The 55,089-nt window shown below is 52.0% G+C and carries 63 protein-coding genes, 1 tRNA gene and 3 pseudogenes; 42 read left to right on the forward strand and 25 right to left on the reverse strand.

Annotation, left to right across the window (positions count from 1 at the left end; genetic code table 11):
* The 4 genes and pseudogenes from BS639_RS08755 to BS639_RS08775 all read right to left on the reverse strand — a co-directional run.
* On the reverse strand, positions 1-548 hold a 548-nt coding region (locus BS639_RS08755), incomplete at its 3' end, for an oligogalacturonate-specific porin KdgM family protein (RefSeq protein WP_139804071.1).
* A gap of 1,410 nt (positions 549-1,958) precedes the next feature.
* Positions 1,959-2,120: pseudogene (locus BS639_RS08765) on the reverse strand (Arm DNA-binding domain-containing protein); the annotation flags it as partial.
* Positions 2,121-2,315: 195 nt separating this feature from the next.
* Positions 2,316-2,392 (reverse strand) — tRNA-Arg (locus BS639_RS08770).
* 204 nt (positions 2,393-2,596) lie between these two features.
* Positions 2,597-3,505 carry an L-lactate dehydrogenase gene (locus tag BS639_RS08775; RefSeq protein WP_084982871.1) on the reverse strand — a complete coding sequence of 303 codons (909 nt, stop codon included), beginning with the start codon at positions 3,503-3,505 and terminating at the stop codon, positions 2,597-2,599.
* Between the two features lie 226 nt (positions 3,506-3,731).
* Here BS639_RS08775 and folD point away from each other — a divergent pair, with 226 nt between their 5' ends.
* Both folD and ybcJ read left to right on the forward strand, forming a co-directional pair.
* Positions 3,732-4,598 (forward strand): bifunctional methylenetetrahydrofolate dehydrogenase/methenyltetrahydrofolate cyclohydrolase FolD, encoded by an 867-nt coding sequence (folD, locus tag BS639_RS08780; protein WP_055776969.1) that lies wholly within the window; start codon positions 3,732-3,734, stop codon positions 4,596-4,598.
* A gap of 11 nt (positions 4,599-4,609) precedes the next feature.
* Positions 4,610-4,828: a ribosome-associated protein YbcJ gene (gene ybcJ / locus BS639_RS08785; protein WP_009638470.1), complete on the forward strand. Its 219-nt coding sequence runs from the start codon at positions 4,610-4,612 to the stop codon at positions 4,826-4,828.
* Between the two features lie 88 nt (positions 4,829-4,916).
* On the opposite strand, the gene cysS is transcribed toward ybcJ, so the two are convergent.
* Complete coding sequence (cysS, locus tag BS639_RS08790) at positions 4,917-6,305, reverse strand: cysteine--tRNA ligase (protein ID WP_055776966.1); 1,389 nt, start codon at positions 6,303-6,305, stop codon at positions 4,917-4,919.
* 304 nt (positions 6,306-6,609) lie between these two features.
* On the opposite strand from cysS, the gene ppiB reads away from it, so the two are divergent.
* From ppiB to purK, 4 genes are all read left to right on the forward strand, one after another.
* Positions 6,610-7,104: a peptidylprolyl isomerase B gene (gene ppiB / locus BS639_RS08795; protein ID WP_055776963.1), complete on the forward strand. Its 495-nt coding sequence runs from the start codon at positions 6,610-6,612 to the stop codon at positions 7,102-7,104.
* Between the two features lie 12 nt (positions 7,105-7,116).
* Positions 7,117-7,839 (forward strand): UDP-2,3-diacylglucosamine diphosphatase, encoded by a 723-nt coding sequence (lpxH, locus tag BS639_RS08800; protein WP_055776958.1) that lies wholly within the window; start codon positions 7,117-7,119, stop codon positions 7,837-7,839.
* Between the two features lie 194 nt (positions 7,840-8,033).
* Positions 8,034-8,543 carry a 5-(carboxyamino)imidazole ribonucleotide mutase gene (gene purE, locus BS639_RS08805; protein WP_055776955.1) on the forward strand — a complete coding sequence of 170 codons (510 nt, stop codon included), beginning with the start codon at positions 8,034-8,036 and terminating at the stop codon, positions 8,541-8,543.
* Positions 8,540-9,604, forward strand: a complete 1,065-nt coding sequence (gene purK, locus BS639_RS08810) for a 5-(carboxyamino)imidazole ribonucleotide synthase (protein WP_084982872.1) — start codon at positions 8,540-8,542, stop codon at positions 9,602-9,604. The genes purE and purK overlap by 4 nt, the downstream gene beginning before the upstream one ends.
* Positions 9,605-9,684: 80 nt before the next feature.
* Here the strand turns inward: purK and ybbP are convergent, their stop codons facing one another.
* On the reverse strand, positions 9,685-12,117 hold the full coding sequence (ybbP, locus tag BS639_RS08815) for a putative ABC transporter permease subunit YbbP (protein WP_084982873.1): 2,433 nt from the start codon (positions 12,115-12,117) through the stop codon (positions 9,685-9,687).
* Positions 12,114-12,800, reverse strand: coding sequence for a putative ABC transporter ATP-binding protein YbbA (gene ybbA, locus BS639_RS08820; RefSeq protein WP_084982919.1), 687 nt, complete (start codon positions 12,798-12,800; stop codon positions 12,114-12,116). Before ybbA ends, ybbP begins: the two co-directional genes overlap by 4 nt.
* Here ybbA and tesA point away from each other — a divergent pair.
* From tesA to BS639_RS08845, 5 genes are all read left to right on the forward strand, one after another.
* Positions 12,768-13,415 (forward strand): multifunctional acyl-CoA thioesterase I/protease I/lysophospholipase L1, encoded by a 648-nt coding sequence (tesA, locus tag BS639_RS08825; protein ID WP_055778198.1) that lies wholly within the window; start codon positions 12,768-12,770, stop codon positions 13,413-13,415. The two genes, ybbA and tesA, sit on opposite strands and share 33 nt — an antisense overlap.
* Positions 13,416-13,450: 35 nt before the next feature.
* A complete protein-coding gene (locus BS639_RS08830) occupies positions 13,451-14,227 on the forward strand; it encodes an SDR family oxidoreductase (RefSeq protein ID WP_084982874.1) in 777 nt (258 codons plus the stop codon).
* A gap of 73 nt (positions 14,228-14,300) precedes the next feature.
* The gene (locus BS639_RS08835; protein WP_055776941.1) at positions 14,301-15,158 is read left to right on the forward strand and encodes a co-chaperone YbbN; all 858 of its coding nucleotides are present in this window, start codon (positions 14,301-14,303) and stop codon (positions 15,156-15,158) included.
* A gap of 287 nt (positions 15,159-15,445) precedes the next feature.
* Positions 15,446-16,354, forward strand: coding sequence for an SPFH domain-containing protein (locus BS639_RS08840; RefSeq protein ID WP_055776938.1), 909 nt, complete (start codon positions 15,446-15,448; stop codon positions 16,352-16,354).
* A complete protein-coding gene (locus BS639_RS08845) occupies positions 16,354-16,806 on the forward strand; it encodes an NfeD family protein (RefSeq protein WP_055776935.1) in 453 nt (150 codons plus the stop codon). The genes BS639_RS08840 and BS639_RS08845 overlap by 1 nt, the downstream gene beginning before the upstream one ends.
* 77 nt (positions 16,807-16,883) lie before the next feature.
* Here the strand turns inward: BS639_RS08845 and BS639_RS08850 are convergent, their stop codons facing one another.
* The 4 genes from BS639_RS08850 to BS639_RS08865 all read right to left on the reverse strand — a co-directional run bounded on the left by BS639_RS08850 (position 16,884) and on the right by BS639_RS08865 (position 19,980).
* Positions 16,884-17,891, reverse strand: coding sequence for an alpha/beta hydrolase (locus tag BS639_RS08850; RefSeq protein WP_055776930.1), 1,008 nt, complete (start codon positions 17,889-17,891; stop codon positions 16,884-16,886).
* A 185-nt stretch (positions 17,892-18,076) separates the two neighbouring features.
* The gene (gene cueR, locus BS639_RS08855; protein WP_055776927.1) at positions 18,077-18,475 is read right to left on the reverse strand and encodes a Cu(I)-responsive transcriptional regulator; all 399 of its coding nucleotides are present in this window, start codon (positions 18,473-18,475) and stop codon (positions 18,077-18,079) included.
* A gap of 89 nt (positions 18,476-18,564) precedes the next feature.
* Positions 18,565-19,614 carry a phage integrase gene (locus tag BS639_RS08860; protein WP_084982875.1) on the reverse strand — a complete coding sequence of 350 codons (1,050 nt, stop codon included), beginning with the start codon at positions 19,612-19,614 and terminating at the stop codon, positions 18,565-18,567.
* 84 nt (positions 19,615-19,698) lie between these two features.
* Positions 19,699-19,980 carry a helix-turn-helix domain-containing protein gene (locus BS639_RS08865; RefSeq protein WP_084982876.1) on the reverse strand — a complete coding sequence of 94 codons (282 nt, stop codon included), beginning with the start codon at positions 19,978-19,980 and terminating at the stop codon, positions 19,699-19,701.
* 106 nt (positions 19,981-20,086) lie between these two features.
* Here BS639_RS08865 and BS639_RS08870 point away from each other — a divergent pair, with 106 nt between their 5' ends.
* The 7 genes from BS639_RS08870 to BS639_RS08900 all read left to right on the forward strand — a co-directional run bounded on the left by BS639_RS08870 (position 20,087) and on the right by BS639_RS08900 (position 25,119).
* On the forward strand, positions 20,087-20,506 hold the full coding sequence (locus BS639_RS08870; protein ID WP_233427641.1) for a hypothetical protein: 420 nt from the start codon (positions 20,087-20,089) through the stop codon (positions 20,504-20,506).
* Positions 20,503-20,793 carry a hypothetical protein gene (locus BS639_RS08875; RefSeq protein WP_084982877.1) on the forward strand — a complete coding sequence of 97 codons (291 nt, stop codon included), beginning with the start codon at positions 20,503-20,505 and terminating at the stop codon, positions 20,791-20,793. The genes BS639_RS08870 and BS639_RS08875 overlap by 4 nt, the downstream gene beginning before the upstream one ends.
* Positions 20,794-20,795: 2 nt before the next feature.
* Positions 20,796-21,002: a hypothetical protein gene (locus BS639_RS08880; protein WP_084982878.1), complete on the forward strand. Its 207-nt coding sequence runs from the start codon at positions 20,796-20,798 to the stop codon at positions 21,000-21,002.
* A gap of 10 nt (positions 21,003-21,012) precedes the next feature.
* On the forward strand, positions 21,013-21,363 hold the full coding sequence (locus BS639_RS08885) for a hypothetical protein (protein WP_084982879.1): 351 nt from the start codon (positions 21,013-21,015) through the stop codon (positions 21,361-21,363).
* A 198-nt stretch (positions 21,364-21,561) separates the two neighbouring features.
* The gene (locus BS639_RS08890) at positions 21,562-22,380 is read left to right on the forward strand and encodes a Dam family site-specific DNA-(adenine-N6)-methyltransferase (RefSeq protein ID WP_084982880.1); all 819 of its coding nucleotides are present in this window, start codon (positions 21,562-21,564) and stop codon (positions 22,378-22,380) included.
* Positions 22,377-22,784, forward strand: coding sequence for a hypothetical protein (locus tag BS639_RS08895; protein ID WP_084982881.1), 408 nt, complete (start codon positions 22,377-22,379; stop codon positions 22,782-22,784). Before BS639_RS08890 ends, BS639_RS08895 begins: the two co-directional genes overlap by 4 nt.
* Positions 22,774-25,119, forward strand: coding sequence for a replication endonuclease (locus tag BS639_RS08900; RefSeq protein WP_233427643.1), 2,346 nt, complete (start codon positions 22,774-22,776; stop codon positions 25,117-25,119). The genes BS639_RS08895 and BS639_RS08900 overlap by 11 nt, the downstream gene beginning before the upstream one ends.
* 45 nt (positions 25,120-25,164) lie before the next feature.
* Here the strand turns inward: BS639_RS08900 and BS639_RS08905 are convergent, their stop codons facing one another.
* The 3 genes from BS639_RS08905 to BS639_RS08915 form a co-directional block, all read right to left on the reverse strand.
* Positions 25,165-25,875: a hypothetical protein gene (locus BS639_RS08905; protein ID WP_084982882.1), complete on the reverse strand. Its 711-nt coding sequence runs from the start codon at positions 25,873-25,875 to the stop codon at positions 25,165-25,167.
* Positions 25,876-26,301: 426 nt separating this feature from the next.
* On the reverse strand, positions 26,302-27,366 hold the full coding sequence (locus BS639_RS08910) for a phage portal protein (RefSeq protein WP_084982883.1): 1,065 nt from the start codon (positions 27,364-27,366) through the stop codon (positions 26,302-26,304).
* A 2-nt stretch (positions 27,367-27,368) separates the two neighbouring features.
* Entirely contained in the window at positions 27,369-29,081 is a 1,713-nt protein-coding gene (locus BS639_RS08915) for a terminase large subunit domain-containing protein (RefSeq protein WP_084982884.1), read from the reverse strand.
* A 149-nt stretch (positions 29,082-29,230) separates the two neighbouring features.
* Between BS639_RS08915 and BS639_RS08920 the strand changes: the two genes are divergently transcribed.
* The 19 genes from BS639_RS08920 to BS639_RS09005 all read left to right on the forward strand — a co-directional run bounded on the left by BS639_RS08920 (position 29,231) and on the right by BS639_RS09005 (position 42,062).
* Complete coding sequence (locus BS639_RS08920; protein ID WP_084982885.1) at positions 29,231-30,073, forward strand: GPO family capsid scaffolding protein; 843 nt, start codon at positions 29,231-29,233, stop codon at positions 30,071-30,073.
* Between the two features lie 43 nt (positions 30,074-30,116).
* Positions 30,117-31,151 (forward strand): phage major capsid protein, P2 family, encoded by a 1,035-nt coding sequence (locus BS639_RS08925; RefSeq protein ID WP_084982886.1) that lies wholly within the window; start codon positions 30,117-30,119, stop codon positions 31,149-31,151.
* Positions 31,152-31,217: 66 nt separating this feature from the next.
* A complete protein-coding gene (gene gpM, locus BS639_RS08930) occupies positions 31,218-32,039 on the forward strand; it encodes a phage terminase small subunit (protein WP_084982887.1) in 822 nt (273 codons plus the stop codon).
* A gap of 98 nt (positions 32,040-32,137) precedes the next feature.
* Positions 32,138-32,626: a head completion/stabilization protein gene (locus BS639_RS08935; RefSeq protein WP_084982888.1), complete on the forward strand. Its 489-nt coding sequence runs from the start codon at positions 32,138-32,140 to the stop codon at positions 32,624-32,626.
* Positions 32,626-32,835 carry a tail protein X gene (locus BS639_RS08940; protein ID WP_084982889.1) on the forward strand — a complete coding sequence of 70 codons (210 nt, stop codon included), beginning with the start codon at positions 32,626-32,628 and terminating at the stop codon, positions 32,833-32,835. The genes BS639_RS08935 and BS639_RS08940 overlap by 1 nt, the downstream gene beginning before the upstream one ends.
* Positions 32,826-33,119, forward strand: coding sequence for an HP1 family phage holin (locus BS639_RS08945; protein ID WP_084982890.1), 294 nt, complete (start codon positions 32,826-32,828; stop codon positions 33,117-33,119). The genes BS639_RS08940 and BS639_RS08945 overlap by 10 nt, the downstream gene beginning before the upstream one ends.
* Positions 33,120-33,121: 2 nt before the next feature.
* Positions 33,122-33,661 (forward strand): lysozyme, encoded by a 540-nt coding sequence (locus BS639_RS08950; RefSeq protein WP_407690306.1) that lies wholly within the window; start codon positions 33,122-33,124, stop codon positions 33,659-33,661.
* Positions 33,658-34,080, forward strand: a complete 423-nt coding sequence (locus BS639_RS08955) for a hypothetical protein (protein WP_084982892.1) — start codon at positions 33,658-33,660, stop codon at positions 34,078-34,080. The genes BS639_RS08950 and BS639_RS08955 overlap by 4 nt, the downstream gene beginning before the upstream one ends.
* On the forward strand, positions 34,004-34,219 hold the full coding sequence (lysC, locus tag BS639_RS24900) for an Rz1-like lysis system protein LysC (protein WP_456153886.1): 216 nt from the start codon (positions 34,004-34,006) through the stop codon (positions 34,217-34,219). The genes BS639_RS08955 and lysC overlap by 77 nt, the downstream gene beginning before the upstream one ends.
* The gene (locus tag BS639_RS08960) at positions 34,206-34,700 is read left to right on the forward strand and encodes a phage tail protein (RefSeq protein WP_084982893.1); all 495 of its coding nucleotides are present in this window, start codon (positions 34,206-34,208) and stop codon (positions 34,698-34,700) included. The genes lysC and BS639_RS08960 overlap by 14 nt, the downstream gene beginning before the upstream one ends.
* The gene (locus BS639_RS08965; RefSeq protein WP_084982894.1) at positions 34,693-35,337 is read left to right on the forward strand and encodes a phage virion morphogenesis protein; all 645 of its coding nucleotides are present in this window, start codon (positions 34,693-34,695) and stop codon (positions 35,335-35,337) included. Before BS639_RS08960 ends, BS639_RS08965 begins: the two co-directional genes overlap by 8 nt.
* Positions 35,334-35,888, forward strand: a complete 555-nt coding sequence (locus BS639_RS08970; protein ID WP_084982895.1) for a phage baseplate assembly protein V — start codon at positions 35,334-35,336, stop codon at positions 35,886-35,888. The genes BS639_RS08965 and BS639_RS08970 overlap by 4 nt, the downstream gene beginning before the upstream one ends.
* On the forward strand, positions 35,885-36,241 hold the full coding sequence (locus BS639_RS08975; protein WP_233427647.1) for a GPW/gp25 family protein: 357 nt from the start codon (positions 35,885-35,887) through the stop codon (positions 36,239-36,241). Before BS639_RS08970 ends, BS639_RS08975 begins: the two co-directional genes overlap by 4 nt.
* Positions 36,238-37,149: a baseplate assembly protein gene (locus tag BS639_RS08980; RefSeq protein ID WP_084982896.1), complete on the forward strand. Its 912-nt coding sequence runs from the start codon at positions 36,238-36,240 to the stop codon at positions 37,147-37,149. Before BS639_RS08975 ends, BS639_RS08980 begins: the two co-directional genes overlap by 4 nt.
* Entirely contained in the window at positions 37,142-37,747 is a 606-nt protein-coding gene (locus BS639_RS08985; protein ID WP_084982897.1) for a phage tail protein I, read from the forward strand. The genes BS639_RS08980 and BS639_RS08985 overlap by 8 nt, the downstream gene beginning before the upstream one ends.
* Positions 37,744-40,107 carry a hypothetical protein gene (locus tag BS639_RS08990; protein ID WP_084982898.1) on the forward strand — a complete coding sequence of 788 codons (2,364 nt, stop codon included), beginning with the start codon at positions 37,744-37,746 and terminating at the stop codon, positions 40,105-40,107. Before BS639_RS08985 ends, BS639_RS08990 begins: the two co-directional genes overlap by 4 nt.
* The gene (locus BS639_RS08995) at positions 40,107-40,523 is read left to right on the forward strand and encodes a hypothetical protein (RefSeq protein ID WP_084982899.1); all 417 of its coding nucleotides are present in this window, start codon (positions 40,107-40,109) and stop codon (positions 40,521-40,523) included. The genes BS639_RS08990 and BS639_RS08995 overlap by 1 nt, the downstream gene beginning before the upstream one ends.
* Before the next feature lie 8 nt (positions 40,524-40,531).
* Positions 40,532-40,912, forward strand: coding sequence for a hypothetical protein (locus tag BS639_RS09000; protein WP_084982900.1), 381 nt, complete (start codon positions 40,532-40,534; stop codon positions 40,910-40,912).
* 58 nt (positions 40,913-40,970) lie between these two features.
* Positions 40,971-42,062, forward strand: coding sequence for a phage tail protein (locus BS639_RS09005; RefSeq protein ID WP_084982901.1), 1,092 nt, complete (start codon positions 40,971-40,973; stop codon positions 42,060-42,062).
* A 162-nt stretch (positions 42,063-42,224) separates the two neighbouring features.
* Here the strand turns inward: BS639_RS09005 and arsC are convergent, their stop codons facing one another.
* From arsC to BS639_RS09020, 4 genes and pseudogenes are all read right to left on the reverse strand, one after another.
* Complete coding sequence (arsC, locus tag BS639_RS09010) at positions 42,225-42,650, reverse strand: glutaredoxin-dependent arsenate reductase (RefSeq protein ID WP_084982902.1); 426 nt, start codon at positions 42,648-42,650, stop codon at positions 42,225-42,227.
* A 12-nt stretch (positions 42,651-42,662) separates the two neighbouring features.
* A pseudogene (locus tag BS639_RS09015) lies at positions 42,663-43,022 on the reverse strand (ArsB/NhaD family transporter); the annotation flags it as partial.
* A gap of 13 nt (positions 43,023-43,035) precedes the next feature.
* Positions 43,036-43,089 (reverse strand): annotated as a pseudogene (locus BS639_RS25110) (hypothetical protein); the annotation flags it as partial.
* A gap of 44 nt (positions 43,090-43,133) precedes the next feature.
* Positions 43,134-43,454: a transcriptional regulator gene (locus BS639_RS09020; RefSeq protein WP_084982903.1), complete on the reverse strand. Its 321-nt coding sequence runs from the start codon at positions 43,452-43,454 to the stop codon at positions 43,134-43,136.
* A gap of 85 nt (positions 43,455-43,539) precedes the next feature.
* On the opposite strand from BS639_RS09020, the gene arsH reads away from it, so the two are divergent.
* A complete protein-coding gene (gene arsH, locus BS639_RS09025) occupies positions 43,540-44,238 on the forward strand; it encodes an arsenical resistance protein ArsH (RefSeq protein ID WP_084982904.1) in 699 nt (232 codons plus the stop codon).
* Between the two features lie 219 nt (positions 44,239-44,457).
* Here the strand turns inward: arsH and BS639_RS09030 are convergent, their stop codons facing one another.
* A complete protein-coding gene (locus BS639_RS09030) occupies positions 44,458-45,474 on the reverse strand; it encodes a zinc-dependent alcohol dehydrogenase family protein (protein ID WP_084982905.1) in 1,017 nt (338 codons plus the stop codon).
* A gap of 226 nt (positions 45,475-45,700) precedes the next feature.
* On the opposite strand from BS639_RS09030, the gene BS639_RS09035 reads away from it, so the two are divergent.
* Positions 45,701-46,609 carry a LysR family transcriptional regulator gene (locus BS639_RS09035; RefSeq protein WP_084982906.1) on the forward strand — a complete coding sequence of 303 codons (909 nt, stop codon included), beginning with the start codon at positions 45,701-45,703 and terminating at the stop codon, positions 46,607-46,609.
* Between the two features lie 558 nt (positions 46,610-47,167).
* Here BS639_RS09035 and BS639_RS09040 read toward each other — a convergent pair.
* The 6 genes from BS639_RS09040 to BS639_RS09065 form a co-directional block, all read right to left on the reverse strand.
* Positions 47,168-47,599, reverse strand: coding sequence for a phage tail protein (locus BS639_RS09040; RefSeq protein ID WP_084982907.1), 432 nt, complete (start codon positions 47,597-47,599; stop codon positions 47,168-47,170).
* Positions 47,600-47,603: 4 nt separating this feature from the next.
* The gene (locus tag BS639_RS09045) at positions 47,604-50,804 is read right to left on the reverse strand and encodes a phage tail tape measure protein (protein ID WP_084982908.1); all 3,201 of its coding nucleotides are present in this window, start codon (positions 50,802-50,804) and stop codon (positions 47,604-47,606) included.
* Positions 50,801-50,866 carry a hypothetical protein gene (locus tag BS639_RS25270; RefSeq protein WP_370518112.1) on the reverse strand — a complete coding sequence of 22 codons (66 nt, stop codon included), beginning with the start codon at positions 50,864-50,866 and terminating at the stop codon, positions 50,801-50,803. Before BS639_RS25270 ends, BS639_RS09045 begins: the two co-directional genes overlap by 4 nt.
* An 83-nt stretch (positions 50,867-50,949) precedes the next feature.
* Positions 50,950-51,249 carry a phage tail assembly protein gene (locus BS639_RS09055; protein ID WP_084982909.1) on the reverse strand — a complete coding sequence of 100 codons (300 nt, stop codon included), beginning with the start codon at positions 51,247-51,249 and terminating at the stop codon, positions 50,950-50,952.
* 54 nt (positions 51,250-51,303) lie between these two features.
* Positions 51,304-51,816, reverse strand: coding sequence for a phage major tail tube protein (locus BS639_RS09060; protein ID WP_084982910.1), 513 nt, complete (start codon positions 51,814-51,816; stop codon positions 51,304-51,306).
* A 12-nt stretch (positions 51,817-51,828) separates the two neighbouring features.
* Positions 51,829-52,995: a phage tail sheath subtilisin-like domain-containing protein gene (locus BS639_RS09065; RefSeq protein ID WP_084982911.1), complete on the reverse strand. Its 1,167-nt coding sequence runs from the start codon at positions 52,993-52,995 to the stop codon at positions 51,829-51,831.
* A 148-nt stretch (positions 52,996-53,143) separates the two neighbouring features.
* Between BS639_RS09065 and BS639_RS09070 the strand changes: the two genes are divergently transcribed.
* The 3 genes from BS639_RS09070 to BS639_RS09080 all read left to right on the forward strand — a co-directional run bounded on the left by BS639_RS09070 (position 53,144) and on the right by BS639_RS09080 (position 55,017).
* Positions 53,144-54,259, forward strand: a complete 1,116-nt coding sequence (locus BS639_RS09070; RefSeq protein WP_139804073.1) for a phage late control D family protein — start codon at positions 53,144-53,146, stop codon at positions 54,257-54,259.
* A 59-nt stretch (positions 54,260-54,318) separates the two neighbouring features.
* Positions 54,319-54,558, forward strand: a complete 240-nt coding sequence (locus tag BS639_RS09075) for an ogr/Delta-like zinc finger family protein (protein ID WP_084982912.1) — start codon at positions 54,319-54,321, stop codon at positions 54,556-54,558.
* Positions 54,559-54,720: 162 nt separating this feature from the next.
* Positions 54,721-55,017, forward strand: coding sequence for a zinc-ribbon domain and TM2 domain-containing protein (locus BS639_RS09080; protein ID WP_084982913.1), 297 nt, complete (start codon positions 54,721-54,723; stop codon positions 55,015-55,017).
* Positions 55,018-55,089 lie beyond the last annotated feature (72 nt).

A 55,089-nucleotide genomic window follows, 5' to 3' on the forward strand; every position in this document is an offset into this window, starting at 1 on the left:
TTGTTATATCGATAATCATTAACATATGTATAAACTGTTGTTTGCCATGCAGTCATCCATTTATCGTTGATCTGATAGGTTACATAACCATCCCATCGTTGTTGTTGTGCTCTGGAATTATTACCGTTTAAATCTGTTGAATGAAACAGGTTATAATCGTAACGATAACGTATCCCTAGATTAAGGTCTTTTCTAACATCATATGACAGTTTAAGGTAGGGTCCCAAACGTGTGCCGGTCGAACTCCAGTGAAGCAAATGACCGGGCTTAAGAGATAGTTTATCTGTAAGGTGAATTGTATAATTTGTATCTATTTCATTATAGCTTAATCCAAAAGGCTCATTGCTGTTTTCATGAGTTTTGTTAAAACTATCTGTTTCTAGACTTGCAAACCATCCTGATTTCCAATTCTCGCTTAATTTTAAACGTGTTTCATAGGCATGACTACCACTGCGATAGCCACCGAATCCATTTAAAGTAAGAGCTTGGGATTTGAAAGAGAGTAGTGTAGCTAAGACAACGGAAAATAATAAAAACATTTTTTTCATTATGAGGCGCTCTTTTTTTATTTTGTACGATGTGTGTGATTATTTTTTAATTTTTTTACTTCTATATTTCAAAGTTGAGTGAATCATTAATCTTTTAAGTACGCGTCAAGACATGCTTGAACATAAAATCAAGCATGTTATTGATAACTATCCACAGAGGAAAAAATACTTCGGAGTTTAAATCCCAATGTGTTTTGTAAATGAAGTTTAACTCCATTGAGTGTGATTTAATACAAAAAAAAAGTCAATACCTTTTGTTAAAATTTATTTTATATATGAGGTAAAATTAATTTAGTTTCAAATTCAATGTAAAATCCTTTAATTTCAATGAATTAGTGGTGGCGCTATTTAATTGATCAAATCGAACTTAAATAAAAAATCTGCTTGCATCACTCTTTTCAGGCAAACCGATTACCTCTAGGCATGCACGGTCTCATTCTATTATTCAATACAAAAATCATGGCTATATTTTAAGGGATGCTGGATATGAAAAAGGGCAATATCGCGTATTCGTGCACCGTTAGATGCCATAGACGTGAGGGGTGGCAACGCGATGTCATTAACGAAGCCGGCATGTGGGGGATTTGATTTAGAAGGGAGGAAAGACTGCAATTGGAGCTCAACGCAGCAGGATGCATTATCTTTTGGGAGTCAGCCGAGAGCGAGGCTTTGTATCTTGAAGGTGGCATAGTCTTTGGGCTCAGCAGTATGTGAGCTGATGTCCGCTTCACGCCCTGAGACATTCGACAAGTTTTTTATGGCTTCAGTAAGGGCGAGTGTCGCTCAAAGCTGCCTGACAACGTGGTCAAGCCCTACCACAGCTCAGAGGTACAAAAAATCACCTTAACGTACAATAATTTTCGATATCCAAACTGACCCCTAGTACAGCGTTAAAATTGCTTTAAGAGATTAAGCTTGTCTATAAAATCCATCACCTCACCAATTCGATATCCTCTGGAATTTTTGATAGGCAATATAAGACCTCGAAATTTTCTTCCCGTTTTTTCTGCATGAAAGATCTCAGCCGCTTTTACTTTGAGCATTTTTGCCAATGTTTTCTCGTTGACTCTTAGGTTCGGGGTTCTTGTCATCGATTTACTCGTTGATTTTTCAATGGTTATAGTTTTATATACCATTTTTTTGTTTATTTGAAAGTGAAAAACAATACTTTACTTGGCAAAGAAATTTCTTAAATAGATCAGCAAATCAATTGGATGCGAATATCCACAGTACTACTGAAAGCGCTCTGGGGTTCCCCCTCCAGCTCCACAAAATTAGATAGGACAATGACCGAACAGACTCAAACAAACCTGCAAGTTATCAGCGCGGTAAGAACTACACTCTGACACCATCGAGACAGAAATGGATACGCAAAAAATACGTAGCTCCTTTAAAGGAAAAAAAACTGCTACCCAACGCTAGCATCTTTTGCTTACCGTCAAAGCGGTACTGCAAACGCCAGTATTTAGATCCATTGGGGTGAACCATTAAATGCATGCCTTCGCCATCGGTAAGTTTGTAAGGCTTATCCGTGGGCTTTGCACTTCTTACCTTCACATCGGTTAATGCCATTAGAGGCCCTCCGTTGCTGGCTGTTGGTACAAGATTTCATTGAACGAGGATATACCATCACATATACCAACAGATACTACTTGATGCAGGTAGATGTAGGTAGACTCTGAGAGAATTTCGACGCGCTAAAATCAGCCAAATCACTGAATTTCAGGCATAAAAAAAGACGTCAGTTGACGTCTGTTTACTTCGAAATGGTACGCCCTACAGGGCTCGAACCTGTGACCTACGGCTTAGAAGGCCGTTGCTCTATCCAACTGAGCTAAGGGCGCATTAGACTGCTAAAAGGCAGTACAGCGGACTCGGATTATACGGGCCGCCAGTGTCGAGTCAATGGCTTTCGCGCTTACTGCTTAATGCCTGAGCAATTTAGCCGTAATTTATCTTAAAATGACCACCGAGCCGCCTGAAATTAAATAAATTTCAATATGAAGGCGCTCAGCGTCGTGAATTTTCGCTTACTGATTATTGGTTACTTAATTGCTTTCAAATGCACCACGGATAATCTCGGCCGAGGCGCGATAAGCTGCTGCTTCTTCAGTCGCCAGCACCGGTTGCAATCTTTTAACAACACCTTGGCCACCAATAATGGCAGGCTGCCCGATATATACCTGCTGGGTTTCGTCCCAGGCGGCAATCGGATAAACGCTTTGCGCGTCTGATAATACGGCATCGACTAACTGAGCGGTTGCCGTTGCGATGCCAAAACTGGTCCAGCCCTTGCCCTGTAATATTGCCCAGCCACCGCCGCGCACCGAAGATTCAAGTGCCTGCCAATCCGCCTGACTTTCACCCGCTAATTGACTCACCGGGCAACCGCCAACGTTGACCGTACTCCAGGCAACAAACTGCGATTCGCCGTGTTCGCCCATCACGTAGCCGTTAACGCTCTTAGGGTCCAGGTTGAAGAACTCCCCCACCACGCGCTTCATACGTGCGGTGTCTAACGAAGTACCCGTGCCAAAAACCTGCGCATGCGGCAGTCCGCTAACTTTCTGAATAACTTGGGTAATGACATCACACGGATTGGTGATATTGATAATTACACCGTTAAATCCGCTGGCCATGATTTTTGGCGTCACGTCGCTTACCACTGCACGTGTTTCGGCCAGCTCTTCCAGACGGTCTTCACGCAGCAGAGTTTTGGGCCCAATCGCCATCACCACCACGTCTGCATCTGCAAGCGCGGCATAATTATTGGCGATCACTGCGGTACGGGAAGAGGAAAATGATGCCATGTCCTGTAATTCGAGTGCCTGGCTGGTGGCTTTACTTTCATTTTCATCGATCAGAACCAGTACGTCGCACAGGCCCTGCGTGACCAGTGAAAATGCGGTATCTGCACCCACGTGGCCTGCGCCGATAATGCCCACTTTACGTGTCATGACTGTGTTTCCTTATTTACTCTGTGAAATATCGGACTCAACTACATTCGTTATAAAATGATTAACTCACCGGTCTGTCACGCATTTTTAGGGTTTAGTGTTAAAAAAACCAGCGACCTGACTATTATCTGTTCAGCTTATTGCCATTCAACGCCTGACAGCAGCCGCATGTTCTGACAAAATAGGCGCATCCCCCGCATTTTTTAAAAGATGGATTTCTCCCCAGATGGCAGCAAAGATTATTGACGGTAAAACGATTGCGCAGCAGGTCAGAAGCGAAGTCGGTGAAAAAGTAAAGCAACGCCTCGCGCAGGGTAAACGCGCCCCTGGACTGGCCGTCGTGCTGGTCGGCGAAAATCCGGCATCACAAATATATGTTGCCAGCAAACGCAAAGCCTGTGATGAGGTTGGTTTCCTTTCCCGTTCATACGACTTGCCTGCGACCACCACTGAAGTTGAACTGCTGGCGCTGATCGACCAACTGAATAACGACGACGCAATCGATGGAATTCTGGTGCAACTTCCCTTGCCCGCGGGTATTGATAACGTAAAAGTACTCGAAAATATTCATCCGGACAAAGACGTAGACGGTTTTCATCCTTATAACGTCGGGCGTCTATGCCAACGTGCACCAAAGCTGCGCCCTTGCACACCGCGCGGCATTGTGACGTTGCTTGAGCGTTATAATATTGACACCTTTGGCCTGAATGCTGTGGTCATTGGCGCATCAAACATTGTAGGTCGTCCAATGAGTATGGAGCTGCTGCTGGCAGGTTGCACCACGACCGTCACGCACCGTTTCACGAAAAATCTGCGACACCACGTCGAGAATGCTGATTTGGTGGTGGTCGCGGTCGGTAAGCCGGGCTTTATTCCAGGAGAATGGATCAAACCGGGTGCTATCGTGATTGATGTCGGTATTAACCGTCTGGAAAGTGGTAAAGTAGTCGGCGATGTGGAATTTGAAGCGGCCTCCGAGCGCGCATCTTTCATTACGCCGGTTCCAGGTGGCGTTGGTCCTATGACTGTTGCTACACTTATTCAAAATACCTTGCAGGCTTGCGAGGAATATCACGACGTGAATACTCACTAAGACAGGATGGCATGGAAACTTTTTTTCTCGAATCTCACCCGCACGTTGAACTCTGCGACCTGCTCAAATTTATGGGCTGGTGCGAGAGCGGTGCAGCGGCTAAAGCGGTGATTGCCGAAGGTCAGGTTAAGGTTAACGGGAAGGTCGAAACCCGCAAGCGTTGCAAAATTCTGGCCGATCAGCAGGTTGAATTCGCCAGCAGCAAAATGGTGGTTAAAGCCTCCGCGTAATCAGCTCAGTTGATAACGCAAAAAAACGGCGGTTAAGTCATTAACCGCCGTTTTTTTATTGGGAAAACCGAACTGTAAATCTGAAGATTTATTTACGACGCCAAGTGGTGCCTGCTGCCCCATCTTCTAACACGATACCCATCTCGTTTAAACGGTCGCGAGCCTGGTCGGCCATGGCCCAGTTTTTACTGGCACGTGCGTCGTTGCGCTGCTTGATCAACGCTTCGATTTCAGCCACTTCGCCGTTGTCGTCAGCCTGCGCACCGGACTGCAGGAACTGCTCCGGATCCTGCGCCAACAGGCCTAACACACCCGCCAAACGACGTAATTCAGCCGCCAAGCCGTTGGCCGCAGCCGGATTTTCAGCCTTCAGGCGATTAATATCGCGCGCCATGTCAAACAGCACCGAGTAGGCTTCCGGCGTGTTGAAATCATCATCCATTGCGGCGCGAAAACGCGCTTCGAAGGCTTCGCCACCTGCGGGTTCAGCACTTGAATCGGTGCCACGCAGTGCAGTGTAGAGGCGCTCCATTGAAGTACGCGCCAGCTTCAGGTTCTCTTCGCTGTAGTTTAACTGACTGCGATAGTGACCCGACATCAGGAAATAGCGCACGCTTTCGGCGTCGTAGTATTTCAGTACGTCGCGGACGGTGAAAAAATTATCCAGTGATTTTGACATTTTTTCGCGATCGATCATTACCATACCCGAGTGCATCCAGGTATTAACGTAAGGACCATCGTGCGCACAGCTTGACTGGGCAATTTCATTTTCATGGTGCGGGAACATCAGATCAGAGCCACCGCCGTGAATATCAAAATGCGACCCCAACTGTTTGCAGTTCATAGCCGAACACTCAATATGCCAACCTGGACGACCGTTACCCCAAGGCGAATTCCAGCTTGGTTCGCCCTCTTTGGACATTTTCCACAGCACGAAATCCATCGGATTACGTTTTACATCAGCCACTTCAACGCGCGCACCGGCCTGAAGTTGGTCGAGATCTTGACGAGACAGCAATCCGTATTCAGGATCGCTCTCCACCGAAAACATCACGTCACCGTTGATGGCGACGTAGGCGTGATCGCGGTCGATCAAACGCTGGACGATCTCAATGATCTCGGGAATATGGTGAGTCGCGCGCGGCTCCAGATCCGGAGGCAGGATCCCTAATGCGTCGAAATCAGCATGCATTTCAGCGATCATACGGTTGGTGAGATCGTTAAAACCTTCACCGTTATCGGCAGCACGTTTAATAATTTTATCGTCAATATCGGTGATATTACGGACATATTTCAGCGCATAGCCGGAATAACGTAAATAGCGCGCCACCACGTCGAAAGAAACAAAAGTACGCCCATGTCCAATGTGACAGAGGTCGTAAACGGTAATCCCACACACGTACATGCCGATTTTTCCGGCATGAATTGGTTTAAATTCCTCTTTTTGGCGACTCAGGGTGTTAAAAATCTTCAGCATCGAGCTATTCCAATTGTGTTGTGGGTAATTATAGTGTGAATAAATGGCAAATAGTTACACGTATACCGGTCATAATATAACGAAAAGCACGCTGCTGAAACGTTATAAGCCGCGGCATATGCATATTGGCCACTTAGTTATTGTTATAATATAACAACTAAGCCGTCAATTGTGTTCGTCATTCTGTCTTAAATTGCCCTCTTAAACACTAGGGGCTGACGGCTACTTTTGAGTTATGGTATAAGAAAAGGCTATAGTACTGCCTCATCAATGAGTAAACACTTACAAAAGCAGGATGATTATTATGGTCACTTTTCACACCAATCACGGCGACATCGTTATCAACACCTTTGCTGACAAAGCGCCAGTCACCGTTGAAAACTTCCTGAACTATTGCCGTAAAGGTTTCTACGACAACACTATTTTCCACCGTGTAATTAACGGTTTCATGATCCAGGGCGGCGGTTTTGAGCCTGGCATGAACCAGAAAAACACCGATGCACCTATCAAGAACGAAGCGAACAACGGTCTGAAAAACACCCGCGGCACGCTGGCAATGGCGCGTACCAATGATCCACATTCCGCCACCGCGCAGTTCTTCATCAACGTGACTGATAATGATTTCCTGAACTTCAGCGGTCAAAACGCTCAGGGTTGGGGCTACTGCGTATTTGCAGAAGTGACCGGCGGTTTGGATGTTGTTGAAAAAATCAAATCAGTGAAAACGGGCCGCAGCGGCATGCACCAAGACGTACCAGTAGAAGACGTGATCATCAAAAGCGTTACCGTTAGCGAATAACGTGACGCAGGAATGACAACGTTTTTTATCGCAGATATCCATCTTTGCGCACAGGAACCGGCAATTACTGCCGGTTTTCTGCGTTTTTTACGCGAAGATGCGCCACAGGCGGAAGCGCTCTATATTCTGGGTGACTTGTTCGAAGCTTGGATCGGCGATGACGACCCCCAGCCGCTACACGCCGAAATCGCCCGCGCGCTCAATACATTGCATCAACAGGGCATTCCCTGCTTTTTTATTCACGGTAATCGAGACTTTTTGCTGGGCCGGCGTTTTGCCCGCGACAGCCTGATGACGTTATTGCCGGAAAAGAAGGTACTTGAACTTTATGGACGTCGAGTGCTGATTTTACATGGCGATACCTTGTGCACTGACGACGTTGGCTATCAAAAGTTTCGCAAAAAAGTACATAACCCTCTTATCCAAAAACTTTTCCTCATGCTCCCGCTTAAGTGGCGACTACAGATTGCCGCCAAGATGCGTGCCGGAAGTAAGGCGTCAAACAGCCATAAAGATCTGACAATTATGGATGTTAACCAGCACGCGGTGGTGCAAGAAATGCAGAGACACGGCGTTGAATGGATGATCCACGGCCATACTCACCGTCCAGCCATTCACAATGTTGAGCTCGGGGAAGCGCTAGGCCATCGTGCCGTGCTCGGAGCCTGGCACGAAGAAGGTTCTGTCGTGAAAGTGAGCGCCGATGGCGTAGAACTTATTACCTTCCCGTTTTAACCTATACCAATAATCAAGGGATTTATTCCCCCTTGATTACACTAAGTGATTGCAGAATCTTCGCTAGATTACGGCGACGCAACCGTTTTCCTTGCGGTTTTGACGTGCTATTATTTGCGCCCTCTCGGTCAGGTAAACATTTTGTTTGTACCGCCACCTGACAATGCTTGCACAATCACAGGAGCTTTACAGGCATGACATCCAACGTTACCCCGGCAAAAATCGCTATCGTCATGGGGTCTAAAAGTGACTGGGCTACCATGCAGTTCGCTGCAGACGTCCTCACAACGCTGAATATTCCTTTTCATGTCGAGGTAGTCTCCGCTCACCGCACGCCGGACAAATTGTTCAGCTTTGCCGAGCAGGCCTCTGAAAATGGGCTGGATGTGATCATCGCCGGTGCTGGTGGTGCTGCGCATCTGCCGGGCATGATCGCGGCAAAAACGCTGGTTCCTGTGCTAGGTGTGCCGGTACAAAGTGCAGCGCTGAGTGGCGTTGACAGTCTTTATTCCATCGTACAAATGCCGCGCGGTATTCCAGTCGGTACGCTGGCCATTGGTAAAGCGGGTGCGGCAAATGCGGCCCTTCTTGCCGCACAAATTTTGGCGCTGCACGACAGCCGCATTGCGGGTGCATTAGCCACCTGGCGCAAAGAACAAACTGACGAAGTCCTGAATAATCCCGACCCACGGGAGGAAGCATGAAGCCGGTATGCGTACTCGGAAACGGTCAGTTAGGCCGCATGCTGCGTCAGGCAGGTGAACCGTTAGGTATCGCCGTTTATCCGGTGGGTATCGACGCCGAACCTGAAGCCGTTCCTTTTCAAAATAGTGTGATCACCGCTGAAATTGAGCGCTGGCCAGAAACCGCGTTAACCCGTGAGTTGGCAAGCCACACGGGCTTTGTGAATCGTGATATTTTCCCACGCTTGGCCGACCGACTGACCCAAAAGCAGCTGCTCGACCAATTAGGTTTAGCTACCGCGCCGTGGCAGCTGCTGGGCGATGCCGCAGAATGGGCAGATATTTATGCCCACCTGGGCGAACTGGCGATTGTTAAACGTCGCGTTGGCGGCTACGACGGCCGTGGACAGTGGCGTTTTCGTCAGGGTGAAGAAACGACGCTGCCAGATGACTGCTACGGTGAGTGCATCGTCGAGCGGGGCATTAATTTCTCTGGTGAAGTCTCACTGGTTGGCGCGCGCGGACACGATGGAAAAACAGTATTTTATCCATTGACCCACAACCTGCATCAGGACGGTATTCTACGCACCAGCGTGGCCTTACCCACGCCGAATACCGCGCAACAGCAGCAGGCTGAGTCGATGCTGTCGGCCATTATGAACGAGCTAGAATATGTTGGCGTGATGGCGATGGAATGTTTTATTGTTCCTGAGGGTTTGTTGATTAACGAACTCGCTCCGCGTGTGCACAACAGCGGCCACTGGACGCAAAATGGTGCATCCATCAGCCAGTTTGAACTGCACCTGCGAGCGATTCTCGCGCTGCCCTTGCCAACGCCGGTTGTCAGTACGCCATCGGTGATGGTGAATCTGATTGGAACCGATGTGAACACCGCCTGGCTGAGTCAACCGCTGGTGCATCTGCACTGGTATGACAAAGAAGTGCGCACCGGACGCAAAGTTGGACACCTTAATCTCAACGACGCGAGTCCTGTGCTACTCAAAGATAACCTACAGGCACTGGTTCCCCTCCTGCCGGCGGAATATACCAGTGCAATAGCTTGGGCTCTAGAGAAGCTTTAGTCATATTCTGCCTCTTTCAAGCTGCAGATGGGTTAGCTACCTGCAGCTTGAAATCTATTGGTTATTAGTTAATACCTTCATTAACCTTGATAACCACGAAACAACGCCTTTCCTCGCAACAGCCTAACGCCTAACCAACTTCCGCACAGCGACAACAGTACGGCGCTCGTGATGGGCACTGACCACCACAGCACCATGTTTGGCTGCCAAGGGAAATCGAACACTTTGCGTTGCAGTAGCCAAAGCGCAGCTTCTGCCCCCACGGCAGCAGCAATGCCGGCGACCAATCCCAGCACTGCAAACTCACACCATAGCGTGCTGCGCAGCAGTTTTTTACTGGCACCGAGCGTGCGATAAACAACCAACTCCTGCCGGCGCTGGCGCATACCGACCTGAATTTGAGCCAGTAATAGCAAACCGCCGCAGAGAATAACCAGTATTACCATCACTTCCAGCGCGCGGCTCACCTGCTGAAGCACGTCACCGATTTGGCGCAAAATAGTGCCAATATCCAACAAGCTAAGGGTTGGGAACTGGCGGTTTAACTCAACCAGCATTGGCCCACTTTGCTGATAGTGGAAGCTTGTCAGCCAGCTTTGCGGCTGTGCATCGAGCGCCCCCGGTGGGAAGATAAAGTAAAAGTTGGGTCGCAGGCTGTCCCAATCGACTTTGCGCATGCTGGTAACCTTGGCGCTGAAATCCTGCGTGTCGCCGCTAAACGTCACAGTATCACCGAGTTTAATGCCCAACCGTTCAGCAATACCCTGATCGATGGATACCTCGCCAGCTTTCGGCGATCCACTGCCTTGAATGACCTGATTGTGCGTGGGCAATCCCTCCATCCAGGTCAGATTAAGCTCGCGGTCGATGGCTTCACGGCCTGAATCGCCTGGTTTAATCAGGTTGGTGGCATTCTGCTGATTAATTTTAGTCAGCCTGACGCGCACTATGGGATAGAAAGTGTCAGGCTCGACCTTATGCTGACGTAGAAAATCGGTGACCTGCGGCACTTGCTCCTTGGTGATGTTGAGCAGGAAATAGTTTGGACTGTCGGGAGGAAGTTGTTGCTGCCACTGACTAAGCAAGTCACCGCGCAGCACAAGCAACAGGGCCAGCAGCATAAATGACATCGAAAACGCGGCCAGTTGGCTGAGCGTAATCCACGGCTGGCGAAGCAAACGATTGATGGCTAAACGCAACCCCAGGTGACTCACGGTTAAACGGCGCAGCAGCAGCAGGCTCAACCAGCCAATGCCGCCCAACAGCAGTGAAAGCACGACAATTCCGCCAAGCAACGCCCACAGCAGAGCGCTGTTGCCCACTAATGCCACGAGCAATCCGACCACCACGAGGGTAATTACCGGCAGGAAATAGCGTAACGGCCAAACATTGGCAACCACATCTTGGCGAAGTACGCGCAGCGGTAACGTAGCAACCAGTTGACGATAGGGTCGTAAACCCACGAGCAGCGAAATTACCACCAGCGCCCCCATCGACCATACCCAAGGCCACAGGCCCGCGGCAGGCAATTTACTAGGCAGAACCGGCGCGAGCATTTTCATAAGCAAGGCTTCAAATCCGAGCCCGATAATACTGCCCACCACGGCGGCAAGTAAAAGCACCGCCACCCATTGGCCGATAATCAGTTTTTGCAGTGCCCGACGCCCTGCCCCCAACGTTTTCAGCACCGCCACCAAATCGTAGCGACTGCGGCAATAGTGACTCATCGACACCGCCACGGCGGCGATAGACAGCATGAGTGTCAACAGAGCCGACAGCGTTAAAAACTGCTGTGAACGCTGCAATGAACGGCTGAGTGCACCGTCAGACTCTTCCATACCGTACCAGCGCTGATCCGGACGCAGCAGACCTTTCACTGCCTGACCATAGCTCTGAATACTCTGTGCCGAACCGGCAAACATGTAGCGATAGGTGAGGCGGCTACCGGGCTGAACAGCACCGGTTTTCGGCACATCGTCCAAATTCATGATAATTCGTGGCGCCGTCTCAAACGGGTTAAAACCCGAGTCAGGCTCTTGATTTATAACGGCTGCGATACGTAGTGTGGTATCGCCAACGTCGAGATTATCACCCACTTTCAGGTTAAGCAGCGCCAAAAGTCGAGGCGCGACCAGCACCGTACCTGGCTGCGGTTTCATGCCCGCGGGCTGAGTGTCCAGATTGCCATAAAGGGGGTACGCCAAGTCAGTAGCCTTCACCGACGCCAGCTGTGGCGTATTACCGGCAAAAGTCATGGTCATAAACGACAGCTGGCGGCTGACTTTTAAACCCTGCTGCTGCGCATCGGCGATCCAGGCCTCTGTAATGGGCCGTGCAGACTGCAACACTCGGTCACCGGCAATAAAGTCGCGACTTTGCTCACTGAGTCCTTTATCCATTCGGTCGCTAATACTGCCCAGCGCCAGAACGCAGGCCACAGCGAGCGTCAGGGAAAGCCAAACAATAAGCAGCGACGGGGAACGCCATTCACGCCAGAACCAACGCCAAATCATGCATCCTCCCACAGTTTTCCATCACGCAGCCGCAGTCGCCTTTGGCAACGCGCCGCCAATTGTTCGTCATGGGTCACCAGAATCAGTGTCGTATGATTATCACGATTAAACGAGAACAGCAGATCGGCAATGCGTTCACCGGTCTGACGGTCAAGATTACCCGTCGGCTCATCGGCAAACAGCAGTTTCGGTTTGCCGATAAAAGCACGCGCCAAGGCGACCCGTTGCTGCTCGCCGCCGGAAAGTTGGGCCGGTAAATGGTGCAAGCGCTTGCCTAGCCCAAGCTGGTTCAGTAATTGCACCGCCTGCTCCCGGCTGCTGGCATCGGTTTCACCGCGCAATAAGGCGGGAAGTTGAACGTTTTCCAAGGCATTCAAAGTGGGCACCAACATAAATGACTGAAACACAAAGCCGACATTTTTATCCCGCAGCGCGGCTCGTCCCTCCTCATTAAGCGAGGTAAGGGGTTTACCCAGTAGCGTCACTTCGCCGCTGCTGCCGTCGTCCAACCCGGCAAGAATGCCCAGTAATGTTGATTTCCCCGAACCCGACTCGCCGATCAGCGCAATAGTTTGAGCGGGTTTGACAACCAGCTCAACACCGGACAGGATGGATAACTCATGTTCCCCCTGACCGACGTGTTTACTAAGATGATGAACTTCAAGTACGTTTTCCGCTGGCATCTTCCCTTCCTTCTGTTGATGGGAATGTTAAGTTTTCGCGCCGTTGCTGCTGATACGCTGCTGATTGTAGGCGATAGTTTAAGTGCGGTTTACCGTTTACCGGCAAACACCTCGTGGCCCACGCTGCTCAACGAGCAGTGGAAAAAGCGTGGCGGTATGCCTGACATAGTTAATGCAAGCATCAGCGGTGATACTTCCGCGCAGGGTCTGGCTCGTCTGCCGGGGCTGCTTGAGCAGCATCATCCACGCTGGGTATTGATTGAGCTGGGCGCCAATGACGGCCTGCGCGGTTTCGCTCCGCCCACCATCAGTCAGACGCTGAATCAAATAGTGACGCGGGTTAAACAGTCCAACGCCGAACCGCTTTTGATGCAAATACGCCTGCCGCCCAATTACGGTAAACGCTATAACGATGCGTTTTACGCGATTTATCCCGCACTTGCGAAACAGGCGGATATTCCGTTAGTGCCTTTCTTTATGGAACAGGTAGCGATTAAACCGGAATGGATGCAGGATGACGGGCTTCACCCAAATCAAGCGGCTCAGAATTTTATTGCCGACTGGATGTCCGGCAAACTGGCACCTTTGGTTGCTCCATCAATGAGTAAACCATAATCTTCAAATATTAGGGGCCTTCAACAGGTAAAGTTATGCAAAAAGCCGTATTGATTACCGGTTGCTCCAGTGGAATTGGCCTGGTCGCCGCTCAGGATCTCAGAAATCGCGGCTATCGCGTGCTGGCGGCCTGCCGTAAAACGCAGGATATCGACAACCTTCGCCAGTTGGGCTTTGAGACCATCGCGTTGGATTTAGACGATAGAAATAGCGTCACGCAGGCCGCAGCCAACGTGATTGAACTCACCGGAAACCGTCTGTATGGATTATTCAACAACGCCGGATATGGCGTTTACGGTCCCTTGCATTCCGTTAGCCGTGAGCAGTTTGAACAGCAATTTTCAACCAATCTCTTTGGCACCCACCAGCTAACTCAACTGCTGCTGCCTGCAATGTTGCCGCACGGCGAAGGTCGGATTATTCAGACTAGCTCAGTCATGGGGCTGATCACTACGCCAAATCGCGGCGTCTATGCTGCCAGCAAGTTTGCGCTCGAAGCCTGGTCTGACACGCTGCGAATGGAGCTACACGGCAGCGGAATTCAGGTCAGCCTGATTGAGCCAGGCCCGCTGCACAGCAACTTTACCCAGAACGTCAGGCAGACACAGTCTGATAAACCGGTGGTTAATCCGAGTCTGGCAGAAAGATTCACCCTCACTTCTGACGCCGTTTTGCCAAAATTGCGCCATGCTTTAGAGAGTCCACGAGCCAGATTACGGTATCCGGTGACCTTAATGGCCCACGCCGTCCCGGTGTTGAAGCGCCTGCTCCCTAGCCGCCTGCTGGACATGCTGCTCAGAGGCAATAGTTAAATTTTTCGCTTGAAGAAGAGTAAATTGCCCCCATATATTCTCCAAACGGAACGGACGAGAGAGAAAAGAATTCATGCTTGCACAACCTTTATCGATTGATATCAACGAATCTAACCTGCATCAGACGCTGGACCAGTCAATGACGGTCCCGGTCATGTTTTATTTCTGGTCTGAACGCAGCCAGCACTGTCTGGTACTCGGTCCAATCCTTGATAAACTGGCGGCAGAATACGCGGGACAGTTTGTTCTGGCAAAAGTGGACTGCGATGCAGAGCAGGCCATCGCCCAACAGTTCGGTTTACGTTCCATTCCTGCGGTTTATCTATTCCAGGAAGGCCAGCCGGTTGATGGTTTCCAAGGGCCGCAGCCGGAAGAAGTGATCCGCGAACTGCTCAGCAAAGTATTACCTAAAGAAGAAGAACTTAAAGCCGCGCAGGCCGCCGAACTGATGCAGGAAGGCAAAGTCATTGACGCCCTGCCACTGCTTAAAGACGCCTGGAACCTCAGTAATCAACGCAGCGACATTGGCCTGAGCCTGGCTGAGGCACAAATTTTGCTTAACCGCAGCGAGGATGCAGAAGCGGTGCTCGCCACTATCCCATTGCAGGATCGCGATACGCGTTATCAGGGGCTGGTTGCACAAATCGCCCTGCTGAAACAGGCGGCTGACACCCCTGAAATTCAGCTGTTGCAGCAGCAAATTGAACAAGACCCGCAAAACGTCGAGCTGGCGGTGCAGTTGTCGCTGCAGTTACACCAGGTGGGCCGCAATGAAGAAGCGCTGGAGCTGCTGCTTGGCCATCTGAAAAAAGATTTAGCCGCGGGAAACGGTACTGCGCGTAAAACGCTGATGGACATTTTAGCCGCGCTTGGCACGGGTGACGCCTTAGCCGCTAAATATCGTCGCCAGCTCTATTCGCTGCTTTACTGATATATTTTCTACTTTACTCAAAACAGAGTTTGATGATGCACTCGGCGTCACCCAGCCCTACTGTCTACACCTGATATTGACCCAATACACGCTGTTTTCCTCTCTCTTGAAAACAGCGTGTCGTTTCTGCGAGACGCCTCCAGCAAATCAATTTTCCTCTGAACTATTCTTAAGTCATGCCCCTCTGATCTAAATATGCGATGATTTAACCGCTGCGGTGGCTTGCCCGTAGCACAGGGAACGGTTTTACCGAATTTTCGGGACATATCATTACAGGAGTTTTAACCATGCTGACTTTTATACCCGTTGTGGTCGTATTAGCGCTGATCGTGGTATTTGCTGGCGTCAAAATCGTGCCTCAAGGCTTTCAATGGACCGTCGAACGTTTTGGCCGCTATACCAAAACGCTGATGCCGGGTCTCAACCTCGTGGTGCCTTTTATGGACCGCGTAGGCCGTAAAATAAACATGATGGAACAGGTGCTGGACATCCCTTCTCAAGAGATAATCTCGCGCGATAACGCCAACGTCGCCATCGATGCGGTATGCTTTATTCAGGTCATCGACCCAGCCCGCGCCGCCTATGAGGTAAGCAATCTCGAACAGGCGATCATGAACCTTACCATGACCAACTTCCGTACCGTGCTGGGTTCTATGGAGCTAGACGAGATGCTCTCCCAGCGTGATAACATTAACGCGCGCCTGCTGCATATTGTGGATGAAGCCACCAACCCGTGGGGCGTGAAAATTACCCGCATTGAAATTCGCGACGTGCGCCCGCCGGCTGAGCTAATTTCCGCCATGAATGCGCAGATGAAAGCAGAGAGAACAAAACGCGCCGATATTCTTGAAGCCGAGGGCGTGCGCCAATCGGCGATCCTTCGTGCCGAGGGTGAAAAGCAATCGCAGATACTCAAGGCTGAAGGTGAGCGCCAATCGACATTTTTGCAGGCCGAAGCGCGTGAGCGTAGCGCCGAAGCCGAAGCGAAGGCCACGCAGGTGGTTTCAGCAGCTATAGCGGCCGGTGACGTGCAGGCTATCAACTATTTTATTGCACAGAAATATACTGAAGCACTGACCAAAATAGGCTCGGCGAATAACAGTAAAGTCATCATGATGCCGTTAGACGCAACCAGCCTGATGGGCTCGATTGGCGGTATCGCTGAACTACTGAAAGAAACTAAAGGCGGAAAATAATGCTGCAGCAGTTGATGGCAAGTCCACATCTGTTTTGGCTGTCACTCGGGGGGCTGTTGCTGGCCGCCGAACTGCTGGGTGCCAGCGGTTATCTACTGTGGAGCGGTGTTGCCGCTGCACTGGTAGGTTTACTGGTTTGGGTGGTGCCGCTCTCTTGGGAGTGGCAAGGTGTGGCTTTTGCCGTGCTGACCATTGTCGCTGCGCTGCTGTGGGCCAGTTGGCTAAAACGAAAGCCTGATGACACCACTGCAAACGAAAGTCTAAATCAGCGCGGTAGACAAATGGTTGGACTGCACGGGCATTTGCTGGAGCAACCCGAAAATGGCTACAGTCGGATCCGCATCGGTGACAGCACTTGGCGAGTCAGTGGCGCAGAAACGTTGAACACCGGTGAAGAGGTTATCGTCACTGGCGTTGAGGGCAACACACTGCGGGTCGTACGCTATCCTTGAGCATCTACGCGCATTTCTGATAGATAACGGCAGGCACAGTTTCTGCCGTTATTCCCTTGCGCTCTTCTAGAACGTTTCTATTTATACAGCGTTTCTTTCAGGAACTTCACTGCCTGCGCGGTGGCGGCTTCTGCCGCAGGCGTCGCAGCCAGAGCATTTAACATGACAAAGTCATGAATGGTGCCAGCGTAACGGGTGGCAGTGACTCGCACACCGGCCTGAGTCAATTTACGCGCATAGGCTTCACCTTCATCTCGCAGCACGTCGTTTTCATCGGTGATGACCAATGCCTGAGGCAGATTTTTGAGCTGTTCAATCGAGGCATTTAACGGCGAGATGTGCGGATCGGCACGTTTGGCTACGTCTGGCTCATATTGATTCCAAAACCATTTCATTCCTTCACGCGTCAACCACGGCCCTTCTGCGAACTGATTATAAGAACCGTTGTTGAAATCAGCCGAGGTCACCGGATAGAACAGCAATTGTGATTTAATGGCAGGCGTTTTTCTTTCTTTAGCCAATAAGGTCACCACCGCCGCCATATTCCCCCCGACACTGTCACCGGCAACCGCCAGTCGAGATGCGTCAATGTTGAACTCATCGGCATGCTCTGCAACGTATTTTGTCACCGCGTAATCTTCTTCAATCGCAACAGGATAATGATTTTCCGGTGAACGATCGTAATCGACAAATACCAGGACAGCACGACTGCCTACGGCCAACTCGCGGACTAAACGATCGTGGGTATTTTTATCTCCCATCACCCAACCGGCTCCGTGGAAGTAGACGATAACCGGCAATTTACCCGTCATTCCTTGCGGGCGAATGACTCGAATCGACGTGTGACCTTTAGGGCCTACCGGCAGCACTTTGTCTTGAATTTCAACGTTCAACAAGTGCTCAGGATGAGCCTGGGCACCTTCTAATACTTTGCGCGCCTGCGCTGGAGTCAATTTATAAATTGGCGTTGAGCCAGCCAAGGAATCCACAAAACTTTGGGTGGCAGGTTCCAAAATCGGTGCGGCTAAAGCACTGGCAGAAACCAGAGACATGGCAAGCGCAGCGGAGGTCAAAGTCGTCTTCATGATAATTCCTTCTAATGTTTTTAAGTGGGATAGGCGGCGTTTTGTGTTGCGATAATTAATATCGCACAACTTAAATACATGCAATTAAATTGTGCACTATATAAATACACAAACTATTAAATTTAGAAGGATGACGGACTAATTACTTGAAAAGTATGAACTTTATTTACACTGAAACCTGAAAATTATTTTTTACAGCAACCGCTCAAATTATCGATGATTGGGCAAAATGCCCCTTCATCCCCGGGACAAGACTCAGCAAGCAGCAGCAATCTCTGATGCATTTCTTTAAGTTCCTCGATGTGCCTTCCAATTTCATTCGCTTTTTCTAGCGTTCGAACTTTGACGTCGGCACTGTGTCGCTGCGGATCATTGAACAAGGCCACCAGCTCTTGGCACTCTTCAAGATTAAACCCTACCTGTCTCGCCTGACGTAAAAGTGTGAGTTCTTCAATCTGTTTGGGCGCATAGCTGCGGTAGCCATTTTCGCTGCGCATGGGCGCTGTCACCAGGCCTTTCTCCTCATAAAAACGGATCGCTTTACTGGTTAAACCGGTTTTTTTTGCCACATCGCTAATATTCATTTTGTCCCCTTGACCTTCCCCTTGCTGGGAGGTTTCAGATACCCACAGCCACCTATGTGGCTGTGGTAAATCAATAAGTTACAACCCCATCAATCCCCAACTTTCCCCTCAAAACTACTAAGGTGTGGACGCAATGTGGACACTGCTTCAGAGTGTGGACACAATGCGGACGCCGTGGTTAATGGATTATAGCTCAAGGCATCGACCAAATAATCCGGTGAGAAGTGCGCATAAGTCATGGTCTGCGACACATCCGAATGACCGAGAATTCTCTGTAGAGTAATAATATTCCCCCCCTTCATCATAAAGTGTGTAGCAAACGTATGACGTAATGCGTGTGCAGCTTGTCCATCCGGCAGGTTCGGCTTTGCCTCTTTCATCATTTTGCGAAAACGGCTGTAGCTCACCCGGAACAATCGCCCGGACTCCCGAGTTTTGACGATGTCAGCAATATCTTTCGATATAGGTACAACGCGCTTATCACCATTTTTGGTGTGCGAAAACATTACGTTGTTATGAACTATGTTTTCAGCCTTTAACCCGTAAGCCTCCCCCCATCGTGCCCCCGTTGCAAGACAGAGAACAGCAATGCGGTAATAATCACCTGTCAGTTGGGAGAGCAACGTATCTATCTCCTTGGCTGTCAGGTAGGCCATTTCTGAGCGAATTTCTTTGAGTGGTGCAAGTGTAGCAACCGGATTTTCACCGTGATACTCACCAATTTTTGCCATGGTTTTAAAAAGACCACTCAAGGCAAAAAGGTCATGGTTAATGGTCGATGCCTTGATCCCACATTCAAGACGATAGGCGCGATAATCAACAATGCACCTGGCATCAATCTGGTAAAGCATGGGGTCTTCCATGTCACGGCATATTCCATTAATGGTATTTAGTCTGCGGTTGGCATAGGGCAGGTTTCTACCTAGCAGCATCCACCACAATTCAACAAATTCACTCATGCGACGCTTATCTGCCGGTCGACTCAGATAGTCTTTGTTCTGATACCTGCCAATGATGCTTCTCTCATACGCTAGAGCATCAGCCTTGCGATCGAACTTCTTACGGATACGCCTTCCATCGCGGCCCCGTGGTCTAACATCTACTTCAAAGCGACCATCTTCGAGTTTCTTAATCGACATAAGATAACCCTCCGATGTACTGCGAAATTTCTACCAGCAGGTCTTCAGCCCATAGGTAGTAAACATCTAACCAATTTTCTTCCCTTAGCGGGGTGAGTCTGTTTCGTCTTGCGTATATAGCGCAAGCGCTGGAGCAATTTGCCCCCTCGCCGGGTCCGTCCGGTCGTACATAAACCAGTCCTGGTACTTGTTAAATCTTGGATGACCAAAGAGCTTTACAGCCGATTCCAAGGTCATTTTCGATTTATCACTTTCATATCCATGATAAGTACCATAGTTAATACCTGTTAAATCAGTTAATTGCCTCTTTGTAATCCGCTCAGAGTCACGAATAAGAGCCAGCTTCTCACCTTGCGTTCTTGACATAGTTTGCAGTTCTCAACATAATTAAGCGTACTCAACTCAGGAGTTGACAGCTCAGCCCCTGTACCTAATTAGCCCCAACGGGGGCCAACTGAGGAACTTTAGCACAATGAAAAACATCAACGAAATCGAAACGCGTTACGCAAGACAGTTCCCGGTTGATACTGGCCGTGCTCTGCGCGTGTGCCGCATGACTGAGAAACAGACTCAAAAAATCCGCGATATGTCGACCAATGAATTGGCAAGTCAGATTTTTGTCTGTGCCGAAGAGTTCGCGTATCTCACTGGCCGTACTCTCAAATCAGTTCAGCATTTGATGGACAGGAATCAGATCCCCGTTCATCGCGAAGGTATGCCAGGTTCTAAACGTCCAAAGCGTTTTATTATGATGCAGGAATATCTGGATGCCCTTCGCCACTGCCGCGCAATCATTACCTCAGACGAGCGCTATCACATTGACCGATTAATGCGTGATAAGGCTACTTTCAGAAAAAGTTCTGCAAGGGGAAATAAGGGTGTTCGCGCATGAACCAATTAATGTTTACAGCGCCTACCAATGGCCTCAGTTCTGCACCGTTTTATATCGCCGCCAATTGTGTTTTAAACATTTACGAATTGCGCCAGAAGCATGGCAAAAGAGTTTGTGATCAAAATACTCCGGCTGAAATTGAGTGGGCAGTCGAGCAATTGAACTACCTAGCCGGTGTCGCAGCTTACAGCGGCAGTAAAGAAGCAATTGCCATAAGGAACGCAGCCGATATTTGGAAACGTTACGAAAAGAAACCTGACTTATTTCCCATAGAAATTGAGGCATAAGCATGGCTATCTCAACTCAATTACCGTCTTTGTCTTCGCTCTTAGTAAATCATCAGCGTCAGGAAAAGTGGGCGCAATGTGGTTTCTGGATGGAAATGCCAAACGGTCGTAAGTTTGTTGCTGATCCTAATGCACCATACACCCGCGCACCTGGGCAGCAAAATCAACGTCCGCGCTGGTTTGCGAAATTGATGGGTATATTTTTCTAAGGTGGTTTCCATGGAACAATTATCAAAAATGCCGTTTAAGGAATTTTCTATTGATTGGCGCACTAAAGCCAAGATTAGTAGCAATAATGCAGCGCGCTTTTTTAATATGAATCCTCTACAGGAAATTCATGGTGAAGAGGTTGGGCGTACTAACCGAGAGATGATTTTATTTCGCGCTAACAGGATTGCTATCAAGAATGGAGATAAAAAACCATTTCGTGAAAATGACGCTGATAAAAACTATGTTGACTTCACCGAAGAGCAGCGGGTTTTAATTATTGATGCGCTAAATGAAATCAGTCATTTCGGTAGGAATTTGCCAGCGTTTATCCCAATCGCAGATTGTAGAATTAACATTTAAACCATAACGGTTATTTGCGGCGTTTTATTACGTCGGGTTTCACTCATTCTAAATTCAGGAACAGCAGATGATTAATTACTCACTTAGCTATTTTTTGAAGAAATACCCACGGCGGACTTTTGCTTTTGTAATTATCGCATGCGGCGGCATTTGGATAGCAACTGCATTAGCTACCCTTGCAATTGTCTGGGGGCTGATATGAGTAGTATTGTGCGTTCTCCTCTCAAATGGGTTGGGGGTAAAGCCCATGTTATTGCCGAGTTGCGCCGCCACTTGCCGGAGGGTAAGCGCCTGATCGAGCCTTTTACGGGTTCTGCAACAGTGTTTTTAAATACTGATTATGACTCTTATGTGCTGGGTGATATTAATGGCGACCTAATCAATATGTTCAACATGATAAAGCGTAACCCAAGCCGATTTATTAGTTATGCGGCCAGCCTGTTTAATAATGAAAATAACCCTATCTCTTATTATCAACTGCGTGATGAATTTAACAGATCAAGCAATCAGTTTTACCGTGCAGCAATATTCCTTTATTTAAACCGCCACGGCTATAACGGTATGTGTCGCTATAACCAGTCGGGCGGATTTAATATCCCGTTTGGGAAATACAAAAGCCCTTATTTTCCTGCTGCCGAGATCCGCGCCTTTGCTGAAAAGGCAGATAAAGCCGTATTCCTGTGCATGGATTTTAGCGAATGCATAGAAATGGCTAATTCTGGGGATATCATTTATTGCGACCCGCCATACATCCCTACGTCCAAGACTGCCGATTTCACGGCCTATCACACGGCTGGTTTTTCCATTGCCGATCAGCATCGCCTGGCTGACGCGCTGCGTGCGGCTGCTGCCCGTGGTTGTTATGTCGTGGCGTCAAATAGCTACTCACCGGAAGCCTTAGAAATTTATGGCGGCTTCGAAATTAATCAAATCGACGCACGCCGCTCCATCAGTTGCAAATCTGATGGACGTATTAAAGCGCGCGAAATTATCGCAACTATGAGGGCGTCAGCATGAATGTAACTGTTGAGTCATTGGTCGCTAACGAAATCAGTGATTTTTGTGCTGGTCTTGAAAATATAGGCGCTCCAGTAACTCCTGAGGAAATAAAGAAGGAATTAGAACGCCGCATTCTTCCGCTGGTTCAGTCGATAGAAATCTTTGACGCTACCGAGCTTGCAGAAGCACCAATCATAGCGACAGAAAAGACGTGGCTTTATGGGGAATTTCCTGACGAAGATGAGGCACAAGCCTGGGACGACATGTTATCCGGGCATCTTTCGAAGCCAGGTAATGAAGAACCAAAAGTAATTAGCTGCTGGTCATGCAAAGAAAGCCTGACTTTAGGCCAGCGTGCTGAAAATGACGGTTTTTGCCCTCACTGCAATTGCAATAATGAAATCGAATTAGATGATGCATGATAATCGGGGGCGTAAAGCCCCCACTCCTCCGCCTGCATTTCGTGACACTAAGCCCGCCGAACCTGAGTGGGCTTATGCTTGGAATGCAGAACGCGAAGCAGTGCGCCCTGCTGAAATCCCCACCTATGCAGAAAAACATGCATCTGAACATCAGATGTATGCGCAGCTTGCAGAAACTGCTCGCGCCTATGACATGCTCGACCAGCAGCCGGATTTTATTCAGCGTGTAGTCATGGGGACCATCACCAGCCTGGAACGCAGCAACGGCGTTAAACGGGCAAATATGTACTTAACGAAAAACTTCGTTGAGCGCATATTTCCACGTCTACACCTCGTTAATCGTCAATATCGCCTGGAAAAACAGACCGCAGACAACATCAATTTTCACTGGATGTACAACAAGCTGCCGGATTTGAGCACCAAGAAAATCGACGCGCTGGCCGAAGAGATTGCACAGTTTATTGCCCTCGAATTGAGCAAGGTCAGCACCGAGGCCGAAGAGCAAAGTCTTTCTGATTTCAAAACCGCCGCCGCTATGTTCAGTCGCGTGAAGTCTATTGCGCGTGAACTTGGGCAAGACTTGCCGTTAAAGGACAAAAAGAAGTTATCTCTTGATGACATGACCCCGATTATTGCCCGCCTTTACTCTCCAGATTGGTGGAAAAGAAAGCTCCGCCGCCAGGCTGCAATCTGGCGTGAACATTTGTATATCGCCTTTGGTCAGGTCAGCAAGAAAACCAGTGCATACGCCAGCCGGAAAGCGATCCTAGAATGGAAAGAGCAGAGACGCCGCACCCGTGAGTTTTTAAAGTCGATGGAGCTGGAAGACGAGGAAGGTAATCGTATCAGCCTGATTGATAAATATGATGCCAGCGTATCAAATCCGGCTATTCGTCGTTGTGAGCTAATGACCCGTATTCGTGGCTTTGAAAATATCTGTGAAGCACTGGGCTACGCCGGTGAGTTTTATACCATCACGGCCCCTTCCCGCTACCACGCCACCAATGTTCACGGGCACCGTAACCCTAAGTGGGACGGCACTAGCCCATCTGGGACACAAAAATATCTCTGCAATATTTGGGCGAAGATCCGCGCCAAGCTGGCCCGCAAAGAAATCAGTATTTTTGGCATACGTGTTGCGGAGCCGCACCAAGACGGGACACCCCACTGGCATATGCTGATGTTTATGAAGCCTGAGCACGTCGAGACTGTTCGACAAGTCATCGCTGATTACGCTATGGAAGAAGACGCCTATGAATTACGAAATGACAGAGCACGCAAGGCACGTTTCCACGTTGAACCCATCGACCCAGACAAAGGCAGCGCCACGGGTTATATAGCCAAATACATTTCTAAGAACATCGACGGCTTCGCGTTGGACGACGAAACAGACGACGAGTCAGGCAAGCCACTGCGGGAAATGGCCGCATCCGTTTCTGCCTGGGCGGCTCGCTGGCGTATTCGTCAGTTTCAGTTTATCGGCGGTGCACCGGTCACAGTTTATCGCGAACTTCGCAAGCTGGATGACAGTGACACAGCACAGGGCTTATCTGTCGAGTTTGCCACCGCGCATTTTGCTGCTTATTGGAGCGATTGGGCCGGTTACACCAACGCACAGGGTGGGCCGTTCGTGAAACGCAACGCGCTGGCCGTCAAAAACTGGTATGAGTCCAGCGAAAAGCTTTCAGCCTTCGGCGAGGAAGTGGTGAGAATTCGCGGAGTTTATGACACGCAGGTCGGGAGTGGCTGCCCGATCATCACCCGATTGGTTGAGTGGAAGATAGTACCCAAGCGTGCCGTTGATTTGGCCGTTGATTTGAGCGGCGCGAACGCGACGCCTTGGAGTTCTGTCAATAACTGTACGGGGCCGGGGATCGGGCCACAGGATGGCAGAACAGAAAATGACATGCCCGTTTCTAACCTGGAAAAGCTGACACCGAAGGAACGGAGAAAGCTGGTAAAGCGAGTTCGCGAGCAGGAGAGCCAGAGAAGACAGCAGCGGCGCAGTCTGGGCATTAAGCGCCGCTTTGATCCGGGCGTTAAACCTGAGATAGCAGAGAAAATGCGGGACAGTGCACGCATTACCCTCGGCATTGAGCTGAGTTTGAATGAGATAAAAAGCCTGCTGACAGGCCAGGTTATGCACGTTGGCGATATAGGATTCAGGGGGCAGAGCGACGGTGAGATTTATCATGTACCGGCAGCGCCTTCGCCGTTGAAAAAGTTCATGAAATTAAAGCAAAAGTACGGCCCAAAAGATGAGACTGAGCAGCAGGAGATGCTTAGGAGGCATCTACAAAAAAATAGCCAATCAGAATTCAAGGGTGGCCAGTAAATTTCTCACTTTAAGCAACCATGCCCAAGGGGTTTAGAGATTAACTTAGCTCTTATCATCGCTTTGTGAGGCTTTATTAAGTTCCTCATAAACCTTAGGTATTAAGGCGCTAATATTGTTATAGCACTTTCTCAGGAACGGAAATAGTAGGTAGTTATTTCCATCGATAGACAATTGATTTTTTTTCTTTACTTCAAAATCCGTCGTCATTAAACCTTTTTTTATCACGTCAACAACCCCGTCATTGATTGCTAAGTCATCAAATGGAACTCCGTTGTATGTGTTTCCTGAAAACTCAATACCTGAGCCATTGCCCCCAAACTCAACCAAGTTAATGCCGCCAGCAGAAATGAGTACACTTTCAGTGACTTCTTCTTCAAGAATCCCTATCGGCTTTGTGTGCTTTGCTTGGTTCGTTAATTTACACATGATTGTAAGCCAATCATCACCACATGAAAAAGGCTGTAAATCACTGATTAATTCGTAAACAATCGAAAATTCATCCTTAAGCAATGGCATGTTTCTCTTTACACTTTCCTCAAAGACTAACCTTTCATTTCCAAAGGGGAAATAAAAAATTTTTTCATTTGGCTTGGAAAAATTATCATTTATATCATGAGCTAAGTACTCAAGGGATGAGCGTAGATGTTCAAGTATTGTCTTCACCTTAGGCTTGGTAATTTGATTCACCCTCTGAGCCTTAGTTATAGAGCTATCAACCTCTTTCAATAAATCATAGATATCTTCCTGATTCATAAATTTCCTCTCTTTTTTTGACTAATTAAAAGTTATCACAATATATACTCAAACATTTGCACATGGTATGTAACTGTTAAATTTTTGGATCAGCTAGATACAAATTTGCTGCACGAATTCGCATCCATTTGCACAAATTTATACAACTGCTAAATCATCATGAAGCCTAGGCACGGCGCGGGATTGGTCGGACTGCAAAAGTGCAAAAAAAGGCACCCTTTTTATGCGCGGGCGAGGCGGGGGAGCAGTCGCGTGCTGAGGGGGGTACATAGGGTATTCCTCAAAAATCGTTTTTTTGGCCAAAAATCGGCCCGATTTGATGTTTTGAGCGGTGTGCCCATGCCTTGACGTAAGAAATGAGAAAGCCCCGCAGCATGGCGCTGAGGGGCTTGTAGAAGGGGTGAGGTTCGGGTTATTGAAGGCCGATCAGTTGCTGTTTTCTGCCAGGGCGTAAGGGGTAAAGCTGAAAACCTCAAAGCCGATCCAGTCATTCAGGTCCTTCAGCACTTCCTGTATGGGGTACAGTTCATTGATGGCAAACACCTTAGCCGCCTTTTCAATGTCACCCAGCCCCCCGGCGTTGTTCGGTATCACTCCCATGAGCTGAGGTGGGACGCGGTGCACGGCGAGCATATCGTCGCGGGTCGCATCCTTAATGCCGGTAAATTCATCCTTCGCCGCTATCTGACTGAACGGCATAATTTGCAAGCCGTCTTTCTTTCCCCCCGCCGCGTAAACAAAAAGATTCTTAAACGCCCCACCGCCCCGCGCTTCGGTCAATGAACGTTTAAGCTTCTCCACGTCGCCGCTGTTGGCAACGGGATCGGTCAGGTAGACAATCACCCCGGCGTGACTGCCGTTGATGTAATAGTTTCGACGAAACAGCGTAGCCTCACCGTTGAGCAAGATGGACTGCATGGCGGACATGTATTCCGGCGTACCGTAAATTTCCTGATGAATGCTAGGGCTGCGCAGGTGATAAACCTTGCCGGGCGGAAATGCGTAGTCTTCGTTGTAGTAGGTCACGAACCAATATTGATCCAGGTTCTCGCCACGTCGCGTGTACTTCGCCAGCGTGTGCTTAAGTCTGAGCGGCTGGCCCAGGCGGTTTTCTCTGAGTTCAAGGTAAGCATTCCCGAACACCAGGTAATCCATAATGAACGCGCTGGCATCCTGGCGCGACAGCATGGGGTGCGGTTTATAGCAGGACATAATCACGTTGCGCTTAAAAATCAGCGGCGACTGATGGTGCACGGCACCTTCAAGCATGCGCGCCAGGCCGTAGGTGCTGATGGGTGGTTCGTACCAGCGCCCATTTTTGGCGCACTCCATACAGTCCTGCAGATCGCGCTGGTCCATGATTGACGTCGGTTCACCGAAGCTGAAAGACTGAATTTCATCAATCGGTTGCTGCACCGCGTCGCCGGGGTGCAGGGTTTCGCCTGCGGCGCTGAGGCTGACTTTATTGGCGGTTTTACGACGGCGGCTCATGGTTAAAACTCCTCAACGAAACTGTCATTACCGCTGCCGGCATCATTGCCCAGCGGTTCATTTTGCAGGGCGTGCATGGTCGCCCACGCCAGGTCACCGTGACTGCTGCCGCGCTTGCGGTCAGAGGCATAGGAGGTCTGGCCGCCCTGCGTGATAAATTTTCTGATGGTCATGAAGCTGGTCACGACATCCATCATCCCCGCGTCATATTCAAAGCGTCCGGCACGAATAACCATTTGTGCTTTCAGTACCAACTGGCGTTTAACGGCCGGGGTATAGGTATGCTTTTGCGCCGCCGGGAAAAACTTCACGACCAGTTGATACACCGCCTCGCCAATGCCGGTCCCGTCTATATCGATATGCTGGACGTCATAAATATGGGTCAGCTGTTTGATGAAGTTCGCCTGCTCTTCAAACTCCATGCCGCGCAGCTGATGGCGCTCAATCACGCGGAACTTGCCACCGGCCACCATGGGCGGAGCCAGGACGACGAGACCGGCGCTGTCCCCCTTGTCGCTGTTACCGTTAGGGTCGTAGCCTATCCATACCTTGCGGTTGCCCAGCGGGCGCGGGGCGTAAGGATTCCAGTCAGGCCAGATGCCGCTGTAACCGTCCACGCCGCAGCCTATCAGTGCGTTATAGTTAAATGCCCTTTCCCCCTGCTTCACGAAGATGCAGCGATACAGGTTATCGAATTCATCCGGGCTGTTTTCGTTCTGAATTTCTTCCAGGTCAATCATCGGGAACCCGAGATCGATAACGTCATGCACCGTCACAATTTGACGCCAGATATTGTCTCCGCACAGCTTCCCGTCCTTCAGGGCCTTATGGCTAAGGTCTAATTCCGCCCTCTCCTTCTTCCCTCGCCCGCTGTTAAACAGGTTCCCGGACCAGAATTCATAGGCTTCATGCTCTTCGCTGGACGGCGTTGAAAAATAGGTACGCCGCAAGCCGACGTGTGTCGCCATGCCTGCCGCCACTTTTCGCAGATTCAGGAAGTTAGCGACCCAGAACGCCTCGTCGAAATAGAGATCGCCGGTATAAGATTGCGCGGTGGCCGCTGAGGTGCCGAGAAAATACAGCGTCGCCCCGTTGGATAAAATAATTTCATCCCCGCCTTTTAGCTCCACGCCAATACTGCGCGCCAGAAAGATAATGAATTTCTTGAACTGGAACGCCTGGGCGCGGGAGGCCGACAGGAAAATCTGGTTCGTGCCGGTTTCCAGTGCTCTGAGCAGCGCCTCGCGTGCAAAGTACCAGCTGGCCCCAATCTGGCGCGATTTCAGAATGAAGCGGTTGCGCAGGTTCCTCTGCTTATACCAGCGCTTTTGATGTTCATAGAGCGACTCCATCACCAAGGCGCGCAGCTCGGCAACCTGCTCCGCGCTGAAGTGGTTTTTAGGTACTTTCTCCTTTTTCTCAAGCTGCTTTTCTTTGCGCTCATCGCGCGACAGCCGGGCCATCTGACGTCCGAGTAAATCAATCGTCTTGTAGTCTTGGGCGCTTAAGTCCTCCTTTTCAATCAGCCGCAGATAGCGAACCTCTGTCCGCTCCACCGCGCGTTCAATGAACGTGGCAGCGTCCCAGGCGTCGCGACGTCGCCAGGAGTAAATCGTGTTGGCACTCACCCTAAGCCGCTGTGCGATTTGGGGGATGCTGTAAGCCTGCCAGTAAAGGCTTTTGGCTTCGATGCGGGGATCGGTCGTGGTTTTCATGGGTACAGGCTATCGCGTGCGCGGGGGCAGGAATATCACCGGAGATTGTCGCTGGCCGCTGACAATTCCTATATGTGGCGCGGAGTTGCTGCGCGATTGACTATAGGGGCACAGGGTGAAGACACCACTAATTAACCGGAGTTTGAACGATGCCAAAGTCTAAATATTTCCGCGTGGCAGTAGAAGGAGCGACATGTGACGGCCGAACGCTGGAACGCCAGCACATTGAGCAAATGGCGAAAAGCTATAACCCGCAGGTTTATGGGGCGCGCTGCAATCTGGAACACCTACGAAGCCTTTTTCCAGACAGCGTATTTCGCATGTATGGCGATGTGCTGGCGCTTAAGACTGAAGAGGACACCAGCGATGGCCCATTAAAAGGAAAGCTGGGCCTGTATGCGCAAATCGACGCAACCGACGAGCTGGTCGAGCTGAACAAATCACGCCAAAAAGTTTATAGCAGCATCGAAGTGAGTCCGAAGTTTGCCGACACCGGCGTCGCGTACCTGATGGGCCTGGCGTTTACCGATTCACCGGCAAGCCTGGGCACCGAAATGCTTCAGTTCTGCGCCAGTAGCCAGGTTAATCCGCTGGCTGATCGTAAAACCGATCCTTCCTGTTTCTTCACCGCAGCCGCAGAAGTTGCAATGGAATTCGAAACAGACGAACCAGAAGTCAAAAGCGGAAAAGGATTTTTCAACAGCATTAAAGAGCTACTCAATAAGGGTCAGCGTCACTTCTCGGCTGAAGCCTCTGAGATCCGCGAAGCGGTCGAAGTGGTTGCACAGTCGCAGGCGGATACGCTGGACCGTCTTGACACCTTCAGTCAGCAAATAGGCAAGTTTGCCGACGCTTCGGCGCTGAAAAAAGTCACGGATGACCTGGCCGCCCTGACGGAAAAGCTGGAAAAGCAGGACGGCAATTTTAACCAGCGTCCACCGTCACACGGCGGTGCCAACGGTGCCGATCAGTCTCTTCTGGCTGATTGCTAAAACCGCAAGCCATTAACCGAATTTGAGCGTAAGGAAAGACATCATGAAGAACGAAACCCGCCTGAAATGGGACCTGTACAACCAGCGCCAGGCGCAGCTTAACGGCGTATCTGCGCAGCACGTCGATAAACACTTTGCTATCGCGCCGAGCATTTCGCAAACGCTGGAAGACAAGGTGCAGCTGTCTAGCGAGTTTTTGCAAAAGATCAACGTGGTCGGCGTGCCTGAGCAGGAAGGTCAGAAGCTGGGCCTCGGTATCAGCGGGCCGGTTGCCAGTGCAAATTCGGGCAACACCGATCGCCGTGAACCGCGCTCCATTCATACCCTGGACGATGACAAATACCGCTGCGAACAGACCAACTACGACACCTACATTCCGTATTCGCAGTTGGATATGTGGGCAAAGTTCCCGGACTTTCAGCAGCGTATTACTAATCAGATCATCAAACGCCGCGCGCTTGACCGCATCATGATTGGCTTTAACGGCACCCGCCGTGCCGATAAGTCGGATTTAACCGCTAACCCGCTGTTGCAAGACGTCAATATCGGCTGGCTGCAAAAGTATCGCACCAACGCGGCGGCGCGGGTCATGAAAAACGTCACGCTGACCAGTCGCGACGAGTCCAACAAAATCCTTGCAAAGGGCATGTACGGCAGTCTGGATGCGTTGGCCTATGACGCAACCAGCTCGCTGCTGGATGAATGGTACAAGTCCTCGCCGGATTTGGTGGTGGTCTGCGGGCGCAATATCGTCACTTCCCGCGAGTTCCCGCTGATTAACGGCATCAGCGAGAACAACCCGAACAGCGAAGCGCTGGCCGGTCAGCTGATTTTGTCCCGCAAGCAGATTGGCAATATGCCGACCTTTATCGCGCCGTTCTTCCCGGACCACGCGATGTTCATCACCTCGCTCTCTAACCTGTCCATTTACTGGCAGGAAGAAAAACAGCGCCGGATGCTAAAGGAAGAACCGGAATTCAACCGCGTCACGACCTACGAATCGTCCAACGATGCGTTTGTCATTGAAGATTACGGCTTCGGCTGCCTGATTGAAAACATCACCTGGGCAGCCGCTTAAGCCGGTGGCAAGTAAATCATAAACACCATGCCGGGGGAGTTTTCCCCGGCCTTTGGGGGAAACATCATGCTGACACCGGCAAGAAAGCACTTTGAAAACGTCATGGCGCAAAACCGTGGCAACGGGGCCAGCACGCTGGCTGACCAGACGGCCTATGAGCAAATCCTGCACCGGCTGCGCATCGACCAGAACCGCCTGAAAGGTATCCAGGCCAACAAGGCCAAGGCCGAAGAAAAGCAAAAATTGCTGCCTGATTATCAGGGCTGGGTTGATGGCACGTTAGCCGCCGACAGCGGCCAGGCAGACGACGTGCTGACCCGCGTCATGCTTTGGCATATTGACGCCGGAAACATCGCCGAGGCCTTGCGCATCGGGGAATACGTCATTCGCCACAAACTTTCGATGCCGGACAAGTTCAACCGCACCGCCGCCGTGACGCTGATGGACGAAATTTGTGACCCCGTGCTCGCCGCCTTTAAGGCCGCGCCCAACGTGGCGACGGTGAATGTGGATTTACTGAAGGCGCTCGACGGTCTGACGGCCAATGAAGATGCCCCGGAAGCGGTTCGCGCCAAGCTGTGGAAAGCCATCGGTTACACGCTGCGCACGGCAGAAGCCACCCAGCCAGAAGCCCTGGAGTATCTGCAAAAAGCCATTGCTGAATTCAGCGACATTGGCGTCAAGCGTGACATTGAGCTGCTTACGCGACTGCTGAAAAAGGCCGAGACAGAAACCCCGCTAACGGATGAATCGGAGATTAAGCCCGAGGAAAAACCGGAGCCGAAGGCAGTACCGGCAAAAGCGAAACGCCAGGCAACGGCCAAAAAGAACGCCACGGCGAAACCTAAAAAACCAGCAGCCAACAAAATGGTAACCGCTGCTGAGTAAAAGAATGTGCCCCCGCGCACCAGGGCGGCACGGCGGAAGTGTTCAACCTCGTTGTATGACTTCATGCCGTCCACCGCCCGACCTGTTGAGAGCGAACGATGAGCCTGGTAGCCAAAGCAGCAATTAATCCCCTCGAAGGGAACGCCGATGACGTCAACGACGGCGGCGCAAAAGTCACCAGCGGCCCCTTTTGGCCCGAAATACGCCTGGCTGACCTGCGTCTCAGGATGCGGCTTAACGGCCTGGTCACGACTGACCGGCTCAATGAGTCGGCCACCGAGGCGGTGGTTTACGTAAACAAGCAGCTGGCTGACTGGAAATTCAATCAGGCAGGCTACGCCGCCCTTGAAGACGTGCCCGCAGAGGTGATTAACGACACAACGGTACTGGTTTTTCGCTATCGCCGCGCCGTGTACGCCATCGCCAAGGCGCTGTTAACCGAAGGCTATCGGGATTTTGACACCACGGCACAGGGTGAGAAGCATGCCCAGGCGCTGACCTCGCAGATTGACACGCTATGGCGGGACGGTAACTGGGCAATACGCGATATCCAGAACCTCAGTCGCGGACTGGCGGAGCTGGTCTGATGGACGTCATGGCCTTGCAGGGGGATACGCTGGACCTTGTGTGTTATCGCCATTACGGCAAAACGGCGGGCGTGACAGAGGCCGTGCTGAGTGCCAATCCGGGGCTTTGCGAAGGCGGCCCGTTACTCATGGCCGGTCAGGTTATCACCCTGCCTGAGCTTGCCGCCGACACGGAAAACAAAGCGGAGATAGTACAGCTATGGGATTAAGCATGGAGCGCCTGACGGCCTTTCTGTCTTACCTGCCTTCGGCGTTTCTGACCACGATTGGGATCGTGTCACTGGCGCAGTGGTCAATGCTGGCGGGGATTGTTTTAGGCGTGCTGACTTACCGCCTTAACAAAAGCCATAAGCGGCGGGTCGAGAAGGAAGAAGAAAAACGCACGGCCATTCTTGAAGATCTGGCAGCCAGGGCGACGCAGCACAACATGAATGACGTGGTGTGCACCTTGCAGGATATGGCACGAACTGAAAAGAGGCGGTCAACGCCATGAGCATAAAGAAAAAAGCGGTGACCTGCCTCGTGGCGGCAATCATCAGCATTGTGGGCGTGAAGTACGCCGGAGAGGTGCGCACCAGCGTGCGCGGGCTTGAGCTGATTGGCGACGCGGAAGGCTGTCGGCGTGACCCTTACCTTTGCCCGGCCAACGTGCTGACGGCGGGGATTGGTTCGACGTCCGGCATCAGTGTGTCGCATCTCTACAGTGATGCGGAAATCGCCGCGATGTGGGTGGAAGACCTGCAACGCGCCGAGCGCTGCATCAATAAAAATTTCCATGGCGACGAGATGAACCAGAACCAGTTCGACGCCATGGCGTCGGCGGCATTCAACATGGGGTGCCTTGGATTGATGTGGTTTACCGACAGCCGGGGCGTGCGCCAGCGCACCACAATTTGGAAGCATGCACAGGCCCGTAGCTGGGCAGCCATGTGTAACCGCCTGCCCGATTTTGTGAACGGCGGCGGAAGAAAGCTCCCAGGGCTGGTTAAGCGCCGCGAAGCCGAACGCGTGATGTGTCTGGAGCCGGTGACATGATGCCGGTCAGGCTGTCGCCGCTGCTGCTGCTGTCAGTTATCGCCGTGCTGGCCGTGCTGACCAGCGGGTTTCTGTGGCATCGCGCGGCTGACGCAAACGAGGCGCTCAGGCAGGCGAATGCGCGGGCTGACAGTACCGAGGCCGTGATTAAAAACGTGCAGTACACGCTGAAAATATTCAACGACATAACGCAAGGCCGAGCCGATGAAAAAGAACGTGACAGGCAGGAAGGTGAAACGCGCCGCACCGCGCTGCGCAATGATTTGCAGGGTGACCGCTGCGCTGTCGTGTTTGTGCCTGCTGCTGCTGAACGTCGCCTGCTCGACCGTGCAGCGCGTGACCGTGCCCGCGCAGTGCCTGGCACTACCGGCGGAAATCCTGCAACCCACGCCGGTGCCCTACCCGCCGTTAAGCGGTGAGCATCTGACCTACGGCGAAGCGGTGATATGGGCCGATGCGTTGCTCGACGCGCTGGACAGTGCGAACAAGGACAAGGCGGCGGTGGTTACTCTTGAAAAACGGCGAACCCAAACGGGAGGGGAACATGTTAAAGGCTGAATTACTGCGCGCGCAAATCGTCGCCCACAATCAATTTTTCCGTGAAAACCCCGACCAATTAGAGGTCTACGTCAAAAAGGCGCAGGTGATTTCCACCGGCAGGCCGTCGCCGTCGTTCACCTACGTGTATGACCTCAACGTGTTGGCGATGGATTACCCCGGCAATATTGATGACCTCACCCTCCCGATACTCGCCTGGGCGTATGTCCATCAGCCGGAGCTGCTGTTTAACCCGGCAAAACGTGAAGACGGGATTGGCTTCGAGGCGGAGATCCTGAATAACGATACCGCCGATATCTTGTATGTCATCAAGGCCAGCGAATTGGTCATCGTGACTAAAGACCCTGACGGCAAGGTGACGGTCACGCACCGCGACCAGCCGAGGCATTTTGAAGACGAGCCGGGCAGTCAGTGGTCGGAAATATTGGTCAAGGCCGCAGACGGCGATGAAATAACGCTGCCGGAGGGCCGTAATGTCTGAGACCCCCTTATTTCATGAGCTTGACGCCCTTTTGCGTGACGTCGTGGGGGTGACAAAACCGACCACGCGCCGCGCCATGGCCCGCCGTATCGCAGGTGACCTTCGCCGTAGCCAGCAAAAGCGCATCGGCCAGCAGAAAAACCCCGACGGCACGGCCTTTGAAGCCCGCAAGAAAAAGACGCTGGGCACCCAGGGCGGGATCAGCTTTATACGTGACGGTGAAGTCAGACGCTTAAGGAACTGGCGTCACAGCAAGGGGCGCTACGGTGACAGAATGATCACCGGCTTTGATGAAGAAAAAGGCGGCATTCGCTCCTTTCTGCGCGCCGACATTGAGCGCTATCTGAGTATTGATTTAGCCAGGAAAACAACAGCAAAAACGTCAAAGGATCCGATGTTTCGCAAGCTTCGCGCCGCGCGATTCCTGCGGGCTGACGCTTACCCGGATGCGGTCGTGGTGGGCTTTAAAGGGAGTGCGGCCAAGATTGCCCGCGTTCACCAGTATGGCCTGACTGACCAGGTCGCTCACCGTGCGAGCGCCAAGTATCCCGCCAGGCAGTTACTGGGCCTGACGGAGCAAGACATTGAGTCAATCGCTGACGCGGTATTCAGCGCATTAGAAGGCGCAACGCAATGACAATCGCCGAGCTGTACAGATTACTGATGAACCTGATCCGCGTCGGCACGGTCAGCGAGATTGACCCTGTGAAATACGTTGCACGGGTAAAGACGGGTGCAAATGAAACCGACTGGATACGTTGGGGCGCACAGCGCGCGGGCGACGGCGTGACGTGGTGGGCACCTTCTGTGGGCGAACAGGTTGTGATCCTTTCGCCTGGCGGGGAGCTGGAAAACGCGTTTATTGCGTTCAGCCTGTACGTCAGCGATGCGCCCCCTCCTGATTCGGGCCTGACGTCACGCGTCACCACGTACCCGGACGGTGCCAGGGAAAGCTATGACCCAGCCAGCGGCATGCGCCGGTGCGAAGGCATTAAAGGCGCGCTGCTGTCGGCCAGCGGCACGCTCACCCTTGAACTGGCGCGCCTGATCATCAATGCCCCCGAGGTGGTGATTAATGGCGAAGTTATCCAGGGCGGTGGCGCGATGAGTTCGAACGGCATCGTTGTCGATGCGCATGGACATAAAGGAGTTCAGCAAGGCGGTAGCATTTCAGGAGGGCCGGTATGACCAGTAACTGGGAAGGCATGAACAGCACAACCGGCAAAGCTTGCGAGGATGAAGCGCATCTGCGGCAGTCGATTGCCGACATTCTCATGACGCCCCTGGGAAGCCGTGTTATGCGCAGGGAATACGGCTCTGCCATACCGTCACTGATTGACGAGCCAGACAATGACGTTACGCGCCTGCGGCTGATATCCGCCGCAGTGATCGCCCTTTGGCGATGGGAGCCGCGGATCACGCCTTCTTCAGTGAGCTTTGCACGCAGTGAACAAGGCGCGCTCACCATGGCAATCACCTCACAGCGCAGCGACACGTTACGCGCTGTCACGACCGATATCACGCTAACGGGAGGCGTATGAGCACAGTTATCGATTTATCCCAGCTGCCCGCGCCGGACGTGGTGGAAACGCTCGACTACGAGACCCTTTTCGCCGAGCGCAAGGCAAGACTTATTTCCCTCTATCCGGTTGAGGAGCAGGAGGTGATTGCGCGCACGCTGTCGCTTGAGTCTGAGCCGTTGGTGAAGCTGTTGCAGGAGAATGCCTATCGTGAACTGCTTTTACGCCAGCGCGTGAATGAAGCCGCACAGGCGGTCATGGTGGCCTATGCCCGCGCCAATGACCTTGACCAACTGGGCGCTAACAATAACGTGCAGCGCCGGGTCATCACACCCGCCGATGCTAATGCCGTGCCGCCGGTCGCCGCCGAGATGGAAAGTGACGCCGATTTGCGCCAGCGCATCCCGGCAGCCTTTGAAGGCATGAGCGTAGCCGGACCTACGGGCGCTTACGAATACCATGCCCTGAGCGCCAGCGGCCAGGTTGCCGATGCGTCCGCAACCAGTCCCGCCCCGGCTGAGGTGGTGGTAACCATCCTGTCACGCGAGGGTAACGGCACCGCCTCCCCTGAGCTGTTAGCCACGGTCAGTGCCGTACTCAATGACGAAGACATGCGCCCCGTGGGCGACCGCGTCACGGTGCAGTCAGCACAGATTGTGAATTACCAGATTGAGGCGAAGGTTTTCGTTTACCCAGGGCCAGCGATTGAGCCGATTTTAGCGGATGCAAAAGCGCGCCTGGTCGCCTACATCAACGAGATGCGCCGCCTCGGGCGCGATATTCGCCATTCAGCGATTTATGCCGCGCTGACTGCCCAGGGCGTGCAGCACGTCGAGCTGACCTCCCCGCCTGCCGACGTGGTGCTGGATAAGACCCAGGCGGCGAATTGTACCGCTTACACCATTACGTCAGGCGGCTCGGATGAATAGCCTGCTGCCGCCTAATGCAACGCCGCTTGAGCGCCGCGCTGCCGAGGCGTGCGCAGGCGTCAGCAATCTGGCCGTGCCGCTGCGCGACCTGTGGAACCCGGACACTTGTCCGGTGAATTTCCTGCCCTATCTGGCGTGGGCCTTTTCCGTTGACCGCTGGGAGGAAAAGTGGACGGCGGCGCAGAAGCGCCAGGCGGTAAAAGACGCGTTCTTTATTCACCGCCGCAAGGGCACGGTAGCGGCCATACGCCGCGTGATTGAAAGCCTCGGCTACTCAATGACCATTCAGGAATGGTGGCAGGTCGCCGACCCCGCAGGCACGTTTCGCCTGACGGTTGACGTCAACGAGATAGGCATTACCGCCGAGATGGTGAGCGAGCTGGAGCGACTCATTGCGGATGCAAAACCGGTCAGCCGCCATATTGCCCAGCTTTCAATCGCGGTGAAGGTCTTGGGCGTGGTCAGTATCGGCACGGCACTCTTTGACGGCGACATACTCACGGTTTACCCGCCTGGCTATCAGCCGGATGACAGTATTTTTTATGACGGGATCGCCTATCACGACGGCAATTGCACGTTTTCGGAGAAAGTGGAATGACAAATATTACAGAAATGGCGTCGTGGGATGAGCGTATCCACCAAATTCAGCGCGCCGAGGCCGTATTGGGTGGGCGTGATGGGGCGGTGAATATCCAGGCGTCGCAGCTGGCGAACCGCACGCAGTATTTAAAACAGTCCTTGCAAGCTATCCCCGACTATCGGGAGTTTACCTTTTACACCACGACATCCGACCCGGACGGGACGCGCGCCGGTCTGGCCGCCACGCAGCCAGGGCAAACGTTTCGCGTCGGCCAGGGCGTCAACGCTGATATTGGGTTTAAATACTATTCCAATGTTGCTGGCACCGCCTTCGCCATTGCCTCCTTTGCTGGAAAAACCGCCTATGACCGGCAAATACAGCAGGAAGATGCAGACTGGCGCTTACAAATGCAGTCACAGCAACGCGTTGCTGATACACAGCGCAAACAGGAGGACGCAGACTGGCGTATCCAGCATGAGTCCCAGCGCCTGGCTGCCGCTGCCGCGCTTCAACAGCAGGCACTGGCTTATTATTCGATGGTCCAGGCGTCGGGCTATCAGGTGGCGGGTATTTACGCCGCCGGTCTGGAAATCAAGGACTATAACCGCGTCGTTGTTGTTGCGGGCGTAGTCTATAAGCCGTTGCCCACTACCCCGATGCCTTATGTTTTGACGGGCACGCCGTCAACCGATTTGCCGAAGTTTTACGCCATCGGTGACGGCCAGCTTAAAACGCAAATGGCGCAAAATACTGGCCTGAGCCTGCTGGGGCATTTCACCGGCGGGAACGCCGCCCAGGCTTTAACCTATGTAACGCCTGAGTTGTTTGGCGCGGGAAAAACGGGAGACGATACGGGGGCGATCCAGAATGCGATTGATTTTGCGATAGCCAACAAGATTTCGACCGTAGTGGGCTGCAATTCCTACAACATCAGCAACACGTTATTAATTGCGGGTGCCGGTGTGCAGGGGGTGAACGTCCGGCTGATGCAGCTCAAGGTCATGGATACTTTTATCTCGCCGAAGGATAAAGACGGCAAGGTTGAAGACATCGGATTGTGGAACGCCCCGCCCACCGTGCGTATCGGTGACAACGCCTCCAATATGGCCAACATCAATCTTCATATCGATTACATCGACGGCAACAACCGCGCCGATGGGGTCGCCAACTTCGGTTTTGGCTACTCGCTGTCGCATATTCATATTGGCTATGCGGTGAATTGCATCAAGGTCGTCGCCTCGGGTAAGCATCTTTGGCCCAACGCCTCCATTCGGTTCACCGGCTTTTACTGGGTCAATAACTGGATCGGCATGGTCGTGGAAAACTCCACCTCCGGCACCTCGCCCATTGTTGAAGGGTGGAAGATTGAGATCTGCTTTATGGCTGCCAACAGATACGGCGGCATCTGGATGAAAAAATCAGGCCATTATGCGCAGATACGGGGAGACCTTGATTTTAACGGGCGCTGGCTTTCGGTAGGCCGCCTGTCGGCAGAAACCAATCTGGGGACGATGGACAACATCAAAGGCCTGCGCATCACCAATGGCACCACGCAGTCAGAATTCCTGTTCCGTTACACCCACCAGGGCCGCATTTACGTGGTGCTGGCCGAAGGCCGTAATGTCTCCATCGGCGAGAGCACTGGCAGCAGCTATAAAGCCGGTGATGTCCTGACCTGCACAACGATGCCTGACGTAAAGTTGGTTATCGATGGCGTCAGCGTCTGCGCGGACAATCCTTCGGGCACGAACTTCTTTGACATCCTTCATGACTTTGACGGCCAGCCCTTCTCCGCCATGACCATTGATTGCGGTTACCTGTCGGTAATTATCGGCAGCATGCTGCATACCAATGACATTCGATTCCATAACTCGTTTAACCGTATTTCAAGCTCCACGAATGGCCTTGCGGTCGGTAACTCGGGTGAGGTGATGTCGCTGCATAATCTGGCGCATTCCGATGCCCCGTTCTTCAACCTGAGCAGCAAGTGGGTCAACTTCGACCGCAAGTTTTACATGAAGGAGCGTAAGTACACCGGCAGCGAGGTACTGGCGACGGTGGCGAGTAGCGATAGCAAATATCTTGACGCGCTGGCCGTTCATGACCTGGGTACGGACAAGACCGTCGACGAGGGCAGCAAATACCGCGTAGAAATCGTCACCAATTATCAGGGCTGCGGCGCATCCTTTGATATTTGGCTCAAGGGGGAAGGTAACGTCATAGTGACAAAACGCACCATGCTTAACCGCGCGTTTAAATTCCGCTGGGTAGAGATGATAGGTGCCGACGGGGTAACGCCGGTAGGCGCTACGCTCCAGCTTCGCCAGCAGGCGCAGCCGAGTATCAACTTTTTAATTAATATCGTGAGGGTAAACTGATGGCCGAACCGAGAGTTTTATACGACTCAGAGAACACCTACGAGCCAGTAGATAACGTGTCGGTGATTGTTGAGGGTGACCAGGGCGAGGTGCTTTCTATCTCATCACTGATGCAAAAATCCATGCGGACTTATGACCCCTCAATACTCCGTGAATTATACGGCATTGCGAGCAAGGTTCATGAGCAGGCGGGCGAGATAGCGCTGGGGTCTATCGACCTGGTCAATATTAATGACCTGCCACTTAATGACCCAACCATCAGCGATGCAAAGGTGCTGACGATGATTGCGAATCATGCGGAAGCCATTAACCGCATTAGCATCGTCACGAACATTCTCATTCGCCAGCTCAACACCTACTTTGCCTATGCTCACAACGAGAAGGCAGTCATCCCATATACCGCCCCGAAAACTTAGGAGTCATTATGGCACTCATTGGAAAGTACACGTTTAACGGCCAGGAGATTGCGGCGGCTTATGTCGTGGTTAAGGCCGTAGAGTTCAAAACCCAATATTCCGCAATGGTCTCCATCGCGGTGTACTCCTCAAAAGAGGCGTACAGCATTGGGATGCTGCCGGTCAGTGATTTTATGATGAGCTTTAGCTATGACGGCGCATCGGCCCCGTGGGATTTCTTTGAAAAGGCCGCACTGGCGAGCGATTCATTCCCAGGCTTTATCCAAGAGGAAACGGTGGTCATCGTTCAGCCGGTCATGGCACCTCGTTCAACGGCATTACTTGTCGCTGCGTCAGAGCCAGAGCCAGAGCCAGAGCCAGAGCCAGAGCCAGAATCGGCCAGCGAGTGAGTGTACGTGACGCATAAATTACGGGCTTAGGCAGGGCGAATAAAAAAAGAAGGTAAGCATGAGTGACAAACGATTTAACGCCGCGCTGACGCCAGCCGGAGAGCAAGCCATTTCACAGGCCGTAGTCAGCGGTTCACCGGCGGCCTTTGCCTTCATGGCTGTGGGGGACGGGGGCGGAAGCGTGCCGGTTATTGGCGCTGCGCCGGTCGGCTTGAAAAAGGAAGTCTATCGCGGCCAGCTCAACAGCATCACCCTGGCAGACAACAATAAAAACATCGTCCAGGCCGAGCTGATTATTCCTCCGCAGGTCGGCGGCTTCACTATCCGGGAAGCGGCGATTTTTGATAACGCAGGCGTGTGCCTTGCGGTTGCAAGCGTGCCGGAAACTTACAAGCCGCTGCTTTCCGAAGGGGCCGGACGTTACCAAGTGATCCGCATTTGGCTGGCGGTCAGCAACGCGGCCAGCGTTCAACTGTCTGCTGACCCGTCCGTTATCGTCGCCACCGCCGTCGAACTGAAAAAAGCCAAGGATGCGGCACAGGACTACACCGACGCCGTGGCGGATACAGTGACCGAGAGCTTAAAGGAAGCCATTGCACAGGCGGTAAAAACCGCGAATCGTGAGGTGTGGGAAGACGATAACCCCGTCGGTACGGTGCGATTATTTCAGCAAAAGATTGACCCGAACGTTAAATGGCCGTGGTCAACTTGGGTTTACCTGGGCGAAAACAAAACGCTTCGCCTAGGAAAACAAGACGGCAGTGACGCAATGACCACGGGCGGCGCGGACAGCGTCAAGCTCACGAAAGATAATTTGCCGAATGTGCAGATTGACGTTGCAGGAACCGCCGCCGACACCGACCTCGGCACCTTGCAAACGACCCCTGGGGGAAAGCATGGCCATGCGGGCAAGTTTCAGCCGAGTAATACCTCACTGGACGGTGGCGAATCCAATCGACGCAGTTGGGCGTCAGATTATAGCGTGAACAGCGAGGCATTGATTCAGGAGGCGGAGGACCATGCGCACCAGGTAGTTATCCCACCGCACGGCCACCCGGTCAGCGGCAAAACGTCCGCACTCGGTAACGGCAGTAGCATTGATATCACTAACAGCTTTATCAAATTAATGGGCTGGTATCGAAGTGCCTGATTGATGTGGGAAAGCAAGTTAGTTGTAAACAAAGATGCCTTGAGAAAAGCTTGCTGAAACAAAAGTCTTGGCAGGGAAAAGGCATGATTGTCCGGCTGCTATGAGCGAAGAGCGGACGCCCGCATAGCGTAAACAGGCGTCCGATATTTTGAAGTGGGCAGATTACTTAACCCGCTTCCCCGTTTCGTCAATCACCTTCTCTCCATCCTCTTTGGTAAACGCTCCTTTCTGACCTTCCGGTAGAATATCCAACACTATTTCTGAAGGGCGGCAAAGACGAGTGCCAAGCGGCGTAACGACTACCGGCCGATTAATCAGGATCGGATGTTGAAGCATGAAATCAATCAACTCCTCATCACTAAATTTCTCTTCATCAAGACCCAAGTGTTCATAAGGCTCAACATTCTTACGCAGTAATGCACGCACCGTAATTCCCATATCTGAAATAAGTTTAATCAGCTCATCACGGGTCGGTGGCGTATCGAGATAATAAATTATCGTCGGTTCGTTGCCGCTGTTACGGATCATCTCCAGCGTGTTGCGTGAAGTGCCGCAGGCAGGGTTGTGATAGATGGTAATGTTGCTCATATCTGTATCTCATTACAAAGTGATGGAGAGCCGCAACGCCAGCGCGGCCAGAGTGACAAACAGCACGGGCAGAGTCATGATAATGCCGGTACGGAAGTAATATCCCCAGGTAATCGTTATATTTCTCTGGGCAAGCACATGCAGCCAAAGCAGGGTTGCCAGACTGCCAATCGGGGTGATTTTCGGGCCTAAATCGCAGCCAATCACGTTGGCATAAATCATTGCCTCTTTGACGACGCCAGTCGTCGTACTCCCGTCAATCGACAGCGCGCCAATCAGCACCGTCGGCATATTGTTCATCACCGACGACAGGAACGCGGTCAGGAAGCCGGTGCCGAACGTTGCTGCCCATACTCGCGCTCCAGCCAATACTCAGGCCTCTGGGTTGCCAGATCACCAGTACCAGCGTCAGTAAAAATATACTCCCTGCCAAAAGCATATCAGACTCCGTTACATATGATTATGTAAATGTGTTTTTCTTTCTCAGCAGAAGATGCAGGCTGATTTATCCAGCCATTCACGCACATCCTCACGCATACACTGCCAGGACGTCGTGATTGTCTCAGCTGCCCATGCCGGTATGTGGGGTGACAGACGATAGTGGATCCATTTGCCTTCACGACGGTCCAGAACCAGCCCAGCCTCGCGAAGGATAGCCATATGTCGTGAGATTTTGGGTTGCGATTCGGAAATGGCCGCGCAGATATCGCAGACGCACAGTTCTCCTGACTCCCGGAGAAGCATGACGATGGCGAGCCGTGTTTCATCCGACAGGATTTTGAAAAGCTGAACAGGTTGTAGCATTTTTCACTCCGTTCCCTTTAGAATATACATATGTTAACTCATATGTGTTAACATTAAAATCATCAGCTCTCTCCGGAGGAGAAAAATGGAAAAATTTCCTGCCCTGAATACTGAATGCTTTGACCAACACATCGCTGAACGCCTGCACCTGCAGGAGCCGCCACGGATTCTGATCCTGTATGGCTCAGTAAGAGAGCGCTCCTATAGCCGCTTTGCCGCGGAAGAAGCTGGTCGCCTGCTGACGGCGATGGGCGCGGAGGTAAAACTCTTTAACCCCTCCGGTTTACCCCTGCCGGATGATGCGCCGGACACGCATCCTAAAGTCACCGAGCTGCGCGGTCTGGTCAGATGGTGTGACGGGATGGTGTGGAGTTCTCCAGAACGGCACGGGGCTATGAGCGCAGTTATGAAGGCGCAGATTGACTGGATACCATTAAGTGAAGGCGCGGTTCGTCCTTCGCAGGGCAAAACACTTGCGGTAATGCAGGTCTGCGGCGGTTCACAGTCATTCAATGCAGTGAACCAGATGCGTATTCTGGGCCGCTGGATGCGGATGTTTACGATCCCCAACCAGTCCTGCGTAGCCAAGGCATGGCAAGAGTTCGACGAAAACGGACGAATGAAACCTTCGTCATGGTATGACCGCATCGTCGATGTAGCCGAGGAGCTGTTTAAAATCACGCTGCTGCTTAAGGGACAAACCGGTTATCTTGCGGATCGTTACAGCGAGCGAAAAGAGAGCCATCAGGAGCTTTCTTCCCGTGTCAATCAGGACAAAATATAACGTCTGTTCTTCGTTAATTCATACTGTATGAGCTTAACAACGTCCGCTTTTGGCACACAGCAGACAAACACGTGACGCTGAAGGTCTGCTGAGAGCGATCTGCGAACATTGCTAACAACATTCTGTGTGAATCAACGGGAAGCAGGTCACGGAAACTAACATATCTGTTAAAGTGGCCAAATTTAACTATCCACTACATTCCTAGCAACTTGTGATCGCTTAGGGAGATACGCGCAGCACTATTTTTCCGAAATGTGCTCCGCTTCGCAGATAAGCAAGTGCCGAGGCGGCCTCGTCAAATCTAAAGATGCTATCGACGACAGGCGGTAGATTCCGCTCTGCGATGAAGTCAGACACATCATGTAAATGTGCGGTTGAACCGACGACAATCCCATGAATATCTGCGTTCAGAGGCTGCAGCAGGGAGAGATCGGGTTTGGGACCAAATCCTGTCAATACACCGATCTGAATGAGGTGGCCAGTAGGAGCAAGCGACTGTAGCGATCGCGCATAGGTTTCAGGCCCACCCAGCTCCAGCACATGGGAAACGCCCTCTCCATTAGTGGCGGCACGCACCGCGTGCTGCCATTCTGGTGTGGTTCGGTAATTGATACCATCAGACGCACCCAGGGTTCGTGCACGCTCTATTTTTGAGTCCGACGAGGACAAGACAATTGCCCGTGCCCCTGCAGCTACTGCAAGCTGCAGCGCGAATAAGGCAACGCCTCCCGTCCCCTGTACAAGTATAGTATCGCCCGCTTGTAAACCGCCGCGCACGAACAATCCATGCCATGCAGTGACCGCGGCGCAGGGCAGTGTCGCTGCCTGGTCCAAGGAGAGTTGGGGTGGTACTGCCACTAGAGCTGTGCTTGGCATGACCACATATTCAGCAAGTACGCCGTCGGCAGTTGGTCCGCCCAAAGCCGAGCCCATGTACTCACTACGGAACCGACCCGATGTCCAGTCTCGGAAATACGACATAACTACACGATCTCCTGCATGCCATTCAGTAACCCCTGTGCCGACAGCATCAACTACGCCAGCGCCATCTGACAATGGCACTCGACTGATCAAGTTCCAGTCGACGGCATTATCGAGCATGAGTAAATCACGATAGTTTAGGCTAGTGGCAACAACTCGAATACGTACCTCACCCGGACCGGGCTCGGGTTTAATGGCTTCTTCAAGGCTTAAATAGGCTGCATCAGCATTTTTTCTAATTTTGTAAACTTGCATAATTCAATCTCCGTTACGTTCTGATGAACGCTTAACCCGATCCGATCAATCGGCTCATTACGTTCATGGGCGGCTAGAGTTGGCTGTCGCTGAACTCGTTAGTGCCTTAACTCTCACAAGCCTAAATGATGTGTTCGGGAGCTTGCGTGCTCAGAAGTATGGTTCATGACAATACAACCATCAATGGCTATAATTAAAAGACACTAACAACAATTAGTAGGCAATCATGGATAGGCTGACCAGCATGGCAGTGTTCACCAAAGCTGCCGAATTAGGCTCATTTGCTGCCGTAGCCACAGCGATGGATATTTCGCCTCAGATGGTGGCCAAGCACGTGGCTTACCTCGAAAATAGGCTTGGAACATCGCTACTGAACCGCACTACCCGTAGACAGAGTCTGACCGCTGTCGGAAGTAGCTATTACGAGCGCTGCAAAATTATCCTATCTGAGACCGACTCGGCAGAGGCCCTAGTGCGAGATATGCGGACGGAACCTAAAGGAGTGCTGCGCGTTAGTGCACCAGTCACCTTTGGGTCGTCAAAGCTTGCACCGTTTGTCACTCGTTATCTTGAGCAATACCCGGAGGTCCAAGTCGAATTGGTGCTCACTGATCGTCGCGTTGATCCGCTCAAGGAGGGATTTGAGGTGATGTTACGCATTGGTGATGTTGGAGACAGCAACCTTGTTGCGGCCGCACTGAAACCCTATCGGATTATCGCTTGCGCCGCCCCAGCCTATCTGAAAACTCATGGAATACCCACTACCCCTGCACATCTCACCGAACATGAGTGCCTTGCTTATATGTACGGAGCACCATCAACATTTAGCCACTGGCAATTCACCCGCGATCGTAAAACCGAAAACATACAGATAAAGGGGCGTTTACGAAGCAATGATTGGCCTTCCCTACTGGGTGCGGCAATTCAAGGCAAAGGGATTACCCTTGGCCCTGAATATTTGCTTTCTGACGCTATAAAGACGGGGAGCCTGATACAGGTATTGCCAGACTATGAGGGGCAAACGCGTTCAATGTATATACTCTATCCCGCTGGTCGATCACTAACTGCTAAAGTACGAAGCTTTGTGAATGCCGTGATCACGGAATTCGGCTATGAATCTGTAGACAAATCATGAATATCTGTAAGCACAACCGTTTTAGTTCCACACACTATTTGAGTTTTCGTCTTCTCAGCCATCAGCCGGTGTTCTTGGGGTTAGTTTGGATATCGGAAATTATTGTACGTTAGGAGCATTTTTTAACCGATGTGGATGAGTAAGTGATTGATTTCTCTTAATCGAATATATAGACGCTTAGCGTAGGTTTTCGCCCCATTGGACCTCAAACCCCTTAATCAGCTATCGCTTTTAAGTTCTTGCGTTTCTGTTATCGCATTTAGGTTATCTCATTGCCCCCAAAAGTCTGCTAAACGGCGTATAGCGCGGGAGTACACCCCATTGCGATAGGTAAGCCTGTTCAAAAAACAGGCTTACCGTACAATAATTCTCTATATCCAAACTGACCCCTTCTTGGACAACTTAAAGTCTGCTCCTGGCACTGAGCGGACTGGTATGGTTTAGCACTCTAGTGTCATTTTTAGATCTTTATTTTCCGTCCACAATTAAGTAAACGAAGGTCGCTGCCGCAAAGTCATCATCGACTATGCTGCAGCGCTTTTATGAGTGCCAGGGAGGTTAAATCAGTGAAAGAATATCATCGGCGGTAATGCCCGCCAGCTTCTCGCGAATGTCTTCGCTAACCTTTTTCAGACTCAGGGTAAATTCAATTTTCTGCGCTTTGCCGTCCTTCATAAACTCCGTTCTGATCTCCCTGATATTGGTAATCACAAACATGCCATAAATCGTGCCCGTACCCTCAACGAGGGGCCACGGCTTCCCACCGTAAGCCATCGTGCGCAACACGCTTAGCGAGACGTCACCGCCGGTCACTTCGGGATACAGCGTACCCGTGAGCGTAATGTTGTCTTCCCCCGTGCCGATATACTGCCAACTGGCCGATTTTCCAATGCGATCATTTTTAACGTGCCGCCAGGATGTGTCCTGCTCCAGTGACTGGTAAGGCGCAGTCTTGAGCATAAACACGAACATGCCATAGGCCATCATCATAATTTTACTCCCTGTCTTTGAGTTGTGAACGTTTGCGGTTATCGCGTTCTCGCAGCAGTGCAGTCAGTTCACGGCGCACGGTTGACGCGATCTCTTTTGCATCAAGCTTGGCACTCTCATAGAAATTTAATGTCAGGCTTATCGGCTCGAGCGCGTTATCGAGCACAGCCGGTTGTGACTGTGCCGCGCGACCCGATGGCACCGGAATACCAGGCAGAAATGACTGTGTTGGCCACGCGGTTAACTTCCCAGTGATCCCACGAACTGCCGCCCCTATCCGGTCACCAATCGACTGCGACGGGCTGTGGGTGGCTGCAATCCTTGGTTCATCGTAAGCGCCATAAACCGACATGACAGGCGGGTGTTTTTTAAAGACGATATCACCCAGCTTATCCGGGTCTCGTGCCGCCGCGCTGACGGCATCGGGCGTGCCGGTTCCAGCTCCTTTTTCCTTCTTCGTGTTGTTATGCCCGCTAAGCTGTGACAGCGGTGTCGGACCTACGGGCGGCAAAAGTGGCGGTTTGCGCGGTGGAGTATCTTTGGGGGCGTTATTGCCGTTATTGATCACGCCTTCTGTCGATGAAAATGCCCACGGGCGCTGGATAAACTTCTTATTTTTTTCATCCCAGACGTTCACTACCGGCGCTTTAGCCTGGGGGGCGACGGCATCCATGGTGTTCGCCACTTCTTTAGCCGCATTGGCCGCTTCGGGAATAGCGCCCAGTTTTTTCAGTAGCCAGCCTATCCCCTCGGCGACTTTCAAAATAACATCAACCACGCCCGACACGGCCTTGCCGACAACCTCGCCGAATACCCGCCCCGCCTCCGTGCATTCTTTCAGGGTTTCCGCTGAGGTACTGACCGGCTCAAACAGCTGGGTAAACCAGTTCCACACGCGGCCAATGGCATTGCCTATGCCATCAAAAATAGGCTCAAGCGGCGCGAACGCCTGCTTAACGGGTTCGATAGCGCCAACAAGTCCCGTCCAGAATCCCCCGAAGAATGCCTTTATCGGTTCCCAGTATTTCCAGATCATGATCGCCGCACCGGCCAGGGCAGCGACCAGCAGAAATACGGGGCTAAGCAACAGTGAGAGGCCACCGCCTAGCACGGTCAGCACACTGCGCCCCACGGTGAGGAGTGTGCCAAAACCTGATGTAGCAAGTGTGCGCAGGCCATTACCCAGCGCAGCCAGTGCGGCGCCTGGTGCTGTGAAAAGCATTCTCAGTGCCGAGCCTGTGGCGCTGCCCATGCGGGCAACAACGCTCAGGCCTGTTTTACCGATGGACAGAATACGCGTGCCAAACTCGGCGGCGGCCGTCGCTGCCGAGCGGAACAGCGGCCCCCAGTCTTTAACGCTGCGCCCTGTACCGGCCAGCAGAGGGGCAAGTCGCCCAAGGCGAGCGGTCAGCCCGCTGAGTGAAGGTAAAAGACCGCCGAAGCCGCGCCCCCCCGTCAGGAGTGAAAGGCTCAGGCGTACGGCAGCCATAGGAAGCAGAATGCTGGCAACGCTCAGGGCCAGCGCGCCCAGTACGGCGATGGCAACACCCACGGCGGCCGCCAGTTTGAGTAGTGAGCCAACCAGCGCCGGATTGGCTTCGGCCCAGGCACGAAAGCGCTGGATCATGCCGGTGGCATATTTCATGACTTCCATGGCAGGCCCGCGCAGCGTTTCGCCCAGGCTGCTAAAGGCGTTAATCAAGCTCGCCTTAGTGGTCATAAATTCTGCGCTAACAGAGTCAATGTTAATGTCAGACTCACGGCGAATTGACCCTTTGGCCGCTTCGCTGTTGACCAGTTGCAGCTGACGGTACAACTCAGGCAGGTTGTTCATGAGCTTGGCGGCGTTGCCGCCAAATTCCTTGCCAAAAATCTGCGTCAGCACAGAAGACTGATCGGAAGCGGGAAGTTTTCGTGCCTGCTCCAGCACGGTGAGAATGGTGCCCATGGCGTCGACCGACATGGATTTTTGAACCTTCTCTGCACTGAGTCCGATCGCGTTAAGCCCCTCCATAAAGTTATTGCTTTGCTGCGTCGCAATCGAAAGCTCTCGCACCATGGCGTGTGTGGCACTGGCCGCGATTTCTGGCGCGGAACCCAGCGTCAGGAAGGTTGAAGCAAGTGCGGCGGCCTTGCGGTAGTCCAGCTTGTCAGCGTCGCCCCCGATACGCTGGAGCACGTCAATAATGTCCGCGCCCTTTGACTTGGCGTTGTCGTCCAGGTAGTTCAGTACGTCGCCGAGCTGCTCAATGTTCTGAGTCGGGATTTTATACAGCCCGGCAATTTTGCCTAGACTTTCGGATAGCTCGCTGGCCGGAAGCTCAAAGGCGACCGACGCCATAGCGGCGGTGGTGGCGAAAGACAGCAGGTCTTTTTTCTGTTTGTCCCACGGGTCATCACTGTTTGCCACGCCCATGCGCGCGCCGCCTTCGACCAAGGCGGCGTAGTCAATCGCACCGTTCGGCATCGGGAGCTGTTCGCTGGCCGCCTTGATGGCCTGCTGCATCTCATAAAACTGTGCCGTCCGGGTGCCGTCATTATCCCTCAGCCCGTTCACCTGCTTGGCGACGCCCTTCATGGAGTCTTCGAAGTTTGCGTAGCTGTTTACCAGGCCAATGACAGGCGCAGTGATGGCTGCACCGGTAGCCACCGCGCGCATACCGCCGCTTTCCAGCTTCTCGCGGGTTTCTTTCGCACGTTGATACTGTTGCTGCGCACGGCTGACGGCGGCAAGTCGCCGCTGCTGCTCGGCCAGTTGGCGGTTATATTCTGCTGTTTTTCGGCTAATTTGCTCCGTCGCGCTGCTGCCGCCGCGAAGCAGCACGCCGTTGTGCATGAGCGCCGAACGCAGCGCGCCGAGCTTGGCCTGCTCCTCGTCACGCGCGCGGGAAAGTTGCCGGACGGCATCCGACTGTTTTTTGAGGGCCGCGGTCTGTTCGTCCGTGCGTTGCTTTGCCGGGCCAAACGCGGTGCGCAGTTCGTCCGCTTTTTTACGGGCTTCGGCAAGTTGGCGCGCGGTGGTTTCAGAGGCTTTAGACAGGCGGTCAAAACTGCTTGCCTGACGTTCAAGGCCTTTCAGGCTGGTCTGCGTGGATTTGATTTGGGATGCCAGCGAGGCGGCGCTTTTTTGCGCCGCGCTTACCGGGCGGGTGATGTTGTTGATAGCGCTGAACGCTACGCGAATGCTGAGGTTACGTTCTGTCATTCTTCCTGTCCATTTCGTGCCAACGCACGCTTATGCCAGGTCAGAAATTCACTCACTGGCATCACATCGTAGGTTGACGGCTGCCAGTGAAAAACGACGGCGATATCGGCGATAAGTTCGTCAGTATCAACCGCCGGACAGCGGATTAGATTTCGCCCACTGCTGTCTCGCTCGGCGCCGAGGACGGTGCCAAAAAATCGGCAATACCGGCGGCCAGCTGGGAGAAGTCCTGCACGTTAAGCTGGCTCACTTCAACTTCGGTCAGCGATGGGCTGGTGACGCGCGGCAGCAGCTTGATCAGCGAATCCACGTCACTGGTCATGACGTCATAAAGTTTCAGGCCGCGCAGAGAGCCGGTCTGCTGCATGGCTTCAGTAATGGTCACTTCTTTGATTTCGGTCTTGCCGCGTACCACGGGAAAGCCCAGGGTGATTGTCTTTTGCATGGTTTATCTCTCAGTAAACCGGCGCAGCGGTTGCGCCGGTAAGTTAATAGAAAATTACAGTCCCATATTGGCCCGGTGCTGCTCCATCATGTCCTTGCCGCCCACGATCCAGACCATGTTCAGGGCGTCGAGTTCGAATACCTCTTCGCTGTTAATGGTGATTTTCACGTAGGTATTTTTCAGCGAGTATTTGTGGGAGGTGTTATCCCCAGATTTGGCGCTGCCCCAGTCCATTTCCTGCACGCGTCCGCGCGTCTGAATCTCACAGGGAATAGCGTTGCCGGTCGAGTCGTCCAGGTACGACCCTGCAAAGCGCAGCTGCACGCCGTCAATGGTGCTGCCGTAGGTTTTGATAAGCTGAGGGTCAATGCCGCCCAGCGTAATTTCCATGTCTGCCGCGCCCGTTTCAAAGCCCAGGTGAACCGAGACGCCCATCGGCATGCCTGCTCCCTGATAGTCTTCGGTCTTGCGCGACAGTTTGGGCGTCGTGATCTCTTCGGCCTTGCCCAGGTAGCTGTTACCGTTGACAAAGGCGTTGAACGCAAAAAGTTTACTTGGTAGTGCCATGGTTGTTTCCCCTTAGCCCAGTTGGTCGAACACGGCAAAGTATTCGTCCGTGAACTCCTGGACAAGACTCAGATTTTCAAGCGGCGGAACCGGCGTGTATTTATAACGAATGGTCAGTTTCCCGTTGCTCAGCGTGTCCGCCCCGTTATCGGCTTTGTCATACCAGCAGGCGAAACCGAGGAGCCTACCGGCGGTGACCAGCGCGGAGCCTTTGCGATTGATGCCGTCAACGATGTCCTTCGCCAGTGAAGGCGTCAGCGTTTTATCGATGTAGGCAAAATGTGCCTCGGCAATGGTATCGGCGAGGATTTGCGCGGTGCGGGTGTAACTTTCAAAGATAAACGTCTCGGCGTCACAGGTGCGTGAACCCCAGAAGCGAAAGCCGTCGCGCTTAATCAGGGTGGTAATGCCCTTGCTGTTGAGATCGTCCGCGTCCGTGTCAGTGCCCTGAAGGGTCCAATAGATATCCGCAGAAATGCCCAGAACGTTGGACACGGCAACGTTTGACAGGACTTTGTGCCAACCCTGGTCTGCGTCGATTTTGGCGCGCAGCCCGACCGCATAAGCCGGTGACGGCACGACGACGTTTGCCGCGCTCTGGCTGTCGTAAGCAATAAAGTCAGGGTAAATCACCATGACTTCGCGCTCGCTGAAATCTTCACGGTAGGCCTTGGCTTCGGCAATAGTTTTACAGCCGTTGGCGGCGACATAAGTAAATGCCCGCAACTTCTCGGCGATCACCGCCAGTTGAAGGCCCACCGGCTTGGTGTCAAGGCCAGGCGCGGCCAGAATGCGCGGACGCTCCCCGATGCGAGGCTCGGCGGTCAGCAAAGCAAACAGGCCGGTATAGCGTCCATCCACGCCTACGCCGCCGATAGTCAATTGGTCCTGCGTAGTGGCCCCGTCACCTTTCGCCTGTGCCACGCGAACAACGACAACCTTCGGGCTGGACTGGTCAGAAATCGCCTTAAGGACCGTGTAAAGCGTGCCTGTTTTGCCCGATTTGCCGAGGTAATCGCGTACCCGAGTGAGCAGAACGGGGGTGTTGAGTGGAAACGTAATAGCGTCTGCATCATCCGCCGTACAGATAACGCCAATGGTGGCGGTATTAATATCGCGAATGGGCGTGCTCAGGTCAGTGGTTTCCTTAACCGAGCTGCCGTGATGATAATTATCCATGCTTTTCTTGCCTCTGATTGATGCGTGCAAACCATCATCAACCCGCGCAGGCTTCTTTTCACGTCGTGCCGGTTGTCTCTGGCCGCTGACAACTCTTAGCGGCTGACGGCGCTCATGCGCGCGAGCGAGGATACAGGCAGGGGGATTTATGCTGACTATTTTGAATGAAGATTTATCCATGCAGCCCGATCACCGGCTGTCCATTGACGGCGTCGTACTGACCGCGCTGGATGAAAGGTTGATGTCCTTATCACTCACTGATAATCGCGGCTTTGAGGCGGACAGATTGGAGCTGACCATTGACGACAGTGACGGGCGGGTTGTTATGCCGTCAAGGGGGGCGAAAATAGCCGTGGCGATTGGCTGGGCCGGTAAACCCCTGGTTGATAAAGGACTGTTTACGGTCGATGAAATCACCCATCAAGGGCCGCCTGACCGGTTAATTATTGCTGCGCGAAGTGCTGACTTTCGAGAAACTTTTAACGTCAAACGTGAGTACAGCTGGCATAACGTCAAAGTGAGTGATGTTGTCTCGGCCATCGCAGGGCGTTATGACCTTATCCCGGCGGTCAGCGCGTCACTCAAAGATATTGAGATTGACCATGCTGACCAAACGAATGAGTCAGATATCAGTTTTTTAACCCGCATGGCCGAAATGCTGGGCGCGATTGCGACCATCAAGAACGGTCAATTACTTTTCATCGTGCCAGGCATGGGGGTGTCGCAAAGTGGCCGCGTACTGCCTGCCGTCATGATCACTCGCGCCTCGGGCGATGGGCACTCTTTTCGTATCGCCGACCGCGACGCCTACACCGGCGTTCAGACTTACTGGCTGGATCTGAATTTTGGCAAGAAAAAGCCCACAACGGTGAAACGCCGCAGGAAGAAAAAGCCGGTAGCCGTTACCCCTGCCTCAAGCAAAAAGGAGGGGGATTACATGGAGGGTGCGGAGGGTAACGTTTTTGTTATGCGTAAAACCTTCAAGACCGAGAGAGCAGCCAAGCGGGCAGCGGCGGCAAAGTGGCGTGAGTTGCAACGGGGGGCGGCGGAATTCAGTATTACCCTGGCACGCGGCAGAGAGGATTTATACCCTGAATTGCATGCCAACGTCAGCGGGTTTAAGCCCATTATCGACCAGGCAGACTGGGTTATTCACCGGGTCACCCATTCCATTGACGATAGCGGATTCTTGACAGTGCTTGAGCTGGAAGTGAGGTTAACCAGTTGGGATGACGCAGAAGAGGACGACGGGGAAACAGAGTAGATTAATATTTAGACTTATCTTAAAATAAGTTGAAATTAATCTGACAGCGGTGGTGTCTCATGTTTACCTGTCCAAAGTGCGGCGCAAGCGCTAAAACCCGAACCAGCGTGATGCTGAGTAACGAAGTCAGACGCAGCTACCATCAATGTAATAACCTATCCTGTGGCAGTGCTTTCACCACGCTTGATGCAGTAGAGCACTTTCTCAATAACGTATTACCCATGAAAGCGAATGCCGTCCCTAAAGGTTTATTCCCCAACTCAAATTACGGGGAAGACCAGCTTACCCTTTCACTCTGAAGAACCGTTAAGCCCCAGATATCTGGGGGTTTTCAGACTTAATTGTTTGACGTTTTCGGAGAGATGTCTTGTATTGTAATGACAGCTTACTAACGTAAAATGTAAAAGCAGCAATAGATTGTATTACACACATTTGTGAAAATAAAAATAAGGAAATAAACAATGGCGAACATGGTTTTTTGCCGAGGTTGCGGTAAAGAAATTCATGAGTCAGCAAGAAGCTGTCCTCATTGTGGCGCAACGAGTCTTAGTGCTGGTAATAAAAATCGAATCACAGCGGCGCTATTGGCATTCTTCCTAGGTGGCATCGGCGCACATAAATTTTATCTGGGCAGAACTGGTCAAGGTATACTTTACCTAATCTTCTTTTGGACGTTGATTCCGTCCGTACTCGCATTCATAGAATTCATCGTATACTTATGTTCTTCAGATGAAAACTTTGCAAAAAAATACGGCTAACTCCGTAGCATGCATTAATAAAAAAGGCCCCTTTTAGGGGCCTTTTTTTTCGAAGTGTGGTCGCGTTGTGGA

The organism is Rouxiella silvae (genome assembly GCF_002093625.1).
Taxonomy (GTDB): Bacteria; Pseudomonadota; Gammaproteobacteria; order Enterobacterales; family Enterobacteriaceae; genus Rouxiella; species Rouxiella silvae.

Coding starts and splice junctions, on each gene's coding strand:
- BS639_RS08775 (WP_084982871.1), bottom strand. CDS start 3,505: ATGACACGTAAAGTGGGCATTATCGGCGCAGGCCACGTGGGTGCAGAT.
- folD (WP_055776969.1), top strand. CDS start 3,732: ATGGCAGCAAAGATTATTGACGGTAAAACGATTGCGCAGCAGGTCAGA.
- ybcJ (WP_009638470.1), top strand. CDS start 4,610: ATGGAAACTTTTTTTCTCGAATCTCACCCGCACGTTGAACTCTGCGAC.
- cysS (WP_055776966.1), bottom strand. CDS start 6,305: ATGCTGAAGATTTTTAACACCCTGAGTCGCCAAAAAGAGGAATTTAAA.
- ppiB (WP_055776963.1), top strand. CDS start 6,610: ATGGTCACTTTTCACACCAATCACGGCGACATCGTTATCAACACCTTT.
- lpxH (WP_055776958.1), top strand. CDS start 7,117: ATGACAACGTTTTTTATCGCAGATATCCATCTTTGCGCACAGGAACCG.
- purE (WP_055776955.1), top strand. CDS start 8,034: ATGACATCCAACGTTACCCCGGCAAAAATCGCTATCGTCATGGGGTCT.
- purK (WP_084982872.1), top strand. CDS start 8,540: ATGAAGCCGGTATGCGTACTCGGAAACGGTCAGTTAGGCCGCATGCTG.
- ybbP (WP_084982873.1), bottom strand. CDS start 12,117: ATGATTTGGCGTTGGTTCTGGCGTGAATGGCGTTCCCCGTCGCTGCTT.
- tesA (WP_055778198.1), top strand. CDS start 12,768: ATGATGAACTTCAAGTACGTTTTCCGCTGGCATCTTCCCTTCCTTCTG.
- ybbA (WP_084982919.1), bottom strand. CDS start 12,800: ATGCCAGCGGAAAACGTACTTGAAGTTCATCATCTTAGTAAACACGTC.
- BS639_RS08830 (WP_084982874.1), top strand. CDS start 13,451: ATGCAAAAAGCCGTATTGATTACCGGTTGCTCCAGTGGAATTGGCCTG.
- BS639_RS08835 (WP_055776941.1), top strand. CDS start 14,301: ATGCTTGCACAACCTTTATCGATTGATATCAACGAATCTAACCTGCAT.
- BS639_RS08840 (WP_055776938.1), top strand. CDS start 15,446: ATGCTGACTTTTATACCCGTTGTGGTCGTATTAGCGCTGATCGTGGTA.
- BS639_RS08845 (WP_055776935.1), top strand. CDS start 16,354: ATGCTGCAGCAGTTGATGGCAAGTCCACATCTGTTTTGGCTGTCACTC.
- BS639_RS08850 (WP_055776930.1), bottom strand. CDS start 17,891: ATGAAGACGACTTTGACCTCCGCTGCGCTTGCCATGTCTCTGGTTTCT.
- cueR (WP_055776927.1), bottom strand. CDS start 18,475: ATGAATATTAGCGATGTGGCAAAAAAAACCGGTTTAACCAGTAAAGCG.
- BS639_RS08860 (WP_084982875.1), bottom strand. CDS start 19,614: ATGTCGATTAAGAAACTCGAAGATGGTCGCTTTGAAGTAGATGTTAGA.
- BS639_RS08865 (WP_084982876.1), bottom strand. CDS start 19,980: ATGTCAAGAACGCAAGGTGAGAAGCTGGCTCTTATTCGTGACTCTGAG.
- BS639_RS08870 (WP_233427641.1), top strand. CDS start 20,087: ATGAAAAACATCAACGAAATCGAAACGCGTTACGCAAGACAGTTCCCG.
- BS639_RS08875 (WP_084982877.1), top strand. CDS start 20,503: ATGAACCAATTAATGTTTACAGCGCCTACCAATGGCCTCAGTTCTGCA.
- BS639_RS08880 (WP_084982878.1), top strand. CDS start 20,796: ATGGCTATCTCAACTCAATTACCGTCTTTGTCTTCGCTCTTAGTAAAT.
- BS639_RS08885 (WP_084982879.1), top strand. CDS start 21,013: ATGGAACAATTATCAAAAATGCCGTTTAAGGAATTTTCTATTGATTGG.
- BS639_RS08890 (WP_084982880.1), top strand. CDS start 21,562: ATGAGTAGTATTGTGCGTTCTCCTCTCAAATGGGTTGGGGGTAAAGCC.
- BS639_RS08895 (WP_084982881.1), top strand. CDS start 22,377: ATGAATGTAACTGTTGAGTCATTGGTCGCTAACGAAATCAGTGATTTT.
- BS639_RS08900 (WP_233427643.1), top strand. CDS start 22,774: ATGATGCATGATAATCGGGGGCGTAAAGCCCCCACTCCTCCGCCTGCA.
- BS639_RS08905 (WP_084982882.1), bottom strand. CDS start 25,875: ATGAATCAGGAAGATATCTATGATTTATTGAAAGAGGTTGATAGCTCT.
- BS639_RS08910 (WP_084982883.1), bottom strand. CDS start 27,366: ATGAGCCGCCGTCGTAAAACCGCCAATAAAGTCAGCCTCAGCGCCGCA.
- BS639_RS08915 (WP_084982884.1), bottom strand. CDS start 29,081: ATGAAAACCACGACCGATCCCCGCATCGAAGCCAAAAGCCTTTACTGG.
- BS639_RS08920 (WP_084982885.1), top strand. CDS start 29,231: ATGCCAAAGTCTAAATATTTCCGCGTGGCAGTAGAAGGAGCGACATGT.
- BS639_RS08925 (WP_084982886.1), top strand. CDS start 30,117: ATGAAGAACGAAACCCGCCTGAAATGGGACCTGTACAACCAGCGCCAG.
- gpM (WP_084982887.1), top strand. CDS start 31,218: ATGCTGACACCGGCAAGAAAGCACTTTGAAAACGTCATGGCGCAAAAC.
- BS639_RS08935 (WP_084982888.1), top strand. CDS start 32,138: ATGAGCCTGGTAGCCAAAGCAGCAATTAATCCCCTCGAAGGGAACGCC.
- BS639_RS08940 (WP_084982889.1), top strand. CDS start 32,626: ATGGACGTCATGGCCTTGCAGGGGGATACGCTGGACCTTGTGTGTTAT.
- BS639_RS08945 (WP_084982890.1), top strand. CDS start 32,826: ATGGGATTAAGCATGGAGCGCCTGACGGCCTTTCTGTCTTACCTGCCT.
- BS639_RS08955 (WP_084982892.1), top strand. CDS start 33,658: ATGATGCCGGTCAGGCTGTCGCCGCTGCTGCTGCTGTCAGTTATCGCC.
- BS639_RS08960 (WP_084982893.1), top strand. CDS start 34,206: ATGTTAAAGGCTGAATTACTGCGCGCGCAAATCGTCGCCCACAATCAA.
- BS639_RS08965 (WP_084982894.1), top strand. CDS start 34,693: ATGTCTGAGACCCCCTTATTTCATGAGCTTGACGCCCTTTTGCGTGAC.
- BS639_RS08970 (WP_084982895.1), top strand. CDS start 35,334: ATGACAATCGCCGAGCTGTACAGATTACTGATGAACCTGATCCGCGTC.
- BS639_RS08975 (WP_233427647.1), top strand. CDS start 35,885: ATGACCAGTAACTGGGAAGGCATGAACAGCACAACCGGCAAAGCTTGC.
- BS639_RS08980 (WP_084982896.1), top strand. CDS start 36,238: ATGAGCACAGTTATCGATTTATCCCAGCTGCCCGCGCCGGACGTGGTG.
- BS639_RS08985 (WP_084982897.1), top strand. CDS start 37,142: ATGAATAGCCTGCTGCCGCCTAATGCAACGCCGCTTGAGCGCCGCGCT.
- BS639_RS08990 (WP_084982898.1), top strand. CDS start 37,744: ATGACAAATATTACAGAAATGGCGTCGTGGGATGAGCGTATCCACCAA.
- BS639_RS08995 (WP_084982899.1), top strand. CDS start 40,107: ATGGCCGAACCGAGAGTTTTATACGACTCAGAGAACACCTACGAGCCA.
- BS639_RS09000 (WP_084982900.1), top strand. CDS start 40,532: ATGGCACTCATTGGAAAGTACACGTTTAACGGCCAGGAGATTGCGGCG.
- BS639_RS09005 (WP_084982901.1), top strand. CDS start 40,971: ATGAGTGACAAACGATTTAACGCCGCGCTGACGCCAGCCGGAGAGCAA.
- arsC (WP_084982902.1), bottom strand. CDS start 42,650: ATGAGCAACATTACCATCTATCACAACCCTGCCTGCGGCACTTCACGC.
- BS639_RS09020 (WP_084982903.1), bottom strand. CDS start 43,454: ATGCTACAACCTGTTCAGCTTTTCAAAATCCTGTCGGATGAAACACGG.
- arsH (WP_084982904.1), top strand. CDS start 43,540: ATGGAAAAATTTCCTGCCCTGAATACTGAATGCTTTGACCAACACATC.
- BS639_RS09030 (WP_084982905.1), bottom strand. CDS start 45,474: ATGCAAGTTTACAAAATTAGAAAAAATGCTGATGCAGCCTATTTAAGC.
- BS639_RS09035 (WP_084982906.1), top strand. CDS start 45,701: ATGGATAGGCTGACCAGCATGGCAGTGTTCACCAAAGCTGCCGAATTA.
- BS639_RS09040 (WP_084982907.1), bottom strand. CDS start 47,599: ATGATGATGGCCTATGGCATGTTCGTGTTTATGCTCAAGACTGCGCCT.
- BS639_RS09045 (WP_084982908.1), bottom strand. CDS start 50,804: ATGACAGAACGTAACCTCAGCATTCGCGTAGCGTTCAGCGCTATCAAC.
- BS639_RS09055 (WP_084982909.1), bottom strand. CDS start 51,249: ATGCAAAAGACAATCACCCTGGGCTTTCCCGTGGTACGCGGCAAGACC.
- BS639_RS09060 (WP_084982910.1), bottom strand. CDS start 51,816: ATGGCACTACCAAGTAAACTTTTTGCGTTCAACGCCTTTGTCAACGGT.
- BS639_RS09065 (WP_084982911.1), bottom strand. CDS start 52,995: ATGGATAATTATCATCACGGCAGCTCGGTTAAGGAAACCACTGACCTG.
- BS639_RS09070 (WP_139804073.1), top strand. CDS start 53,144: ATGCTGACTATTTTGAATGAAGATTTATCCATGCAGCCCGATCACCGG.
- BS639_RS09075 (WP_084982912.1), top strand. CDS start 54,319: ATGTTTACCTGTCCAAAGTGCGGCGCAAGCGCTAAAACCCGAACCAGC.
- BS639_RS09080 (WP_084982913.1), top strand. CDS start 54,721: ATGGCGAACATGGTTTTTTGCCGAGGTTGCGGTAAAGAAATTCATGAG.